Source organism: Ectobacillus funiculus (genome assembly GCF_004138295.1).
GTDB lineage: Bacteria > Bacillota > Bacilli > Bacillales > Bacillaceae_G > Ectobacillus > Ectobacillus funiculus.
Genome location: NZ_SCFM01000024.1, coordinates 1 through 57,671 on the forward strand (window position 1 = coordinate 1; position 57,671 = coordinate 57,671).

Genomic DNA, 57,671 nt, shown 5'->3' on the forward strand with positions numbered 1-57,671 from the left:
ATGGGCAATTTTGCATTGTTTTTATTTGGGTTACAACCATTGCTACTTCTGCTTGTCTTAAGATTGAAAAAGAGGAAGCATGAAGTAAAGGTATAACACTGTACGGTTTCTTTTGGTTTCACTGTTGGTTTTTTTGCTTCCATCCCTTACTGAGTGTTGGAGCAACAACGAAATTGAAAAGAGTTCATAGATTTCTAAATACATCGACTTCCACTTTCGTTAATTATGTAAACAAAACAGCCCTTCAGATCATTTTTTACTCAGAGAAACATTTTTTATATAGGTTCATCATTGTAGATGTATGCAAAAACGTTGCTGTAGACCCACTCCACTTCCATTTGATAGTATTTTTAAATGAAAGCAAAACGGAGGATAAACAATGGAACAACAAAAATATGCAGATTTAAAACTGGGAGAACGTGGAGCGGTCATAAGTATTATTGCTTATATCTGTTTATCTGTTTTAAAATTATTTATTGGCTATACATTTCATTCAGAGGCTTTAAAGGCAGATGGCTTAAATAATACGACAGATATAATTGCTTCATTAGCTGTTTTAATTGGCCTGAAGTTATCTCAAAAGCCAGCTGATGAGGATCATCCTTATGGTCATCGAAAAGCCGAAACTGTTGCTTCCATGGTTGCTTCATTTATCATGATCGCTGTTGGTATTCAAGTGTTATATGAAGCGATTACTTCAGTTTTTAGTGAAAGAAATGCGTCTCCAGATTTAATTTCAGCTTGGACAGGTCTTTTTTCTGCTACAATCATGTATTTCATTTATCGTTATAATCGTAATTTAGCCAGGAAAATAAATAGCCAGTCAGTCATGGCTGCTGCTAAAGATAATCTTTCGGATGCTTGGGTAAGTATTGGAACAGCCATTGGAATTATTGGCTCCCAATTTGATCTTCCTTGGCTTGATCCATTAACTGCTGTCATAGTAGGGGGATTAATATGTAAAACGGGATGGGACATTTTTAGAGAAGCTTCCCTTCATTTAACAGATGGATTTGATCAAAAGGAGATAGAACGGTACACAGAAACCGTAAAAAACGTCTTTGGTGTGAAGGGCGTCAAGAATATACGCGCTAGAAATTACGGTAATCATACCGTCGTAGATGTTGTTATCCTTGTAAATTCTAATTTGGATATACGGAATGCTCATGATATTTCTACACAGGTGGAAAATGTCTTATCTCAAAAACATGATGTGTATGATGCTCATGTTCATGTAGAACCACATTAAGGATTGATATAGTTTTATCCTCTTATACATACATGAATACTGGCAAGATAAATTATATGAACACCCAAGCCCTCCGAATCACTGGAGGGCTTTTGGTAGTCTCCTAAATACATTAACTCCCGAGATATGAAAAAAATCCGGAGATAAGCCTACACTTACGCCAATGCCAAGTGTTTGAGAGATAAAAATTCGGCATGATAGAGAAAGACACTTGCAGTTGTAGTGTCTTTCCTCATTAAGGACAAGAAGTTTGGTATCTTTCTTTGTAAGGGCATAAATTATTTGCTTGGCTAAAATATTAGCTGGATAAGCCCTTTAATAACTATAAAAGATATCACACTCATCAGTGCCAGTACGATTATACCAACTATGATAATAACTACTTTTTGCATTGTCTTATTTATCCATCCTTTAAATAACATTTTAAGTAAAAATTCATAGGACTTAAATGAATCACATATTCAAAATACTAATGTCCTTTCATACATAAGTCAACTGCATAGGGAGGTCTGTATAGCAGCTGTTAGGAGTAATGATAAACAAATAGTACTGATAATCAGAGGTGTGTGGTAGTGCTTCATAAGCTTCTCCCTTTTTGGTTGCGATTTCAGCAATATTGTAACAGAAATTTCAGACAAAATTTAGAACATAATGTGAAGATTCATTGACACATATGAATACACGTGCATATAATGAGAACAAATACATGAATACTTGAATGGTTGTTCATATGTTCAAGGATTGTGAGGGGAAAACTATGGCAGAGGAAAAGTTAGAGATTTGTAGCGAGACATGTAGTCAACCCGTTATCCATCATGATGTTGTTGAGAAGGTGCAACAAACGCTTCGCCAAGATGAATCGCTAACAGATGTTGCAGAGCTGTTTAAGGTACTGGGAGACCGTACAAGAACGCGTATCCTTCAAGTGCTATTTGAAGCTGAGATGTGTGTATGTGACCTGGCCTACGTACTAGGTATGACACAGTCATCTATCTCCCATCAGCTGCGGGTCTTAAAGCAAGCAAAGCTCGTCAAAAATCGTAAAGAAGGCAAAGTGGTCTATTATTCCTTGGCTGATCACCATGTCAAACATATATTTGATCAAGCATTTCAGCATGTGAATGAAGATCGGAATTAAATAAAGGGAGAGAGTGGTATGGGGGAACCGGCAGTAAAGCGGGAGTTTGTCTTAGATGGGCTAGATTGCGCGAACTGTGCCCTAAAGATTGAGACTGGTGTCAAGGGGTTGGAGGGCGTATCTTCTTGTTCCGTGAACTTTGTGACAAAGACCTTAACGGTAGAAACGCAACAAGGCAGGGACGAGGAAGTGGCACAAGAAGCCAAACAGCTTGTGAAAAAGTTAGAGCCACATGTTCAGGTGAAAGAAAAGACTACAGGAAAGGCACCTTCTCGCAAGCAAGTGTTGGTACTGCAAGGGTTAGATTGCGCAAATTGTGCAGCAAAAATAGAAAAACAAACAGGGGAATTATCTGGGGTTACAACCAGTACGTTAGATTTTGTATCGAAGAAGCTTATGATTGAAGTGGAAGATGACAAACAGCTACCAAGCATTGTTGAACAAGCAACACAAATTGTAAACCGGTTAGAGCCAGATGTAGAGGTAATAAAAGAAGATAGCCTTGCAAAAGGTACGCTACATGAGGATCACAGGAAAGCAGAAATGCGCAGCAAAATATTACGAATTTCTATCGGTGGTATATTAACAGGTATTGCGGCTTTTGCTCCATTAGCATTTCCGTTCGACTTTTCTTTATTTGTAGTAGCGTACATTCTCATTGGAGGCGAAATTGTTACTCGAGCCATTAAGAATATTGCACGAGGTCAAGTATTTGATGAGAATTTCCTCATGGCTATTGCGACACTCGGAGCATTCGCTATCGGTGAATACTCAGAAGGTGTGGCTGTTATGCTATTCTATCAAATTGGAGAACTGTTCCAAAGTTTAGCAGTCAACAGATCTCGAAAATCCATCACTGCACTGATGGATATACGTCCAGATTATGCAAATTTACGAGTTGGAAACGAAACAAAGCAGGTTTCCCCAGAGGATGTTCGGATAGGTGACATGATTCTCGTCAAACCAGGAGAAAAGGTACCTTTAGATGGAAAGGTGCTGGAAGGTGTCTCTATGATGGATACATCTGCTTTAACTGGTGAGTCTGTGCCGCGTGAAGTAGAAACAGGTAGTGAGGTACTAAGTGGTTTTATTAATAAGAACGGAGTTTTAACTGTAGAGGTCACAAAGGAGTTTGGAGAATCTACTGTCTCAAAAATTTTGGACCTCGTACAAAATGCAAGCAGTCGCAAAGCGCCGACAGAGAACTTCATCACAAAGTTCGCACGGTACTATACACCATTTGTCGTCATTACTGCTGCAGCATTAGCATTTCTTCCGCCATTATTCCTAAGCGGAGCGACATTTTCGGATTGGATTTATCGTGCATTGGTATTCTTGGTTATTTCTTGTCCTTGTGCTTTAGTCGTATCCATTCCGCTCGGATTTTTCGGAGGAATTGGCGGTGCGTCTAAACGTGGTATTTTGGTAAAAGGTAGTAACTACCTAGAGGCATTGAACAATGTGAAGTATGTTGTATTTGATAAGACAGGAACACTGACAAAAGGAGTATTTGATGTCACTGCAGTACGTCCAGCGATAGGTATGACAGAAGAGGCATTGTTGCAGTATGCAGCATTTGCAGAAGTGCACTCTAACCATCCGATTGCTGTCTCTATCCGTAAGGCATACGGTCAAGACATTGACGAAACAGCTATTCAAAGTTACGAGGAAATCTCCGGGCACGGTACGATGGTAAGTGTAAACGGAGTAGAGGTTTTAGCAGGAAATGCTAAATTAATGAATAAATATGACATCCAGTTTACTGCACCAACGGAAGTTGGAACTATGGTTCATGTGGCTGTAAATGGGAACTATGCAGGTTATATCGTGATTTCAGATAAAGTGAAGGAAGATGCAGCACAAGCCATCTCAGCTTTGAAAGGGCTTGGTGTGAAAAAGACGGTAATGTTGACCGGAGATGCACAGCCTGTCGGAGAAGCAGTGGGAAAACAACTTGGTTTAGATGAAATATACGCAGAGCTATTACCACACCAAAAAGTAGAAGAGGTAGAGAAACTCGATGGTAAGAAACTCAAGAAAGAAAAGCTTGTATTCGTCGGAGATGGTATTAATGATACACCTGTATTAGCACGTGCTGATATTGGTATAGCAATGGGTGGTCTTGGATCAGATGCGGCTATTGAAGCGGCTGATATTGTCATCATGACAGATGAACCATCTAAAATTGCAACGGCAATCGGTATTGCGAAACGTACACGGCGTATTGTGTATCAAAACATCATATTTGCACTGGGAGTCAAAAGTATTTTCTTATTGCTCGGTGCATTCGGCATTGCAACCATGTGGGAGGCGGTATTTTCTGATGTGGGAGTGACGTTACTCGCTGTTCTGAATGCCATGCGTGTACTGAAGGTAGATTGAACGTAACAATACGAAGGCCAACCATCTTAGTGAAGTCATACAGTATGGTTGGCTTTTTCTTTACCAAGGAATGATGAGGAAATGGATATGCTGCCTTCCATTGTATAAAACATAAATAATCTTCAGTGGGAAAATACTAGGAAGATATTATGTAAAGGAGAGAGGACATGGGACATTCTCATAACCACGGTCACGACCATGGCCATACACACACCCATAATGCCAATAAGAAAGCATTGCTTTTGGCATTTTTACTTACCACAGGTTTTATGTTGGCAGAAGCGGTAGGGGGATACCTGACAAACAGCTTGGCACTTCTTTCAGATGCTGGTCATATGTTAAGTGACGCTGTATCTCTTGGTTTGAGTTTACTTGCGTTTAAAATAGGAGAGAAACGCCCCACTTCAGAGAAAACATATGGATATAAAAGAATTGAGATACTAGCAGCTTTGTTTAATGGCATTGCTTTAGTCATTATCTCTATTTACATATTAATTGAAGCCATTCGACGATTCCAAGAACCTGTGGAGGTAGCTGGAGTTGGTATGCTGAGCATCGCAATTGTAGGACTATTGATAAACATTGGAGCGGCTTTTATCTTAATGCGGGGAGATACGAGTGAAAACCTCAATCTACGCAGTGCCTTTCTGCACGTATTAGGAGATTTGTTAGGTTCAGTCGGAGCGATTGTTGCGGCATTGCTTATTTTATTCTTTGGATGGGAGGTTGCGGACCCTATCGCTAGTATTCTCGTATCTATTCTCGTAATCGTAAGTGGTTGGAGAGTGATAAAGGACACATTACATATCTTGATGGAGGGAAAACCGCGCAATGTCAATCTAGAAGCGATTCGAAATTCTCTAGCAACCATTCCATCGGTACGGAATGTTCACGATTTACATGTATGGGCGGTCACATCTGATTTTCCGACTCTTACATGTCATATTACAGTAGAACCAGGAACAAATACGCAACGTGTCCTTGGAGAAGCAACAAAGCGGATTCGAGAACAGTTTCATATTGAACATGTGACGATTCAAATAGAAGATACAGAACATTGCCATAATGAAGATCATTGCCATACGTAAGGGAGTCAGTTTTACAAAGGGGAAATACGCGACCACAAACCGTTTACGATAGAGGTAAAATAGTCAAACTCATCTTGCTTGTTCAATTATGAAGAGAAAAACGATTCCTTAGCATGTGTAGGGAATCGTTTTTTATAACACTTATAGTAATTTGCTTCAATTTTATCAACCGAAGAATGTTTGAAACAGAAGAAACACATTTAAGGCTATAATTAACGTTGCCACACACCAGGCAAGAATAGTTGTAATGCGACGATTAACCAAACTGCCCATCAAACGACGATTACTAGTAAACATAATTAAAGGAATTAAGGCGAATGCAATCCCAAATGACAGTACTACTTGACTCATGACTAGTGCATGTGTCGGATTTACACCAAGAGCGATTATGGTCAGTGGAGGTAGCATCGTAATGCATCGTCTGAGATACAAAGGAATTCGTCTTTTAATAAATCCTTGCATAATAATATCACCAGACATTGTCCCTACCGATGAACTAGATAAACCAGAAGCAAGGAGACTAACCCCAAAGAGAATGGATGAAACCGGACCAACTAAGTGACCTAGCTGCTGAAAAGCAACATCCAAATCTTGAACCTGTAAGCCGTTTTTAAAGAAAAGTGCTGCCGCTACAATCAGCATACTAGCATTAATGGCTCCCGCAATAAACATCGCAATTAAAATATCAATAAATTCAAAACGAAAAATCTTTCTCCGGTCTTCCTCCGTTGTTCCAACTACTCTTCGTTGCGTTAGGGCAGAATGAAGGTAAATAGCATGTGGCATCACCGTTGCACCGAGAATCCCAGCTGCCAATAAAACACTGTCTACACCCTTAAATTGAGGTACAAGAAACCCGTTTAATATCGGAGCGAGCTCTGGTTTGGCAAAAAAGAGTTGAGTGATAAATGCTAGTACAACAATAAAAAGGAGACCCGTAATCCCTGCTTCAAGAGAACGGAATCCTCGACGCTGAAGTTCAAGGATAGCAAAAGACCCTACTGCAGCAATCAATGCTGCCGGAAGTAAAGGAATACCGAAGATTAAGTATAAGCCTAAGGATGCACCAATAAATTCTGCAAGATCTGTAGCCATGACGACCAACTCGGCTTGGATCCATAGACCAATCGAAACAGGTTTAGGAAACTGCTGACGGGCGACTTCAGGAAGATTTTTACCGGTTGCAATTCCTAACTTTGCTGACATGGATTGAATTAAAATAGCCATTAAATTGGAAACAAGCACTACCCATAAAAGTAGGTATCCATATTTTGATCCTCCAGCGATATTGGTTGCAAAGTTTCCTGGATCAATATAAGCAATGGCTGCCACAAACGCCGGTCCTAGAAAAGGGAGTAGTCTTTTTATTCCTTGAGTTTTTCCTCCTAGAACCGCTTGTGCAGATTGAATTGTTGTGTTATTAATAGAAGATTGTTCTTTTGTAGCTGTATTCTCATTCATGAATAAATCCTCCTAGATATCAGACACCCTATGTTTTCCTACACGCATATGTTTTGTTCTAGACCAACTTTTAGAGAAAAAATTCCCCCTAAAAGTTTCTTGTATACAAATAATATTCCCTAAACCATCTTTTATGCAATACCTAATTTATTCTAATAGTTGAAATAGTGTGATATTGAAGAGGAATCGCTACTACATGTAAAATTCAGTTTCAAATTTTGAGGATTATAAGTGTAATCCAGTTACAACATCATATTGTAAGCAAACTAGGTGCTCTTGTGAAAACAAGGGGGAACAGGGAATCGGGTGCAAGTCACGAACGGTTCCACCACTGTAATTGAGGAGTTTTCTATCATTTATGTCACTCAACCACACCGTTGAGGAAGACGATAAAGCGCGATGATTCCAACCTATGGTTGTTGTAAACACCAAAACAGCCTTCGCGGAAAGGAGAGGTGTGTAAGGGCAGTAAAAAGAATATTCTTAGTTGTCAGTGAGAGACTATCTGTTGTAAGAAAAATAAAAAGGAGGAATTGATTATGCCTCACTTCACTGACCATCACCATACAGGAGAAACTGTGTCGGAACCTGGTACTTATATTTGTGCAACAGGAGAAAAAAAGGAGCTTAAACAAGGAGAGACTTTTCCAGATTGTCCATCCACTGGACACGCTACAACTTGGACCCATGCAAGCCATTCTCATAGAACTGGGGAAACTGTTATGGAATCAGGTCATTATGTAGATGCAGATGGTGAACATGTGGTTCTTCAGAAGGGAGAGAAATTCCCAAGCTGTCCTTCCACAGGAGAATCAGTCATTTGGACACATGAACATTGAACTACCCCCACCTACTCGCTAACGCTCCTTGAGGTGGGAGATTCTGTATCCTCTTCCTAGGAAGCGAAATACAGAGCCGTTCAACAGGCTTCCCATAGGACAAATAGGGAGAACTCACACGTTCTTGTACGTGACAAAGTCACCGAGGTGACCTTGTCTCATACAAGTAGTGATAGTTGCTTCTCTTTTTTCACCCTATACGTGTTGCGATGTTCTTGCACCAATGCACCCACCATTCTGGAGCTCAATCCTTCTGGCTTTTGCGGCAAAATGATGGTGATGCAAGAACAGATGATGCCATTCCAAACGAAGTCAGGCTTCCCTTTCTTCTAACCAAACTTTTGGCACATACTTCTGCAAACTATCACGTTCTGCTTGTGTCAGCCCATAGTTACAAATCTCCTTGTTGAATAATGGATAAGATTGGCCCGATACATGATAGAATAGGTGCGAACGAAGTACGCTGAATGCCTTCGTCAAAACACCCCATTGCTTCCAGTGGTGCTCCCCATCCTTGCGTTCTGTATAGGCTTGCAGTCCTTTTGGCACCTGTTCCTTCAGGTTCATGCCGCGCCTGCCAATGACGTAGGACGCTGCTTGATGGATCGAAATATGCATCTGTTTCATATACTTCATCTTCCCGATCTGGCTTGTGAAGGCAGGATTCACCTCAAATACAGCGATTCCCATTTTGGCCGCTCGGCTGTGAATACCATCCTGCATCTTTTTATAGGCAAACAGGCTCATTCTTCGATTTTGCTTCCGATTACGGTAACGGCCGGCAGACTTGGAGAGGGTTGTGTCCAATGCTTCTAACACAATCGGCTTATTCCTTTGAACGGCGATGTCCACCAAACGAATCGCTTCTGCTTCTAGAATTTTGGTGATTTGTCCGCTTCGTTTTCCTGCTAAGGAGAAATAGAGACAAGAGGAGGAAAGTAATTGTCCTTGTCCATTCACACTTCTTTTCAGAAAATCTGTTAAAAGAACTGTCTTCTTTAGAAATACTATCACCAAGTTCATCTTGTTACCTGTATTCTCAGTTAAAATTCCAAGATTCTACTTATCCAACCAACAGAGAAATCTCTGTTATGCGAGTGACATGACTATTCTCAAAAAATTAGGCATACACATGGAAAAAGTGGAATAGGAAGGAGGGCACCTAGATGGAGAGCATAATGTTACCAATTATGACAGCTGCACTTGCCTTTGGCGGGTTGTTAGTAGGAGGAACGGTGGGTATAACAGCTCGAAGTATGGTGACCAATCAAATGTATAGTTTGTATGCCTTTTGCGGAGGAATGTTGGCAGGGCTACTTACTTTTGAACTCATCCCAGAGACACTTTCTGAGTATGAGATGACAGGACTCTTCCTTGGGGGAAGTATAGGTATTTTGTTGATGGTATTACTCCATATGCATTTTCATCATTCGCACCATCAAGAAGGAAGAGAAGGTGAAGCGTGGCGGTCCTTTCTATTCTTATCGCTTGCAATCTATATCCACAATGTTCCAACAGGTGTAGCATTCGGTATATCCATGAAGAACTTTGACACAGCAATACCCTTTTTGTTTGCTGCTGTTATTCATCATATTCCAGAGGGGCTTGCGCTAGCGATACCTTTCTTATTTACCAGGTTTCATATTGTATATTTTCTTTTGACGATTACATTACTATCACTTGTATTAGGAGTTGGAACTGTACTTGGCAGTGTCTTAAGAAGTGACCATATTCATTTAAATGGTGTGCTCATGGGCCTTGCGATTGGAACATTGGGGTATGTAACTGTGAACGAGATGTTATTAAAAGCACAGAAAAAGATGAGTGTATTTAGTTTCTCTTTATTGGCTGGTGGAGGACTTGTATTAATACTGTTATATATAGAGAATTTTATCCAGCACTAATATGAATCATCATGGAAAGGGATAAAGGATGCAAGAGATTCATAGATCATGCTATGACACAAACGGTTTGTGTAGATATTGCATTTCAAGCTGTTATGATGTATCAAAACGGCGTATCTGTTCAGGAAGTCCGAGCATCCATTGATAAACAATATGAGAAAGGTTCGGTAAAACCAACAGCCACCCCTATGCCAACCATGTAATGCTCAACAATCTATTTCTTTGAAAAAGTACATGTTTGTTTATACGAGTCTTGCGGAATTACTTGGCTAGTCATTTGTACATATAACTATGTTAGACTGATTGAATCTATACAAAAACAGTCTATACGAAATGGAAAGACTCTTATAGCTCCATTTAGCATAGACTGTTTATGATGTGTAGCAGCACCTAAATTAATGATCGCTCACTATGTTATCCTTCGATGCAAGCCAGAAAGCTGCAACAATTGATAAGATGACTATTAGGATCGGTGCATAGAAAATTAGAAAGTGACTCATCATATGTTCCCTCCCTATGCATGATTGTTCCGTTTTCCTTGGACATATTCCTTGTTAAACAAGAACAGTTTAACTAGAAGATACAAGGATGGGATTAGCAAACCAAGTCCTGCAATAAATGCAACAATTAATGCTGTTGCCATTGATTTATTCGTAAAGCTATCAAAAATTGTGAGGTATGGATATAGTAAGTATGGGTAGTGAGATATACCATAACCAAAAAACGCAAGAAAGAACTGACCTACCAATAGCCCAAAGGCCACTCCATAGGATTGTTTTCTCCATATCAGATAGACCGTTCCCATAAACAAAATCACCGATAAGCCAAACAGCCACCATAAATCCAATAATCGCTCATAATGTTCAGGATTATGTGCCTTCAGTTCGATAATAATACCCGAAGCCGTGATAAGGGTAGGTCCTGCCCAAATCAGTGCATACTTTCGTAAGAGTGCGGTTGCACGATCATCTTTCGCTTGATGTGCATACCAAGTCAGGAATACTGATGAAATATATAATACTGCTGTGAGACTGAGTACAACAATACTCCAAGTTAAAGGGCTTTTAAACAAGATCCAGTAATTGAGTGTGGGCCCCGTAGAGCCAACTTTTACAAAGCTACCTTCTGAAATGGTTAATACGATAGATAAGGACGCTGGAATAAGTAATCCAGAGATCCCATAAATAAATGTATACCTTTTTCTATTTGTAAGCCCACCATAAGTTGCAAATGCATAATAGGAACCACGGATTGCGAGCAGGATAATCGCAAGGCTTGCAGGTACAAGTAACACCGTTCCGTAGTAGTATGCTGTTTTTGGGAAAAACCCAACAATCCCTACGAAAAAGAAAACTAAGAATACGTTAGTAACCTCCCAGACAGGCGATAGATAGCGTTGAATGACCTTGGTTAAAATATGTTGTTGTCCTGTTAGCGTACTATATGCATTAAAGAAACCAGCCCCAAAGTCAACAGAAGCTATAATCACGTAACCGAAGAGAAAAACCCACAATACTGAAATACCTATTACCTCAAGTGTCATACTGTAGCACCTTCCTTCTCAGATGCTCTATCGACCAATTCGCGTTCCACAGGGTTTTTACGAAACATCCGAGTAAGGACGACTACACTGCCAATTGCTAAAATAATATATAATCCAGAGAACAAGAGTAACATGACATCTACTTGACCGCTTGTGGTTGCCGCTTCCTTTGTCCGCATAAGTCCTCGCAATATCCACGGTTGACGGCCTACTTCAGCCATCCACCACCCGGCTTCAATGCCAATGATAGAAAGAGGACCTCCAAGTACAATGAGCCAACGGAATAATTTAGACGATATCAACTTCCATTTTCGCCAGGATCCGATTAGGAAGACAAATGACAACAGAGTCATCCATACACCAATTGTAATCATGACATCAAATAAATAATGAATATAAAGAGGAGGAGTTTCATCCTTAGCAAACTGATCAAGCCCTATAACCTTCGCGTTTGGGGTGCTATGAGCTAGGATACTAAGTGCAAATGGGATTTTAATGGCATACTTTACTTCCCCATCATCAAGGACACCATACAGAATGAGGGGAGCTCCCTTTTCTGTTTCGAAATGCCACTCAGCGGCAGCTAGTTTCTCCGGCTGGTATTCTGCTAGGTATTTTCCTGAAAAATCTCCAATTACTGCGGCAGCAATCGAAAAGATTAAGCCCATCTTCATCGTAAGCAGTAATGCTTTTTTGTGGTAAACATGATTGGAACCCTTCAATAAACGAAACGCCCCTATAGACGCTAGTACAAATGCTGATGTCATATAAGCAGTAGCCAAAACGTGTGCAACCTTAGTAGGCATGGCAGGATTGAACATTGCCAATATCGGATTTACATTTACTAATTGCCCATTTACTATATCAAACCCTTGTGGCGCATTCATGAATGCATTAACAACGGTAATAAAGATTGCGGAGAAAGATGCTCCTATAGCTACTGGAATTAACAGTAACAGATGTTTTTTAGGATTCTTAAAACGATCCCATGTGTAGATATAGATGCCTAAAAAGATAGCTTCAAAGAAGAATGCGAATGTTTCCATGAATAGCGGGAGGGCAATAACATTTCCTGCCAGTTCCATAAAATTAGGCCAGAGTAGAGACAATTGCAATCCAATTGCAGTACCTGTTACAACACCAACAGCCACTGTAATAACAAAACCACGTGTCCATCGTCTTGCTAATAGAATATAATGTTCATCTTGCTTCTTAATGCCAACCCACTGAGCAATCATAATCATGAGAGGGATACCGACACCAATAGTTGCGTAAATGATATGAAAAGATAATGTAAGTTCCGTTAGTACGCGACTAAAAAAGACAGCTTCTTCATTTCCCATTTGAAATTCACCTTTCCTTATCCTGAAATGATTCGTCCAATAAATGATAATCCCATAATTGCAGCTACAATAAAGGCTAACCAAACCAAGGTACGTTCTTGTTTTTTATACACCCATGCACACCTCCCTTTTTGCTCAATTAATCACAAATTTTAGCATATAGACTTTGTTCAAAACTTCACAATAATTGGTGGAAGTTCACCTTTTTATCAATGTATCACATCCTTCTTTATGTTGAAGATTGGGGTTGTGACAACTTTACAACATTTCGATGGTAAAAATAGAAAATATGTTTTTGTTTTTCTTCTCCAATTATTCTCTTTGCAACAGCCATCATAATCATTAAGGAAGACTCATACCTTCCACTTTCATAATCACTTAAATTAGGGATTTGATCTAAAGATGGCAAGGTTAAGTATTATACATTAATGGTAAAGGAGAAGGGAGTATAGGCACATAAAATAATTCTGACAGGATCACCTGTAAGCGAAATTCGAGACTGTGACCGTTAATTTTTTTACAAGTAATCAAAGAGCTATTTACAACCTAATGCTAAATTAGCAATTAGGTTGGGTGGTACGCGTGGCTGCCAGCAGTACAAAGCATAGGTGGGGCTTGTGCTAAGGATGAGGCTGATAGAAGTCCTTTCTATCAAATGAATAAGGTTATCTTAAAAAGCTTTCCAGATTATGGATAGGGTTTTTAGGTATTTATTTCATAGTTACATTCTGGAGTCTACCAAAATTTAGGTTATGGTGCGAAAAAATATTATTCTATTTATTCGTAGATGTTCATAAATATAAAGAATTGAAGGGGGATAAAATGAAGGCAATTGTGTACACAAAGTATGGTCCCCCTGAGGTTCTTCAACTGAAAGGGGACATTATCGAGATATTACTAAGCTAACAGGTAGTGGACAATATCCGCGTTTTGCCGTTAGTATTTCATACAGACCCTTTTAAAATTTAGCAGAAATCTTGACGGCAATTAATAAGGTACCGTACAATAAGGTTACTTATGATATTGGAAGGTGAAATATATGAAGGAAAACATGCAGCCAGGCATTGAATCCAATATGAAACAGATGATTATGTCGGCTCCAGATAAACCGTCTGATGTATTGATTCAGTTACTGCGGGTCACACATGAGGTACAACATGAACTGACTTCCAAGCTATCGTACTTTGGTCTCTCAGACCGAAAGTTTAAAATCCTGGCAATTTTGTTGAAGCAGGAGCGCCCTCTGAATCCTTCAGAGTTAGCTGATTATGCAGGAGTCACTCGTTCCACCATAACAGGTTTGCTGGATGGGCTTGAAAAGGATGAATTTATTAGAAGGAGCATTTCTGAGGATCGAAGAAAAACAGCAATTCATCTAACAGAAAAAGGTCAGCAAATCGTGGGTACATTGGCTCCTCTTTATAGTACCCATATTACAAATATTTTCTCGAAGATGACCAAAGAGGAACAGTTGCTTTTGATGGATCTACTGGAGAAAATCCAGGGTGGCTTACAGTATGCAAAGGATCATAACGTGTTTCCTACATGATATGGTTGGGTTAAATACGGAACGCTATGAATGAGGTTTCATGCCTCCGTATTGCCATATAATTCGGTTCCGTACTATACACCTCCGTATAACTGTGTAATTCGGCACCGTACTATCCAATTCATTTTTTGCTGGATGGTTTTAGCATTGTTTTTACTATGAATCTCAAAGCAAAAGGATCCGTTAGACCGACTTTTATACATATCGGTCAATTGGAGTTGCGATGTATAACCTTATAAAAGGACTCTTGATCAGAAAGATAACGGTGTCTCAACAGTCTTTAGCTTTTAAATCTTATAGGAACAATTGTAATGTTTCTGCGAGAGATAGACTGTTTTTACAATAGAAATCAAAGAGGGCAGAAAGGAAGAGGATGAATGAATCAGTTTCGAAGACTTATCGTAGTAAACATTGTCACTTTGCTTGTATTAGTTGGAGGGGGATTCCTTGGCTACTATTACTACAATCAAGCACAAAGCTATTTAACAACAGATAATGCCAAAATTGATGGAAAGGCAATTGCAATCGCAGCCCCAGTATCAGGAAAGCTTGTGGAATGGACCGCTTCAACGGGGAAGGCATACAGTGCGGGCGATAAGGTAGGTTCCGTTTTAACAAGCAGTGGTACAACTGCTCAGCAGGTTGATGTGACAGTGCCAGTAGGATCGACACTCGTTCAAGCAAGTGCAAGCGAAAATGCGTTTGTTAGTGCAGGTTCTCCATTGGCTTATGCCTATGACATGAACAGCCTATATGTAACAGCAAATATTAAAGAAACAGACATTGATGACGTGAAAAACGGTCAGGATGTAGATGTGTACGTAGATGCATTTCCAAACACAACACTGACGGGAACAGTTGATCAAGTTGGTTTGACAACAGCAAATACCTTCTCCCTAATTCCATCTGGAAGTACAACAGCAAACTATACGAAGGTAACACAGGTCGTTCCAGTAAGAATTGCTTTAGATCATACAAAATCTGTGAATATCGTGCCTGGGATGAACGTGTCAGTCCGTATTCATAAGTAAGGGGGAGGTTGTATGTCCTCGACAGTAATTGCTGCATATGCTGTTGTTTGTGCCATTATATTTGCTGTTGTTAATATGGTGTTTCGTCGTAAACGGGACATAAAGCCAGTCGGTGATGAGAGTGAACAGATAGCAGGGAATCAACCTGTTGAAGAAACAGTAGATCAACGGGCAGAAGATAGTGATTCCTCTTCCATGCAGGTACTGCAAAGCGCAGCTACAGTAGCGGGGGAAGTAGAAGAAAAAGTAGAAGTGGAAGTGGAGAAAGTCCCTCTGCCGAAGCGGGAAGGGGAGGCACGAGAAGGAGTACAGATGGAAGCCGGTAAATCTCCCGCAAATACAGGTGTGATGCTGGTCATTTTGGTCGTTGGTATGTTCATTTCTATTTTAAACCAGACCGTTATTAACATTGTGCTGCCAGAGCTCATCAATGAGTTCAGCATATCCGCTACTACTGCTCAATGGTTGTCCACTGGATTTATGCTTGTGAACGGAATTTTAGTTCCCATTAGCGTCTATTTAGTGAAGACATTTACGTATCGAAGGCTCTTTTTAGCTGCGATACTATTTTTCACAGTTGGTTCCGTTGTTAGTGCTGTGGCAACCAATTTCCCGATCATGATGACAGGCCGTACCATTCAAGCAGTCGGTGCTGGTATTCTCATGCCAGTTGGATCGAATATTTTCTTGATGCTCTTTCCTCCTGAAAAACGCGGTGTGGCTATGGGCTTACTCGGTGTCGCGCTCATTCTGGCACCGGCTATCGGGCCTACGATTGCCGGCTGGCTTGTGCAAAACTATACGTGGAATATCATGTTTTACGGGATGTTTGTTCTTGGTTTGATTATCTTTTTTGTAGCACTGCGCTTCTTTAACCTCGTACAGCCGCTGTCAAAACCGAAGTTTGACACGGTTGGCGCGGGGGCTTCCACTCTTGGTTTGGGTACTCTCTTGTACGGCTTTAGTGAGGCCGGTGCCAAAGGCTGGGGCAGTGCCGAGGTTGTAAGTATGCTGCTGCTCGGTGTAATCGGGATTATCTTCTTTATCCTGTGGGAATTGAGGGCAGAAACGAAGCTGATCGATCTGACAGTTTTCAAAGTTCCGGTATTTTCCTTTACCCTGTTGATTAATATCATCATTACGGTAAGCATGTACGGCGGCATGTTGCTGCTTCCGGTGTATTTACAAAACATCCGTGGATTTACAGCGCTGGAATCAGGCTTATTGCTGCTTCCCGGCTCCTTGCTGATGGGATTCATGGGACCAGTTGCAGGAAAGCTGTTTGACCGATATGGAATTCGTCCGTTAGCGATTTTTGGACTGCTAATTATGACATACAGTACCTATGAATATACACAGCTTTCCATGGACACATCCTACACGTATATTATGTGGATGTATACGTTACGTTCCTTTGGAATGGCTTTCCTGATGATGCCCATCATGACTGCCGGGATGAACGCTCTGAAGATGAGTCAAATTTCGGACGGAACAGCGGCGCAAAATACATTGCGTTCGGTAGCAGGATCCGTTGGAACAGCCCTTCTGGTTACTGTGATGACACAGCAAACCACATTTCATGCAGCAGATTACGCCAATGAAGTAACCGCAGCGAACCCGGTGCTGTATACAAGCTTTACACAGACAGGGCAAGGTTTGGCCGCACTGGCGCATGTTCCAGCGCAGACAGCAGGGGCTCTGGAAACATCTATGCTGTATGGGCAGGTAATGAAGCTTTCTACTGTGGCTGGGGTGAATGATGCCTTCTGGGTGGCAACGATCGCCTCTGCACTTGCCCTTGTTTTGTCACTTTTCTTGCAATCCTCTAAAAGGCAGGTTGTGAAAAAATAGAAAAATGGGAAGCATACAAGAATTCTAGGAAAAGCTACTCTACCTGGATTAAGTACTGCATCTCTCTACTGATTGCCATGTTCTTTCTACAGGAACATGGCTTTTGGTTACATGTGAAGGAAGTAGTGGGTGGTTCAAAGGGTTTTCTTGATATTGTTTAGCGGAGAAGAAAACTTTGATCTGCTTGTTGCAATCATTGCTAAACGAATAGAAACCGTGATTGAAATAATAGTAAGAATGGCAATCATGGAGACAACTCCACTCCATCCAAAGTTACTATAGAGTGTGCCACTTACAGTTCCGCCAACACTTGAACCGGCATAGTAGAAAAATAGGTATAGTGAGGCAGCTTGTGCTTTATCGTGAGTAGCCACTTTTCCAACCCAGCTGCTTGCAATGGAATGGCCTGCAAAAAAGCCATAGGTAAAAATCGCAATCCCCAAAATTTTCAACCATATATTTGTGTCTAATGTAATGCATCCCCCGATCAATAAGATAAACAGCGAAAACTGCAAGATTTTTCTTTTCCCATGCTTATCAGCTAGCATTTCCATCCACGTAGAACTAAATGTACCAACCATATATACGATAAAAATAAATCCCACTAATGTTTGACTTAAGTTATAGGGTGGTTCAATAAGTTGAAATCCAATATAGTTGTATAAAGATACAAAGCTACTACTTAGCAAAAAACCAATGATAAGTAGATAAATAAGCCCAGGCTCCTTGAATTGGCTAAACAACGAGCTTACTAGTTGTTTCATCTCAAATTTTTGTGATTCAAAATGGGAGGATGGAGGAAGTAATAACCAAAAAATAAAGCTTGAAAGCAAACTAATCAGTCCAATCCCTATTAGTGCTGCATGCCAATTCATATAATCAGTTAAAACTCCGCTAATGATACGTCCGGACATACCGCCAATCGAATTCCCGCTAATGTATAATCCCATTGCCATTCCTAAGCTCTGGGGCTCAATCTCCTCACCTAAATAAGCCATTGCAACAGCTGGAAGTCCAGCCAGTGCGATTCCCTCTAATATTCTGCCTGCTAGTAGTAAATGAAAATTTGGCGTAAATGACGTTAAAATGGAAAGAATCGACGATAAAGCCAAAGATAGAGTCATGACCGGTTTACGTCCAAATACCTCTGATAAAGAACCGGAAATTAACATACTAATCGCTAGAGCAATGGTGGTGGATGACACGGTTAAGCTTGAAACAGCCGGCGAAACTTGAAATTCCCTCGAAATCTCAGGAAGCAAAGGCTGCGTTCCCCATAGGATGGCAAAAGTACTAAACCCGCCTGCAAATAAAGCTAAATTGACTTTCTTAAATGTACTTGTTCTACGCTGAATATAATTCATTGCTCATACTCCTTATTTACTAATGAAATTCCGCCAAAAAAGATTTTGGTTAATTGCGCAAAAAATTTTCGTTAACTTAGTAACGCATTTGATATGTCCCACCCCAATTTGTGTTACTCAATGAAAATGAAAATGGTAAAAAATAGGTATTTGAGTCCAGTATCATTCTTCCAAAGCATCGCCCTGATAAAAGATTTGATAATAAATAAAACTCAACATGTTCTAATATCAGTTTAGCAAGGTATCATATATACTAAAAATATATATTTCGTATAACATTTATATTATAAAAGTATAAATCGATCAGGGGTGTTTGATTTTGGATATAAAACAACTCGCATATTTTTTGGCAATTGCTGAAGAGGGCAATATTACAAAAGCAGCAGAAAGACTCCATATAGCTCAGCCGCCGTTGAGTCAGCAGCTTAAACTGTTGGAGGAAGAGCTCGGAGTAGTGCTAATGGAAAGGAGTACACGTAAAATACAGATTACTGATGCAGGACGGCTTCTCCAGAATCGGGCGAAACAGATTATAGAGCTTATGGAAAAAACAACAAAGGAATTCAAAGATTTGAAAGAGGGACTTCAAGGGACACTTTCCATAGGCACAATCTCTTCAGCGGGAGCAGCATTACTGCCAGCTGAAATACAGATCTTTCATGAAAAATATCCTGGCGTTGATTTCCGGATAAGGGAGAATACTACATTTGAAATTGTTGAGCTACTTAAGGGTGGGGTCGTAGAAATTGGGATTATCCGTACACCATTCAATCAAGATACATTCTCATCCATTAATTTATCAGATGAACCGATGGTAGCTGGCGCATTGGACTTATTCTGGAATGATGATACGGGATACTTAGACTTGACAGCGCTTGAAGGCAAGCCATTGCTTATGCATAATAGATATGCGAATAACATTGAAGAAGCTTGCAGAAAGGCTGGTTTTGAACCGAGGGTTATATGCAGGGCAGATAATACGAGATCCATGCTAAAATGGGCAAGTATCGGAATGGGAATAGTAATCATACCGAGAGACATGATCTCATTAGAACAAGATGTGAAGCTTCATTTCAGAGAGATAAAGGAAGAGTCGCTTATAACAAGAACAGTAATCATTTGGATGAAGAACGGACATCTATCAACCCCAGCTAGGCATTTTTTGGAGCTTTTTCATACTTAATAAGCTTTGGTCCTCATTGTCAGTTGTGCAGCAATAAATAGCCTTTTTCTGCTTTCGAGAATTATGTGAACAAGCAGTATCCTCCAGCTAATTTGGAGGGCATTTTTATAGGCTTATGTAAAAAATTGCAAGAGAAAGACCTGTCTTTCCTATAAAAGACGGGTCTTTCTCTTATAAAATTGCAATGGCAGAATAAACAAGTAACAAACACATTATCGTATTTACTAACTTATCGTATTTTAAAAATATCTTCTTAAAAGTCGCACCGAATATAGACCACAATAATAATGCTGCACAACCTATTAGGATTGTTGCAGACATCAAAGAGAGCGCAGCTACATTTGAATTATGATAAGGAAGTATGAAAGTTGACATTGCCGTTAAGAAATACAAGATACTTTTTATATTGAGAACTTGGAAAAGCAGTCCTGATAAAAAGGAAGACTGGCCGTGAGCAGCATCATTATTACTTTTCGTAGAGAAAGCTATTTGCCATGCCAGATACAGTAAATATGCTGCGCCAACTATTTTAAAGTAAGGTTCTATCATGGGAATCCAGTGATAAAGGCTTGTTGTTAACAATGAGGTTACTACACCAAGGATATTCGGGTATTGAATTAGGACCATGGGGATATTTTCCTAAGGAATATACTAGATTAAAAGACGAACTACAACAAAGAAATTTGGAGCTTGTTGCTACCACCTTAATGGATGATCTTACTTCTGATAGTACCACTAATGCAATGATTTCATTGCTTGATCAACTGGCATCCGTACAAGTTCAATTCGAAAGTGCGAAGTATATTGTATTAATTGATGCTTGCTACACAGATTTAGTAACCGGCAAATTAATAAGACCACAAGATTTAAATGATGCTGAATGGGAAAGTTTCGTTAAAAATATTATCAGGATAAGGGACTATGCAAAAGTAAACTATGATTTAGAAGTTGTTTTTCATCCTCATGCTCAAACTCATGTTGAAACAGAGACTCAAATGGAGCGCCTTCTAGAAGATACCGATATTAATCTTTGTTTTGATATAGGCCATCATGCTTATGTGGGTGGTAACCCAGTTGCATTTATGCGAAAACATTACAAGCGTATCTCGTATCTGCATCTTAAAAACTGTGATATGAAGGTTCGGGAAAAGATGCTTCAGGAAAACTGGTCATTTGCAAAAGCCGTTAGTGAAGATATTATGGTGGAGCCTGAATTAGGAGTTATTGACATGATCCAATTTTCAGAAGTACTAAAGGAAGTGGATTTTAAAGGTTGGGTCATTGTGGAACAAGATATGTATCCAGCACCGATTGATAAACCTTTTCCGATATTAAAAAGAACGCGAAGATACTTAGAGAAAATTGGTTTAGGTTAGAATAGGGGGAGTTTCAAGGGTCGTAAGTTCATATGGTGACTTACGACCCTTTTTCTAAGAAGAGGCCGTCTCAGAAATGACTCCTGAAGAATGGATGTAACATACATAACAGTAAATATAAAAATATTACAATGAATATTTTTTAAACTAAGCATCAGCTTTTTTGAGTAAGTATATAATTTGTAATTTTTTCTAAATACCGTTATCCTATGTAACGTAGCTATTACTTAAAGTTAGCTGATGAAAATTAATAAGAAACAATCAGGAGGAGATCATAATGGCACATACGACGATCCATAAGCTTTTTGAACCTGTAACCATAGGTGCGTGGAAGTTGCGTACAAGAACAGCCATGGCACCAATGACACGCTGCTTTGCTGATGTTCAAACAGGAGTTGTTGGTGAAGATGTCGTGGAATATTACCGTCGACGTGCAGCGGATGGAATTGGTCTAATTATTACTGAAGGTATTGTCATTAGTCCTCGCGCAAAAGGTAACCCTGGTGTTCCGGGGCTGTATACTCAAAATCAAATTAATGCCTGGAAGAAGGTAACTGAAGCGGTGCACCGAGAAGGTGGAACGATCATCGCACAAATTTGGCATGTTGGAAGAGCAAGTCATCATGAGATTGCTGACAATCTACCACCACAGGCACCATCAGCTATACGAGCGGAAGGAAAAGTATCACGATTTGGAAAACCTTTTGATATACCTGAAGAAATGAGTATCGACGATATTAAAGAAGTCATCGGCCAATATGCACAAGCTGCAAGAAATGCAATTGAAGCAGGTTTTGACGGAGTTGAAGTGCATGGTGCCCACGGATATTTAATTGATCAATTCAATTCAGATGTTTCCAATCACCGTACAGATAGATACGGAGGAGATCTTGCAGGCAGACTAACATTTATGAAAGAAGTCTTAAAGGAAGTTATTGATGCAGTGGGAGCTAATCGTACACTCATTCGATTTTCAGCATTAAAAATCGACCGACCGGATTACATGTGGGAAGATCCGGAGGAAGCGATTCAAACTTTTATTGAAGCCTTCAAAGAGGTTGGTATAACAATGATTCATCCGTCAACCATGGAATTTACCAAAACAATTGCCGATGGAAAAACAATGCATCAGCTCGTCCGTAAATATTGGGATGGAGTTATTGTCGGAGTCGGAGATTTAGATGCTGAAACAGCCGAACAAGCAATAACAGAAGGAACGATTGATATTGCCGCTTTTGGACGTCCATTAATTTCCAATCCAAACTTTCTTCATCGAGTGGAAAAAGAAGAAGAAATTATTCTGTATGATGCGAAAACTCATCTGCAGGAATTAATTTAGTCCTGTTGGTTTCTTAAAAGCGGTTGTTTCATAAATCGTATAACAGGTGCCATTCCTAAATAAGAAGTGCGTCTTATGATAAGACAACGCTTGTTTTTTATTTAAGAATAGAGCGCTTTTCTGAAGTAATGAAAAAAGCCTAATTTCTCAGCATTAAATTGAGAAATTGGGCCTTTTAATATATTTTTTCCACAAACGTGCTCGATTATAGAAGAACCCTTGAGCTTTTATTAGTTGGTTCAGCTATTTTACAACCCCCAGAGCAAACCCATCATATCCTTTTACACCTACAGTTTGAATGGCTGTTGAATCAATGCGTGACTCCTCTGATAACAAGTTAATAAATTGACGAATCCCTTGCACATTTGATTCTTCAGGGTCATCTTCAATTACTTTTCCATTACGTACTACGTTATCTGTAATGATAACTGTTCCAGGTTTTGATAGTTCTAGCGCCCATTTCAAATATTCTGGGTTGTTTGGTTTATCTGCATCAATAAAAATGAGATCGAAGCTTAAGAGTCTCTTTTTTAGGATTGGAAGAGTTCCAAGCGCTGGACCTACCATGATTTCAATTTGATTCTCTAATCCTGCGTTTTTTATATTCTCATTTGCCACTTTTGCATGTTTTTCACTAAATTCAAGTGTTACGAGATGTCCATCCTCTGGTAATGCACGTGCGAGCCAAACACTGCTATAGCCGCCAAGAGTACCAATTTCAAGGATATTCTTTGCTCCTTTAAGCTTGGCAAGCAAGTAAAGTAACTTTCCCTGATTAGGTGACACATCAATAGCTGGTAACCCTGCTTCTGCATTTGCTTTCAGAATTGAATTCATAATTGGATCTGACTTTTGAAGTTTACTGCTAAAATAAATATCTACATCATTCCATAAAGAAATATTCATAGCGTTCCCCCCCTTTTTGGTAATAGCATCTATCTCCAATTGTAATTATTCTATTATTCCAGTTATTAGTTCAGTACTCTTTATCTTTTCAAAAAAGGACGTGTTCTTAAAGAGCAGCGTCCTTTAATGGAAGATCGTTCAACATTATTAAGAGCCTCCTAGCTACCTACGTAAGATATTGCAGAAAAGTACTCAGATACTTTAAACGAAATTATCCTCTCACACCGTCTTTTGGATTCCATGAACCATGTAAACTTCCTTATATTCCTGATAATATATCAATTCAGAATTTCAAATTATTAAACGATTGATCTAGCAATTCTAAAGCTGATATCATCGATATAAAAATCAGGCATACTCTTTCGACGACAAGTAGCTCCACATCCACGTTCTTCTTCTGCCCAACTTCCTCCGCGAATTATTCTGTAGTTACCAAATGTCGCTTCATCGTATAAGTCCCAGCACCATTCCCAAACATTTCCGATCATGCCATAAAAGCCCCAATCATTAGGCTTTTTCTCACCAACTTCGTGTACTCGTTCGTTAGAATTATCTTTATACCAAGCGATTTCATCAATTTCACCATACCGATATCCTGTTGATTTTGCCTTACATGCGTATTGCCATTCAGCATCTGTCGGTAAACGAAAACCATTAGTAGTATAATTGCAAATAACTAATTTACTTTCATTATCAAAATCATAAAACTTGTCATAACCGAGCGCATCAGATAGTAAATTACAAAAATTCACTGCATCTATCCATGAAACATTAACAACTGGTTTTCGAGCCTCAGTTGTTGTTAAAAATTTCTTCTCTATAATAATGGCATAAAGTTCTTCTGTCACCGTATATTTGGCAAGATAAAATGGCTTAATCTCAACATTCCAACTAACTGCCTTTAAATTTTTTCTCATACCCGGCATTCCAAATTTATAGTTTGAACTCATCCATTTTTGCTCGTTTCGAAAATCCCGTAGGCGGATTTCTCCTTCAGGAATATACACCATTAAATCTTTTAAGTAGTCATTTAAGTTAGCTAACATTGTCCTCTCCTAGTCTTGAATTAATGATATTAGACACGACCTTTATATTAAGGTAGCTTTTAAGGAGTATTGTTTAAGTATTTCTTCACAATCTCATACCAATATTAATATAAATATCCAGTTGTGTTTGGAGGTCTATTCAGGAATATGGCTCGTTTGTTGGATAACGAATAAGACATGATCTTCTCTCCTTAAACTCTCCGTTCAAGGATTATTACCGACATATGTGTTCAGAAAGTCATTATTTTCTGAACACATGAATTTCATTCTTAGTTTCGTATGTGACTTTAAGAGATAAATTGCATTCAAATGGATGTTAAGTGACAATAAAGTTGGCTAAAAAATAATACATTCCTTTAAAAATGCCAATCATATCATTCCATTAAAGGAGGCAGGTTGTGGAAGATTAACTTGAAGATGATGAAAATATTTTATTTGAATGTAAAGTATTACACTTAAACTAATGGATCAGATTAGTGAAAGGGAGATAAAAAGAGAAGGGTGCAGTTTGTACACCCTCTAGTTCTCCCACGATATTAATAGAACAAGGAACTCAGTTTGTTAGTCCTACGACCATTTACCAGTTAATACTTCTCCTCGGTCAGTTGCTGGAGTTGGTGTTCTTGACAAACGTGAAATTTCACTATACATTTCAGGTGTCAATTTAAAATCGGCAGCTGCTAACGAATCTTCCAACTGGTTTAAATTACGTGCACCAATGATAGGGGCAGTAACAGCGGGATTAGCCATTACCCAAGCAACTGCTAAAGTTGCAGGTTTTACATCATGTTTTTGTGCATATTTGGTGAACTGTTCAGCCGTAACAAAATCTTCATCGGCACCGTAACGGTCACCATAGCGGGCCTCATCTACAATCCTGCCATGTTCAGGACGTTTGTTGACTCCATATTTACCTGTAAGAAGTCCAGCTCCTAGAGGACTGTAAGTAATTACCCCAATTTGTTCGGAAGCAGCCATCGGCAAAATTTTCACCTCGGCTTGACGTTTAACTAGATTATACATCGGTTGGATTAATTCAAAGCGGGCAAGTTGTTCTTTTGCAGAAATGCCTAATGCTTTAGTTATTTGCCATGCCGCCCAGTTACTCACAGCAGGGTAGAGAATCTTTCCTTGCCGTTGCAAGTCGTCAAGTGCACGAAGGGTTTCTTCCATTGGCGTATTATGATCAAAGTCATGAACAAAATAAAAATCAATATAATCCGTTTTTAAACGACATTCTTATACTTTGCCACTTTTTTATTAATGCTAAATGAAATCGCAGCAATAATGGCAGCAATTGCGACTGATGTAGCCCCGATCCAGCTGATTGCAAGAATTGATGTACTTTTTACTGCAATACCTCCAATTCCAGCAGCTGCAGCTATGCCCAACTGTATGAAGGAGCCATATAGGCTAAGCATGATTCCTGAAGCTTCTGGAGCAAGCCAGATCAGGTTATATTGGAGACCTGGGCCAGACGACCATGCCGAGAAAGACCATAGCATAAGCAGCGGAATGACGACAAAGGTTGAATTAGCGATAGTAGATAGCAACACTAAAGCTATAACGTGGACAACCAAACCGCCGACAAGGGTTCTGGGGTTACCAATCCGATCCGTCATGAATCCACCAAACTTGGAACCTATTAAGGTAGCGATACCGAAGGCAAACAAAGCGCCGCTCACTTCTCGTCCGCTCATTGCTGTTACGCTTAACAGGAAGGGGGCAATATAGGAATACATTACTCCATATCCTAACTGCCAAAAGAACGTTACACCAAGCCCCATTAAAATTTTTGGGTTCTTTAAAAAAGAGAGTTGCTTGCTTAGAGGAACTACCTCCTTGTTATTTGTGGCAGGAATCGTCCGCATGATAACAAAGATTGCTAGTAGACTAAGAACACCGATGCCCACGAAGATTATCTTCCAATCGTAAGCGGTAGCTATAACACGGCCAAGTGGTACACCGATGATGATGGCAGCACTAAACCCAAGTATAACTGTGCCGATAGCCCCTGCCTGTTTTTCTGGGGGAGCTAATTTGGCTGCTGCAGTTTTGGCAGCAATGGCAAAAACGCCACTTCCTAAAGCAAGTACAATGCGTGAGACGATTAGAAAACCGAAGCCAGGAAGAGTGATTGTCATAAGGCTACCGAGCACCATTAAAACAAGCGAAAGCATTAATAACTTTCGCTGATTCATTTTTGTCGTCGCCATCACGACAAGTGGCGATCCGAACGCATTGGCAAGAGCAAATACGGTGATTAATTGCCCTGCCACCGATACCGAAACATTATTGGAGGCAGCAACTTTATCCAAAATACCTGCAATAACGTACTCCGATGTACTCACCATGAAGGTAATCAAGGCCAGCATGTATATTTTCCAGGTGTTTTTCATATTTATTTCTTTTCACCCCTCTATAAATTTCCAGAAACAACTCCTTTATTATGAGGAAAAGCCCTCATGTAGCATTACATCAGGGCTACTGTTGGGCGAAAAATCACTTCATTTAAAGCTATTTCTATTAGATAACTTGTTTATCTTGAATATTTGGCATAGTTAATACCACCTTTCCTAATTTTCAGGAATAGCTTCGTTTACGCAATTTAATGCGTTTAGTGTTCTTGGAAAGCCCATATAGGGAAGACAATGAGTGATCACGGTAATCAATGTTTCCTTGTCATTGCCCACATTTAAGTTTCCTTGTACATGTGCCTTTACTTGGCCTTCAGCACCGCCCAACGCACTTATGATGCAGAGTGTCAACAACTCCCGTGTTTTTAAATCAAGTCCACCACGGGTATAGAAGTCTCCAAAACAAAAAGAGGAAAGGTAATCCTGTATGTGTTTTAGGTTTGCTGGAGCACTTTCGCGCATTTTTGCAATGACATCACCAAATATCTCTACCTGCACTGCAAGTCCCTTATCAAAACGATTTTCTTCTTCAACCTGTTTTTGGCTTTCAACCGGTAAAGCAATATTCTTGGATTTGAAAACCTCATTTATCTCTGCGATGGCATTCAGCGTTTTGGGGAATCCAATGTACGGAGCACACTGGTAAACTGCCTCTTTAATTTCTACAGGTGTCAGTCCAACATTCAGGGCAGCACTAACATGTGCCTTGAGCTGGGGCAACGTCTGGTTTGTGGCAAGCACTACCAAAGTGATAAGCTCACGTTGTTTGTCATCCAGATTACCTTGATAAAAAACTTCCCCAAAAATGAAGCGGCTCAGTATGTCCTGAAAATCAGGGTCGGTAGCGTATGCGGCTGATACTCCATCGCCAAATAGCTGTTTGTATTTTTCCTTGCTCTTTTCAACGCGATCCATAAATAAGCCCCCTGTTTGAATTCAATTTACTCTTCTATTATGGTGAAGGCAGTTAAATTGATGTCCGTAGAAAATTTACATATTGATGCGATATCGCGCATCTGTGTATAATTTAAAACAGAAATAGAATGTCTACAATGACCAAATAACCACGATTTGTGCCTTAAGGCACAAATTAATGAAATTTGTGTCATTATTTTTTAGAAAGCTTGGTGATGTTCACAATGGCTACAGTGGATAGAAGAGTACTCAAATCGCAAGAAGCGATAAAAAATGCTCTTATTGAGCTAATGCTTGAAAAAAACTTTGATCAAATTACACTACAGGATATTTCCGACAGAGCAAATGTTGGCCGAAGAACTATTTATCATCACTACATGGATAAATATGACCTGCTGGATAAGCTGATGGAAGAACATATAAACAAGCTTAGGGAAACAAGTGAATGGGCATGTGAAAAGGAATGGGTAGATGCAACCCAGATTTTTTTCGAATACTTTGAGAGTAATTATTTATTCTTTTCAACCATGTTAGCGAGTAAAGGAGCTCCTTCTTTTCGTAGTAAGTTCCTTGAGTTTCTTATCGAAGCGTTCAAGGATGAGACGGACATAACAAAAGGAAAAAATTACGGTCTAAATGAAGATGTTATTGTTAAATTCGCCGCAAATGCTTACGTAGGGGTATTGGAATCGTGGTTAAAGGATGGAATGCCTTCTCCGACTCATGTTATGGCAAAAGAATTGGGCATTTTGTTAGAGAGGATTGTATAGATTTCTCCTATGAAAAATCTCTTTTATTTTATTGAGGAAGGAGGTTCATTCAATAAGATGTAATAAAAGACAAGGATATTATCAGGTTAATGATTAAGAAACCTTTGTATTGGACAATTCGTTTCAATTTGTGTAAGTTAACTTTGTAAGCCACGAACATGAGTGGTAAAACGATCTTTTATCACATTTTTCATGCTAATGTAACGAACCCTTTCTACGTAAGAAATTTCCTAAAAATGTTCGTAGTAGGGGTGAAGTAACCGATCATTACTAGGGGGAATTATTATGACAAATTCACAAAATATTCATACGCTCGAGCAACAATTGTTCTTGGATGTTATTAAGGAACGTCGTTCTGTTCGTACATATGATCCAGCCGTGCATATTTCACGTGAAGAAATGACCGAAATATTAAAGCTAGCAACATTGGCTCCTTCATCTTCAAACCTGCAACCATGGCGTTTTCTAGTCATCGATAAGCCGGAGTTAAAGCAAAAGCTTCTACCAATTGCATATAATCAACAACAGGTAGTTGAGGCTTCTGCTGTTATTGCTGTGCTTGGCGACGTGGAAAGCTACAAGAAGGCTGAAAAAATTTATGGGCAGGCAGTTGAAGCAGGCTTTATGCCCGCGGATACCGCTAAATCATTCATCGATCGTACGGTCGGAATGTACTCTAGCTTGCCAGCTGAAAAGGCTCGCCAAATCGTATATACGGATGGAGGTCTGATCTCGATGCAGCTCATGCTTGTTGCCCGATCCAAAGGTTACGACACCGTTCCAATGGGAGGGTACGATCAAGCAAAGTTCATTGAAGCTTTCGGAATCTCTGAACAGTATGTGCCGGTTATGCTTATTGCTATCGGAAAAGCAACGAAACCAGGACATCCGACTACACGTCTTCCTATTGAGGATGTAGTGTTCTTTAACGAAATGTCTTAAGACATCATGCAAAAGAAACGACATTTATACCTGAATTACTCCAACGCTTGAAAGTCTTTAGCAGGCTTTGATATTGAAGTAAATGGTGCTATTAGTTCAACAAGAAAAAGTAGTTAAGATCTTCAACAATTGGGTGCAGGAATTGAACAAAGATGGACTGTTTGAGCAGTCCATTTTTCTTGCACTGTAAGAAAGTATAAATTCCCAGCTGCAAGTTCATTCGACGTAGTGGAGAATTTTAGGAATACAGTATAAGTGCAACTACGCCTCTGTCTTCAACCAAGGGCAGGGATCGCCAGTCGGCTAGTGTTCTTTAGCTCTTAATCGGTTAAATAGCAGTTTAGTTCAATGGAGGGGTATATATGGAAAACTTAAAATCAGAATTACATATCGTGGGAATATGCGGCAGTTTACGTAAAGAGTCGTTTAACCGAGGTCTATTACGAGCATTTGAACAGCAGCTGCCAGATAAAATTAAATTTACAGAAGCTGATATTTCAGAACTCCCGTTTTTTAGTGAAGAGAGAGAACAGAACTTGCCAGAAACAGTATTAAAGCTTAAAGAATTAGTGGAGTCTGCTGATGCTTTAATAGTTAGTACACCCGAATACAATTTGTCCTATACAGCTGTACTGAAAAATGCTCTAGAATGGTTATCACGTAGTTCTTTACAAAGACCATTAACAGGCAAACCAGTTGCTGTTATAGGTGCTGCTTCCGTTCAGGTTGGAGTGTCTCTAAGTCATTTACGGGATGTTATGTATGCTTTAAATATGAAGCTGATCAATAGACCTATTATCCAGGTGGGAAATGCCCGTGAAAAGTTTGATGAGAAGGGAAATCTCATTGATAGTGGTGTAAAAGAGCTTTTAGGAAATTTAAAAGATGAATTAATAAACGCTTTAAAATAATACGCTGCAATCATTTTAGAATAAATCAATAGCTACACGAGCAATTGCCTCATTTAATTGAAAGTGGGCTGCAAATATACAGTCCACACAAAACCATATTAATCTAAACCAAGCACTGGATGCGGTACATACGGCTCTTCCATATATGCAATTTCTTCAGGCGATAACCGAATTGAAAGGGAAGCTGCTGCATCTTCAAGGTGAGATGCTTTCGTAGACCCAATGATAGGAGAAGTAATAGGGTCTTTTTGAAACACCCAAGCAAGTGCAATTTGAGCTCTTGGTACACCTCGTTTTTCCGCCACTTCTGCCACTCTTTCAACCACTTGTCGGTCCGACTCGGATGCCTGAGGGAATCCACTTCCGATAATAGTTTATGATGTAAACCTGACATGTATAGAATATACATAATGTTTTTGTATATCTTCTCTGATACTATGGAATGACAAGAAAGAAATTGAAATGAGGGACAAGTGATTTGAACCAAGATAAACCGATGAAAACAGAGAAAAATCTGTCCACCATACAAAAATTGAAAACATGGGCTAAAAACTTAAAAAAACAACTTCTTGTGCTCTATTTGGCATATCGAGATGAAAGGGTTCCTTGGTATGCCAAATTATTTACCATGCTTGTTGTTGCGTATGCTTTTAGTCCTATTGATTTAATTCCAGATTTCATTCCAATTTTGGGATACCTGGACGATGTAATTCTTGTCCCGTTGGGTGTTTCCTTGGCATTAAAACTCATTCCTAAAGAAGTCTTGGAGGATTGTAAAAAGAAAGTAGAGGAAAGACAGACAACAAGCAAACCTAAAAATTGGGTGACGGGTGTGATTATCATTGCCATCTGGATTCTTGTTTTTATATGGGTTGGAAAACTTGTCCTATCATATATGAACCATTGACAACTTTCTCTAACGAATCTTATGTCAACAGACAGCCTTTAAAGCTAGTGATCATAAGAGAGCTTCGGTTAAAAGTGTGTTAAAACCTTGATATGGCTGGGTTTATTGGGGTTTTTGAGGTGTCAGGATTTCCTGACACCTCAAATTTTCCAAAAAACATAGTTTGTCCTCTTTTTAGGGCAAGGAGGTTTTTAAACCTGCAAACTCATTTCTAATAACTCTAATATGAATTGGTAATAAAAGACCGAAAACGATAAGAAAAACAATAATTGATATTAACGAATTCCATCCTTTATAGTTCATATAACCAACATAAACCATTCCAAGTTCTATTAGAAGTGATACTACAGTGAAGATGATTGTCAATGTCCATTTGTTATTTTTTGATAAGTAATTTAAATATAATATTGCAAGTGAGGATGGTACGAAGGTATAACAAAGAGTATCTCCAAGTCCAGCTTTATTAGGGTCTCCTAAGTCCACAAGGTCAAATTCCCTAGCAACTAGACCATCACAAAACCAGGTAACAAACCCCACAACACTAAATGTAATATAGATTTCCCGCCAAGAAATATTTTTTTTGGGGATTATAATGACTGTTATAGCAAATATAATACTCACAGTAACTGGAAACCACAATCCCTTGGCTCCTAAGTCTAAATTCGAAATAAAATCCTGCATGCATTTTTACCCCTTTAGTTTTGTATTGTATTCTTTATTATTTATATTTGTATTGTATTTTTTGTTATTTATAAGGGATATATACTATATATGGAAATTAAATATTTAACAGATTTTCTGAAAAGAAGTCCCCTTCCTCAAGGAATGGGAAGGGCGTAGCCCAAATGAGTAGGTGGGGGATGAATTTTCAGTAGGCGTAAGCCTATTTTTTTCTTTTCTTTCTATTTGATGATTGAAAACTGAACGTATGTTCGTTTCAATAGAGTTAGCAAGATATGGAAGGAGGTGTTAAAAGTGGCAACTAGAGAAGATGGAACTCATATAAAAGGAACAAAAAAATCTTTACCAGATGGTTGGACCACTTCTGGTTTTCGTTTTTCTATTGTTCCTACTGAAGAACAAGCAACACGTCTGGAACAAGCATTTGGTTGTGAAAGAAAGGTTTACAATGAATATATAGCTGGTTTGTATGAGTATTTGGAAGGGATTGGATTTGCAGGTGGTTTTATTCGTTATCAGGTTCCTTCCTACACAACGATTACTGCTCAGTACGATTATTTAGATAAAAGCAATGATTCTTTTGTCTACAATGATGCGAAAATGAGGTTTCAAGCAGCGACTCAGAAATACAATGAGGAATATGCAAAAAAGCCTATGCAATATAAAAAGTCTGTACGTAAAAAAATGAAAACCATTGGATATATTCCCACTTTCCGAGATATCAAAGGTGTTCCTAAATTCCATAGTAAGAAGCAAGGGAAGTTTAGTTATACGACAAACCAAACAAACGGAAATATAAAAATAAGACAAGAAAACGGAGAATGTTTCTTATGTATTCCAAAATTTAAAGAAGGAATTTCTATGATTCTACATCGAGATGTTCCAGCTGATGGTGTCATTAAAAAGGCGACGGTAAAACGTGAGGGAACTCGATATATGGTCTCCTTGTCCATCGATTATCCGTTCCAGGTACCTCAACCTCAAGAGGATCTATCTCCTGATGATGTAATAGGTTTAGATTATAGTCAGGAACAACTGTATGTAGATAGCAATGGTCACATTGCCGGTTATACAAGATACCATAAGATCATGGAAAACCGTCAACGGCGTATGAATAAATCTCTTGCCCGTAAGAAGAACCATGCGAAAACAGATGAAAACGGTAATATCCTATATAGTAAGAATTATCAAAAACAAGTACGTAAATACCAAAAGGTCATGGCAAAGGTAAAAAATAAAAGAAGAGATACTCTCCACAAGATGACGAATCAGATAACCAATGATTATCAGGCTGTTGTGGTAGAAGATATCGATTTACGAAACCTGGCACAATGTTTACGTTTAGGGAAAAAGTTACATGACAACGGATTTGGGCTGTTCCGTACGATGCTAAAATACAAATGTGAAAGAAAAGGAAAATATTATATTGTTGCTGATACATATTTCGCATCTAGTAAAATCTGTAATTGTTGTGGGCATAAGAAAGATCAACTTTCATTATCCGAAAGGATATACAGATGTACCGAATGCGGTACAAAAACGGATAGAGATTATAATGCAGCACTGAACCTCAAACAGTACGGTACTCGCGTTTTGAAGGAAATGAGAGTGTTGTCTGCATAATTTGTATCAGTTTTCCAAATAGCGGTAGGGACGCCGCGAATTCAAGACTATGGACATGAACCGTTAGGTTTGTGAGTGAAGTAGTAATAAAAGAGAAAGATGTTATTTATCTTTCGAAGCCCCCACTTCAAGACGCGCAGCGGATAAGTGGTGGGTAGTTCACTGAGCTACTGTATGGTTGTAATTACATAATGGTTGTAGGTCTTTTTACAAAGATTAAGAAATAGTTTAAATAACAAAAAGAGCTTTTCTACATAAGAATAAGCTCTTGAAGTTAAAAAGGTTTAATGGTTTTGATGTTCAGATGATGATTCTTCGTTTGACTGTTGAGCTGGTGATAGCTCGTTTTCTGTTACCCATTTATGATTGGTTACTTTTACTCCACCAGTAGTTGGAGTAAAATCAATCATGTATACAGTTGTCTTTTCAGCAAAATCAATTGTTGCCTTTGCATCCTTCATTCCTGTCATATGATCTGCATTAACTGTTACTTCTGTTCCAGGCTTCAATTCATTTTGACCAGCCTCTGGGATTTCTTCTTGAATAACCCACTTATGATTGGTTACTTTTTTCCCCCCATTTGTAGGAGTATAAGATATAGCATAAGCTATGGTATCATAAGCGCCCACGATTGTTGCTTCTGCACCTTTCATGCCTTCCATATGACCTTCTTTGATAATTGCTTTACTTCCAACTTTATAAGTTGGGTTTTCTGCAACTTTCAAACCTTCAGGTATTTCACCTGAACTAGAATGCTCCATATCCATATTTGAGTGGTCCATTGTTTTCTCTTCAGTTTGAGTTGTTCCTCCTTTGGGAGACGTGCTTTCATTACCACTTGCACATCCAGCTAATGTAAGTGCTGAGATCACTGAGATCATTCCCAAGGCTATTTTTTTATTTTTCATATTTTTCACCTCTTAAGAGTTTTTTATCAACCAACTTTAATGCACTTTCAACAAAGTCTTTCAAAACAATGTTCTATTTCAATAGGGTATTTTATATCAACGAACTAGTACCATTAAACAATTCAACAATATTCTTTAAATAGGTCCTTCTTATAAAATATAATTCTGGTATTTTTATTTAGACGAGCCTTTTTACACATACAACCCAAAATATGGATAGGGGTAACTTTTACCCTTCACATGTTATCACATAAATGTCGAGAAATTATGGAGATAAAAATGTTTAGAAAAAAATAGAACTGCATAATTTCTGCACGTTCTTACAGTACACTACTCTTTAGAACATATTAACGGGGAGGATTTGTATGATTGAAATATTACTTGTCGATGATGAGCCGCGCATGCTGGACTTATTGTCGTTATATCTGATACCAAGAGGTTATCAATGTATAAAAGCAACGTCTGGACAGCAAGCGATTTCCTTGCTTGAGCAAAAATCGTTTCGGTTAGTGCTGTTAGATGTGATGATGCCGAAAATGGATGGTTGGGAAACATGCAGGAGAATCCGTGAATTTAGCAGCGTTCCCATTATCATGGTTACAGCACGTAATCAAATGCCAGATATCGTTCAGGGATTGAAACAAGGTGCGGATGATTACATCACGAAGCCATTTCATGAAGAGGAGTTATTAGCAAGAATTGAAGCCATTCTGCGCCGAATGCATAATCACTTAAAATTGGAGTTTAAGGGTCTCTTCTGGGATGAGCTCAGGCACCTTGCATCTTTTCATGGAAAGGAATTAATCCTTACTCCCATTGAATTCTCACTGCTAGGACTATTTTTAAACAACAATTCATATGTATTCAGCCGTGAGCAACTGATAGAGCGCATTTGGGGAACCGAATCAGATACAGAAGATCGTACTGTCGATTCTCATATACGAAACTTACGTGATAAATTAAGAAAAGTTGGCTTCCCAATTGAACAACATTTAAAAACCGTATATGGGATTGGTTATCGTTGGATGAATGAAGAATAATAGTATTTAACCACAAGGATTGTGAAAATATGAAGCATATCTCCATTAAATTAGGATTTTATTTTTTAGTTTGTGTGACATTCATCGAAATCGTATTATTTACTTTATTGTACTTCAGCCTAGTTAATACCAGAGTGGATGAAGAAGTCTCTTCCCTTCTTGCCCGAGGTAACAGTCACCGTGATGTGTTAGAAAAGTATTTCGATCCTCAAACGATTATGCACGTAGCATTAATGGAGTCGGAAGCTGAAACGAAAGTGGTCATTACAGCAAAGGATGGGAAAATACTTGCGAAATCAAATAATGTAGACAGAGCAATGGAAGAACATCTATCTAAGAAAATGGGGCTTATGCCTAAAAAAGGAACTGTCATAGAAAATCATTGGAAAACATCAAATTATATTTGTACGGTCAGCCCTATCCAAATTCAAGGAGAGATCAAGGGTTATGTCTACATGTTTTTAGGAACAGATTCCATTAAAGAAATGATTCAACGGTTAACAAATCAGTTTTTAGTTATTGCCGCTATTACGTTTTTATTAACGGTTGTGACCATGTTCCTCCTATCTCGTAGTCTTACGCAGCCATTAATACGCATGAAGAAAGCGACAGAAAAGATGAGTAAAGGGGATTTGTCCGTCTCCTTAAATATCAAAAGCAATGATGAAGTGGGAGAACTGGCACATTCCATTCAGACGCTAGCAAACGATTTAGATTACATAAAAAAAGAGAGAAGTGAATTCCTAGCAAGCGTGGCTCATGAACTCCGTACACCGTTAACCTATGTCAGAGGATACGCGGATATCGCAATGCGGGATACACTCTCCTTAGAAGAACGAAATACGTATTTGACTATCATCAAGGATGAGGCTGACCATGTCACAGGCTTAGTTCAAGATTTATTGGAACTGGCACAAATGGAGAAGCATAATTTCATTATTGAAAAACAAGAAACTAACTTCTATGACTTTTGGGAGAAAATCGTAACAAAGGTACAACTTGCCTACGAAGATAAACAGATTCGCATTCTTTTATCTTGTCCGAAGGATATTATGGTCTCTATCGATCAAAAGCGATTTGAACAAGTTATAATAAACTTACTGAATAATGCATATTTCCATTCTCAGTCAAATTCCATCATATCTGTTACAGTGAAAAGCGATCAATCAAGCGTACAAATTGTCATTCAAGATCAGGGAGAAGGCATTCCTCCCGAAGATCTCTCTCATATCTTTGAACGGTTTTACCGGGTTGATAAATCACGTACACGAGCAACCGGCGGTAGCGGTTTAGGACTTGCAATTGTAAAAGAAATTGTTGAATTTCATGGCGGAACAATAGATGCAACAAGCCAAGTTGGAAAAGGCTCTGTATTCACTGTTACGTTAAGAGAACAATAAGGTCCGTTTTATGAACCGATACAAACAGTTCCAAAGCCTCTAAAGGATAAGCTTATCCTTTAGAGGCTTTTTCTAGTAATGTTAACTAGTTTAATTGACTACCGCCTTCGAATAATTATAAAAACAAAAGGACAAGAGAGCTTCTCTCTCCCTTGTCCCTTTTTGCATTATTGGATTGTATTTGCAATCCCTAATAGAATGTCTGACGAGGCTTGATTTAATCCCCCATCATCAAGCATGAGGCGGTATTGCCAACCATCCTTCTCAAGGATAAGGATATAAAGGGGCACGTCGTCCCGAATACGATACAGGATGGCCTTTGCCTGATTTTGTAAAGTATAGACATGTTTAATTCGCTTTTGAATGAGCTTCATTCCAAACTTGGCAGGACGGACTGTGATGCTATAACGCACGCCACTCCTCTTCTCGTGCACATATTCTGCACTAAATTCGTTATTAGCACCATTTTCATCAGTGTCATGATAGCAACGACCGAATTGGTGAGTAAATACCATAGGAGGAACCCTTGTTGGCAAGACAATATCTCGCTGAAAGAGTCTCTCACACGCTGTTAGAGCCTTCTCAATGGAGGTATACCCTAAATCGTACCAAGATTTTTCAAAAGGCTTTTGAGCTTGAGCCAAACCAGTTGTTATACCCATTATCAGGGTAAATGAAAGCAGAAAAGACTGTAGAGATCTAAGCGATTCACTCATAGACATGCTATCCTCCTAATGTATATAAACGGGAATAGTATGCCTTTGTGTCACAATAGTATTCACACTGCCGATAAGCTTGATTATGTGAACACGAATACCCTCCAGATTGCTTAGCTGGAGGGCATTTTTATAGACACATTCTGTCATAGAAGCATTATGAGTTGAAGGTGGAGTCCATTAAATGTCAGCCTTCACGGGATTTTTGAGGTACTCTTTATTCACATTGTCTTTGTTAAAAAGCCGAATATGTTTTTCTTGCATATTTTCTTCTTCAAGATACTTTCGTTTAGCTTTTAACAAATCACCATATGTTACAATTCCAACTGGTTTGAAAGTCTTATCTAGTACAACAACGCGATCAACACCATGATAAATCATTTGTTCAACGGTGTCTTTTCCAGTATTATTTTGTGAAATTGTGATCACATTTTTCGAGAACTGATCACCAACTTCAATTTCACTTACTCTTGGATTAGTAATCCAAGGTAATAACTCAGAACGGGTAAGCATTCCCACAAGATGTTTATCCATTGTCACAATTGGATAGGTTTCATACTTGTATACGTGGTTTTGCTGAAGTATGTTTTCAATTACCTCCGCGATTGTGCTATCTTTCGGAACCGTAAGTAGGGATTTTGACATAATTTCGGAAACCTGGCAGAGTTCTAATGGATCTACCATATAGTCACGACTAATATGAATGTTTCGTCGGGCAATCTTTTCAGTGAGTATGGAGCGAGGTAAAATCAGTGCTGAGATCCCAGCACTAATTGCGCAAGTAATTAAAGTTGGAAGCAACATATCAATATCATGGGTCAGTTCTAGTAGAAAGATCACTGTAGTGAAGGGTGAACGAGTAACTCCGCAAAATGTGGCAGCCATACCTAAGAATGCCCAGAAAGCTACATTTTGGGCATGAAATAAGACCGCTAGTACGTTGCCAAGTGAACCGCCTATAATCAAAAGGGGAGCTAAGATTCCACCTGATGTACCGGAGCCAAGGGCAATTATCCAAATGATTGTTTTTACAATTAACATTTTGATAGCTAGCGAGTAATCGAATTGTCCCTGAACAAGGCTGTGAATTGAATCGTATCCTACACCTAAGACTTGTGGTACAAAAACCCCACCTATACCAATAGCTATTGCTCCTAATGCAGGCCACCACATCCAATGTAAAGGCAACTTACGAAATAAATCCTCTGTACCATAGATACATTTTGTTAGGATATATGCAAGTACAGCACTAATTATCCCAAACATTACGGGAATCAATAGCGCCTCAATAGTGGTGGAGGGAATCGCCTTACTTGGAAACATGGTTTTGTTACCTAGTAAATAGAAGTGTACAAATGCTGCAGCACCACTTGCAAGGGCAATCGGTACTACACTACGAGGACGCATTTCAAAGGCAAGTAGTTCGACAACGAACAAAACTGACGCAATGGGTGCATTAAAAGTAGCACACATACCCGCAGCGGCGCCTGAAAGGAGAAGTACCTTTCTTTCTGCTGCTGTTATATGTAATAGTTGCCCAATGACAGAACCAATCGAGCCCCCAGTCATGATAATGGGTCCTTCTGCACCAAATGGACCACCACTACCAATCGATATAGCTGCTGAGATGGGTTTCAGAATCGCAACTTTTGGAGCGATGATACTCTTTCCCAGTAAAATAGCTTCCATAGCTTCAGGGATACCGTGCCCCCGAATTTTTTCTGACCCAAATCGGGCCATTAAACCAATGATGATTCCTCCGATTATTGGAACAACAATGACCCAAGCCCCTAATGAATTAGGATAATCTAAAACAAATGCCAGAGAAAATCGTTGATAAAAAAATAGGTTTGTAAAAAAATTGATCATTTTCATTAGAATGACAGCGATTAAAGCCCCAATTACTCCTACAATTAGCGCTAAGGTTGAAAGATAAAAAATTCTTTTGGTGAGTATAAAATCAGATAAAGTTCTAGCATGTTTCATTTTCATCCCCCTTTTGGATAATATGGAAAAATAAAAGTGAATCTTAATGAGATATATTTTCGCTTTCAAAATATATCTCATTAAGATATACTTATTAGTATTATTAAGGGGGATTAAACATGACAAAATCCAGGATATCAAAATCCACATATGAACGTTTAGCTAATTTTAGATATGAGTTGAGAAAATTCATCCACTTTAGTGAAGCTGCAGCTAGACAAATAGGAATTACACCTCAACAACACCAATTGTTATTAGCTATCAAAGGGTTTCCCGAACGCGACGTTGCTACCCCGCGGGAATTAGCTGAACGGTTGCGACTTAGTCATAATGCCTGTGTAGGTTTGATTGATCGATGCGAACAGTTAGGGCTAGTTTGTCGTATGCCAAATCCTAAAGATAAACGAAGCGTTTATGTAGGAATAACTGAGCATGGAACGGGGATTTTGGAACAATTATCGGAGATACATCTTGAAGAAATCAAACGCATAGGTTTATTTAAATATCTTGAGTAGGGCATTTTTAAATGGATTGGGAATCAATTAAATCAAAAATGGCATATGTAATAGCTTCCTTCCTTTGTAACAATCATCTAATGAATTATCGATATATACCCGGTCTCTATACTCTGAAAAGCTATTTGGAATGAGCAATGATCAGAAAAATCTCCTTAGATGAACGTAATGAAGAAGATGTGATGGATTCAACAAAGTCATGGGCATTGCCTTATAATGTGATGTATTAAGGGGGAGTCTAAATGGAGAAGGAATTATTAATAAAAATAGGAAAAACGATTAAAACAACAAGGGTGAGTAATGGGCTTTCTCAGGCTGATCTTGCCGAAAAATCTCACCTGCATAAAAATTTTATTGGAATGGTTGAGCGAGGCGAGCGTGGTGCAACAATATTATCCCTGCAGAAGATTTGTCTAGCATTAGGATTTTCCCTAACAGAATTCTTTCAATCTTTAAACCTATAGGTTATTTTCAGTCTCTTTATAGAAATACTCTTGACCAGAAGTCCTCATACTTACAGTAAAAGGGGATCTTCGCTACAACCTCAGTGTTCGACCTTATGGAAATGATGGGGGAGTGGGGATGATCTATCGCTTTTTCACCGCACTTCGGGTTTATCTAGATGGTTCTGAGTTTGATAGGACAAGCTTCTGAGGATAGAGGCAATGAAAAGGGGGGAAGTACGAAGTACAGTCATCATTGAGAATGCAATTTGGAGTCGACCTAATGATAAACAAAGCCTGATATAATCATTGGTAAGGGAGTGATGTTAAATGGAACAACTAGTTGAGCAATACAAACAAGGATACTCTAAGATTCTTAAAGAGCTTGAAGGGCTTACAGAAGAGCAATTATTGTTTAAACCATCTGAAAAAAGCTGGAGCATCAGGGAAATTATCATCCACGTTTCAGATGCGGAACTCGTACATATTCACCGGATGAAAGCTGTTTTATCGGAAGATAATCCTATCCTAACTGCCTTTGATCAGGATTTATGGACAACCCGTTTAAATTCTCAGTATGTCGATCATCAATTATATCTTCAACTGTTTAAATCTATGCGTGAAAGTTTTCTACCTATCCTTCATCATTTAACTGAACAGGATTATCTACGAATTGGGACACATAATCAAGCTGGTCAACTCACCTTTAAAGAGATCCTTGAACACTCCATTGAACATGTTGATACTCATATTAGACAAATAAGACGAATAAAAAATCTTTTTTGATAACGTTAACTGAATGTAAAGTGAAAATGTGCTAGCTAGTGAACATGAATTGAAATAGTAGCCGGAGGTAGGGAAAGTTCGTTTCGACCTTCCTGGGTTTAGACAGGCTGGGTTTTATCCTATTACTTCATCAAAAGGCGCGCTTTTTTTCCACTTTAAGAAAGTATAAATTTCTAGCTGGAAGACAATTCGACGTAGTGAGAAATTTTAGGAACAAAGTATAAGTGGGCTATGGAGGGGAATATGCAATGATAGATGCAAAGCTAATTAATTATATCTATAAAGGGCTTAGAGCTGATTATAATGCCCTCTATAAGCGTATAGAAGAAGATACAATATTCACGAAAAAGGAATTCAAAAAGCGTTTTGATGAGTTACAAGAAGGTTTATCTGCTTATCGTAGTCTTATAAGTGAGATAGAATATGAACATCCTTCTATTTTCCGTGAGATTATGTTCCGTCATTCCGTAGTTAGATATCTTCAAAATGAGATTAGCTCTTTAGAAGAGCGAGGAGAAAGGAGATTTGACGGAGGAATTGATATGTTGTGATGTTACATGAAGTACTAAAGATGGCTCACAGCGTCATCTTTTTTGATATACATACATGAGAAGCATAAGTGTCCTTTGTCTAGCAATGAAGTTGCTTTTCTTTTTTGATCATATTTGTATTTTGTTCATAGAACCCCAAAGATGAAATGAATGTTATTCTATCATTTACTTTCTCTCACCTTTTAGTTTTTTAGCATCCCAGTTTTTCACCTTCCGCTTTTTACATTTCGTTCCGTTGTTACAACAATCATCTTTAGCCGTTTTCCCAATCCATATAAACATCAAAAGAGGAAATAAAAACAAAGCCAGTATACCGATCAACCAATCCATTGCTTTACCTCCTCTCCGATTCGTATTAATTTATTAAAAAGTTTTGCCTCACGAATTAGTCATTGCTAATATGAATATAACATAAATATATTAGTAGTAACTAATATATGATGGAGGCGTATAAAGATGTTACCATCTACTCTTGATGTGAAAACAAAATTTATTCAAGGATTTGCTGATAAAACCCGATTGCGAATTCTTTCTTGCCTGATGGATGGAGAAAAAAACGTATCCGAGATTGTGGAACGTATCCAAGGTAACCAATCGAATGTATCTCAACATCTAAGCTGCTTAAAAGGGTGCGGCATTATTAAGGGGAGACAGGAGGGGAAGTACGTGCACTATTCTTTGCGCAACGATCAAATTAAAGAACTTCTTACAATGTTTGATACGGTGTTCGAAGAAGTACAAAATGAGGTAGCTGCCTGTGACAAAAACGATGGCTGCCTGTCTCCAAAAGGGGAGGAGACCATTGTCGAATAAGAAGGAGAAGCAAGGAAGTTGCTGTCAAACTTCTTCTTGTGGGGATGCTGTTAAAACAATAGCCAAAGAAGAACGAGAAATACCTTCTTCATTGGAACCAAAGAAAACATCTTGTTGCTCATCTAAGGAACCTGTTTTGATTCCTATTGTGGAAGTGAATCAGGAAGCTTCATGTTGCAGCAGCAAGACACACCATACAGAACAGAAATTAGATTCCTCTGATTCCTGTTGTGATCCGATTCCTTCGAAGACCAGCTCTTGTTGCTCTTCTTCAACGACTGTAACCGTGCAGAAAGAAAGGGATGCAATGGATAGTTCATGTTGTGGTAGCAAAACAAATGAAAAAAAACAGGAATTGGTCTTTTCTGACTCCTGTTGTAGCCCTGATTCCCCACAGGTAAGTTCTTGCTGTTCTTCATCGACTACACTTGCACAAGGAGAGGCTGCTGCAAAGGTAAGCTCGTGTTGCAGTAGTGAGAAACCAGCAGAGCAGCCACCAGTTACAGGTGACGGAGTGCAGACATATCTGATTGAAGGAATGGATTGCGGGGCTTGTGCAGTAACGATTGAAAAGCATTTGCAACACGTTCCCGGTGTGGAAGAGGTTCGTGTAAACTTTTCCACTGGAAAAATGCAAATTCGTCATACTCGTGATGTAGAGGATATTGCGAAAGAAGTGTCCAAAGCTGGATTTCATGCTACTTTGGCAGGGAAGAGATCTAAAGACGTTCCTTCTAGGAAATCAATGGACACCCCGCTGTTTTTGTCAGGAATATTGTTAGCGTTTGGATTCTTTGGTTCATTTACAGACACGTCACCACTTCTGATTACGTTATGTTACGGGGCTAGTATTGTTATTGGAGGATATAAACCAGCGAAAAGTGCCTTTTACGCCATTCGAAGTAAATCATTGGATATGAATGTCCTCATGACAACTGCTGCTGTTGGCGCAGCCCTCATTGGAGAGTGGCTAGAGGGAGCAACGGTTGTATGGTTATTCGCACTTGGAGCAGCCTTGCAAAATAGATCGATTGAGCGTACACGTGAATCCATTCGTGGGTTGATGGATTTGGCACCTTCTGAAGCATGGGTCAAAGCTGGAACAGAACTCGTAAAAACATCCGTAGACGATATTACCGTAGGAACGGTGATTGTGGTAAAACCAGGTGAAAAAATTCCGCTGGATGGTACCATTGTGGCAGGATACTCTACCGTCAATCAAGCCCCGATTACAGGTGAATCCATTCCAGCCGACAAGCAAACCGGAGACGCGGTATATGCCGGTACTATCAACGAAGAGGGTTCACTGGAGATTCACGTAACAAAACTGGTAAAGGACACAACCATTGCACGAATCATTTATTTAGTTGAAGAAGCACAGGAAAAAAAGGCTCCTACGCAAGCCTTCGTAGATCGGTTCGCACGCATCTATACACCGATTGTTTTTGCATTAGCATGGGCTGTCATCGTGATTCCGCCTCTTGCAGGAATGGGAGAATGGATAGAGTGGGTCTATAAGGGATTGGAACTGCTTGTTGTCGCATGTCCATGCGCCTTAGTTATTTCTACACCGGTTGCGATTGTGTCCGCTATCGGAAACGCGGCAAAAAATGGTGTGTTAATCAAAGGGGGTACTGCTTTAGAAGTGGCGGGAGCCTTACGTGTGATTGCGTTTGACAAAACCGGTACATTGACAGAGGGAAAGCCAAAGGTTGTACAGGTGACTGCTCTGGAGGGCTCTGAAGGAGAACTATTGTCTTTTGCCCGAACCATTGAAGAATATTCCAATCATCCGATTGCAAAGGCCATCGCAGCATATTCACAAGAACGTAACATTCCTTTACAAGAAGGAGCAGATTTCCGAGCTATTGTAGGAAAAGGTGCACAGGTGACTATTCAAGGAGAAGTCTACTACGCTGGGAATGCTGCCTTGTTTGAAGAACAGGGTGTATCTACGGAAACTTGGCAAGAGATGATGCAAAGCATGCAACGACTGGGGCAGACGGTTGTCATTGTTGGTACCAAGCAGACCATTTTGGGTATTATTGCAGTAGCTGATTCTATCCGTTTCACGACTTTAGAGACAGTGCAAGAATTGAAACGGGCAGGAATTCAAGAAACGGTGATGCTCACAGGAGATAATGAAGGAACAGCGCAACATATTGCTCAGCAAGCAAAGATTGATCGATCCTTTGCTCATTTGCTTCCAGAAGATAAAGTGCGTGCCGTAGAGCAGCTGCAAGCAGGAGGAAAAACAGTGGCCATGATTGGAGATGGTATCAATGATGCACCTGCACTTGCCACGGCGAACTTAGGGATTGCTATGAGTGGGGCCGGAACAGCTACTGCAATGGAGACGGCGGATATTGTTCTGATGGCAGATAACCTAGAGAAATTGCCATACACGATGCGCCTCAGTCGAAAGGCATTAAGCATCATCAAACAGAATATTTGGTTCTCTCTTATTATAAAACTTATTGCGCTTGTCTTAATTTTCCCAGGGTGGTTGACGCTTTGGATTGCTGTACTCAGTGATACAGGCGCTGCGCTTCTCGTCATTCTCAACAGTATGCGTTTGTTGCGGAACAAATAAGTTTGTATGGGGCTACTTCGTAGCTCCATACTTTACATAAAAAACAGAAAAAACAACGGGGAGAAAGGGGATATATATGGAACGCTATCGCATAATCAGGATGCTAATGGCAGTCAGTGTCATCCTGCTGTTAGCAGCATGTGGAGAGAGTAAACTGAAGGACCCGCTCAATTGGGAAGTGGAACAGTTCTCCTATACGGATCAGAACGGGAAAACGTTTGGTTCTTCTGACTTGCAAAAAAAGGTATGGATAGCTGATTTTATTTTTACAAGCTGCGAAACGGTTTGTCCGCCTATGACGGCCAATATGACAAAGCTTCAAAAGATGTTGAAAGAAAAAGGGATTAAGGATGTTGAGTTTGTTTCGTTCAGTGTGGATCCAACTGTGGATACACCGGAGAAATTGCAAGAGTTCATGAAGAAATATGAGATGGATGCCTCCAAATGGCACTTTCTGACTGGCTATTCGCAAGAAGAGATTAGTCAATTTGCAGAGAAGAATTTTAAGGCACTGGTTGATAAACCAGCGAGCACAACACAAGTTATTCATGGGACAAGTTTGTATCTGGTAGATACGACCGGAACAGTGGTTAAGAAGTACTCCGCTCTTCAGAATACACCGTACGAAGATATTATCAAAGATATACAAACAATTCGTTAACTCAATCATACCAAAGGAGCAGATCAACTCCCGTCCTTTCTGGCATCTAAGTTCGAACAAATTCAAAAAATTTACGCAATGGCTGGATAAAACTATGAATTGTTGAGTTGGATTCCGTGTTACTGCGGGTGTGGCGAGAGTGTCGAATAAAAAATTCCCCTTCCTTTGGAGGGCACTGAAAAACTAAAATGAAGAAGCTTTTTGATTAATATGAGAAGTTTTAAGACGGCCTCTGGATTATTAGACGTTCCTGCATTATAATGATTGTATAACGAATAGGCGATGGAGTTCGCCTTAATTGCCTTAGAGCTGATGACTCCTACCAGTATTTATTTTACTGGTAGGAGTCTATTTTTTTTGAGAAAATTACAAAAGAGGTGAAAAAATGGTTTATATCTTTGTCGGCATAGCTGGGATTTTAGGTGCCTTATCACGTTATTATTTAGGATTATCTATTAGTACAGGGTGGCAGCATGATTTTCCGTTTGCAACATTAGCAATTAATCTTATCGGTTGCTTTGTTCTTAGTTGGCTCACGATGTACATATCCCGATTAAATATTCTTCATCCATACCTTGTCACTGGGATAGGTACAGGATTTATTGGATCCTTTACAACCTTTTCTACATTTAGCGTGGAAACCGTTAAATTAATTCACGCCTCACATTGGGGAGTGGCTCTGTTATATGTATTAAGTAGCTTATGGGGTGGTCTTTTCATGTCTTGGTTAGGTTTTAAAGTTGGTGACTCTTTCTTCAAGAAACAAACACAGCGTACATTGCGATCAAAGGGAGGACAAAACTCATGATAGGAAATCCAGCTTTGTTAGTAGCAATTGGTGGTTTCTTTGGGGCAATATCCCGTTTTGGCATCAGCAATTGGTTTAAAACAAGATATCCTTCATCTTTTCCTATTGGGACCCTTCTTATAAATTTACTCGGTTCATTTTTACTGGGGTATATCATCGGAAAAGGAATCGATGAAAGCTGGCAGCTTTTATTCGGTACAGGTTTCATGGGGGCTTTCACAACTTTCTCTACGTTTAAATTGGAAAACATCCAGCTATACGCCAATAAGAAGTGGAAAGCACTTGCCTTGTATTTAGGCATAAGTTATACATTCGGTGTTCTGTTAGCTTTTTTAGGTATGAAATTGGGAAATATCTTATAAGGTCAGTCTTATCAAAAATCTTCAGCAAACTGAAGTGAACCCATAAAATGGGCCACACATAAAACACCTAGGCTACCTGTTCCCCGTATTCTACGGGGGACAGGTAGTTTAATTTCTCTTGAATTCGCACACAATTATAATAATGAATGTATTCTAGCACAATCTCTCGCACAGTTGTGTTGGATACTTTTGTTATCTGTTGTGAATAGAAAGCTTCGCACTTTAATACGGCGAAGAAGCTTTCCATGACGGCATTATCATGGCAGTTTCCTTTACGGGACATGCTTGTGGTAATGCCGTTTTCTTTGGCATACATCTGAAATTCCTTAGAAGTGTAGATGCTTCCTTGATCAGAGTGAAGAATAACACTCTTCGCATTACGCTTACGTATCGCCTGTTTGAGTGTATCTAGAGCGAGTCGTACATTAGGAGATTCACTGATAACAGAGCTGATAATCTCACGGTTGTAGGCATCCATGATGGTAGAAAGATATAAGGTACGCTCTCCAAACATGAGATACGTTACATCTGTAAACCACTTTTGATTTGGTGCGGTCGCTTCAAATTCTCTTTGGAGAAGGTTAGGAGATACAACTGGCTCCGCTCCTCCTATATATACTTTTCTCTTCCGCCGAACCCTAGATAATAAGCTATACATTCTCATAATTCGTAATACTTTCTTATGATTTACATGGAATCCCAATCGTCTGAGAATAGCTGTTACTTTTCGGTATCCGTATCGCTGCTTATATTGCCGGCACACACACTGAACTTGTTTTTCTGTGTCATCTGATATGCGTTATGGTTTGTGAATCCAACGATAAAAGGTAGAGCGGGGAATATTGAGAATCTTACAGAACTCTTTTATCGTAATGGATCCTTTCAGCTCTTTCCATGTCGTAATTACAAGGTCTGGTTTCCACTCCTTTCGATCTCTCGGTACTTTCCCAATACAAGAAGCTGTGCCTTCAACTGTTTGTTTTCTAACCGTAACTGTTCCACTTCATCCAGTTCTTTTGGATCTTTCCCTTGGTCATACCGTTTTCCCACAGGTTGTTCAAATCGATGGGTCTGTCCCATGCGATACCATCTCATCCATGTCTTCAACTGTGATTTATTCTTAATCCCTAACGTCTCCATAATCGTGTGGTTTGTGTAGCCTGCTTCTTTCATTTCAATTGCTTTCCATTTGATCTCCGCTGGGTAATGTACTCTTGTGACCAAAACAAAAACACCTCCGCTTGATTCGTCTTTTTTAGTATGCGAATCAAGGGGGTGTTTTTTTTCATGTCCCACTATTAGGGTTCACTCCAAAACAATATGAAGGTTTTTGATAAACTTCTAGATAGATTGGCTTCTGTATTCTTGGATTGCGTAAAGAGGATAGATTCTAGTAAAGCTGTCCTTTTCTCTGATTGATCGGAGTAAACAAACAAGCAATGCTCTCCAGTCAAGGGACTGGAGGGCGTTTTTTTGTTTTTAGGTACATTGACTCCGAATAATATGAGATTATATTAATATCTGTATGTAAAAACAATTCAAAACGACCTGATTATATACCCTATTAGGTATATAATCAGGTCATCACATACATTATCGGGTACCTAAAGGAAGAGATAATAGGAGTCACAACAAGTTTCTTATTAGAAAATTTTATGCAAAAGGAGGAACTTTACCTGGAATATAATCAGCAAGTAAAAAACCGCTTAAAGAGAATTGAGGGGTAAGTCAAGGGTGTCCTGAACATGATGGAACAAAGGAAAGATTGCAGAGAGATTGTGACACAATGATAAGCTGTACGTAATGCAAGTGATCGCGCAGTAGGTGTAATTGTCAGTACCAATCTTGAACATTGTGTAAGGGGGATTATTGAAGGAGGTGAAAAAACGGAGCATCTTGTAAAAGAAGCGGTTGAATTATTAACTAAAGGTAGGTAAGAAACATTTATCAGTCTCAATCCAGTTAAAGGTTGACGAGTTTAGCTTTGTATATTAACATACCCTCATAGGTATAAAAATAAGGGGAGTAACTGAGTTATTTATTAAAAGTAAGTTAAAATGCTCATCAATCTCAATATAATTAGGGATTGACGAAGCTAGTTTTATACAACGACATACCCGTGTAGGTATATGTGAAAAGTTAGAGGTAAACAATGAAGGTTACTCAAGCATTAGATGCAAAAGGTTTAGCATGTCCAATGCCGATCGTGAAAACTAAAAAAGCAATAAGCGGTTTAGAAACAGGGCAAGTGCTAGAGGTACACACAACAGATAAAGGTGTAAAAGTGATTTAACTGCTTGGGCAAAGTCTACAGGTCATATAATAGTGAATTTTAAATTAAAGAACAAAAGGATGTGTTTATTTTTCAAATTCAAAAAGGATAAATGCTTTTATACTTCAATATACCCCTTTGGGTAAGTTGGATAACGAGGAGGATACAACATGAGTGAACAAAAGAAAAAAACAACTATTGTTTTATTGAGTGGTGATTATGATAAAGTAATGGCCGCTTATATCATTGCAAATGGAGCTGCAGCCTATGACCATGAGGTAACGATTTTTCATACATTTTGGGGATTAAATGCCTTACGTAAAGAGGGACAGGTACCTATGAAAAAAGGGGTTCTTGAGAAAATGTTTGCAAAAATGATGCCACGCGGTGCTGACAAGATGGGGCTTTCCAAGATGAACTTTGCAGGGATTGGTCCGAAAATGATTAAATATGTGATGAAAAAGCATAATGCGATGCCGCTACCACAATTGATTGAAATGGCACAGGAACAAGATGTGAAGTTGATTGCTTGTACAATGACAATGGATTTACTGGGACTGCAAAAGGAAGAATTACTAGATAACATCGAGTATGCAGGGGTAGCTGCTTATTTGGCAGAGGCTGAAGATGGAAATGTTAACCTATTCATCTAATTCTGCAGGATAAGGGATAAGATCTCATACTCACATGGAGGAGCAATATGGAAATTTTAAATGTGGTAATCATTTCATTAGTTATTCTCTTTTTGATGCAACGTTTACTTCCAACAAAAGGTGTAAGACAGATTAGTGTTGCTGAATTAAAGAAAGAATTACAGGATAAAAACAAGCAGTTTGTTGATGTTCGAGCACCTGGAGAATATAAGGGAAATCATATTCGTACCTTTAAAAACATTCCGCTTCACGAGCTTACTCAAAAAGCAAATGGATTATCAAAAGAGGAAGAAGTGGTTGTAATTTGCCAAAGCGGGATGAGAAGTAAAAAGGCAAGTAAAGTATTGAAAAAATTAGGTTTTCAAAAGGTAACAAACGTAAAGGGCGGTATGAGTGCTTGGAATTAGTAAAAAGGAGGTAGTCATGATGAAACATATTACGCCAAAAGAAGTGGAGAGCTTTTTGAAGCAAAACCAATCCTTAAATATCATCGATGTACGTGAAGTGGAAGAAGTAGCGACTGGGAAGATTCCAGGAGCCTGGAACATTCCATTAGGCTTATTAGAGTTTCGTATGCATGAGTTAGATAAAACAAAAGAGTATATATTAATTTGCCGTTCAGGTACCAGAAGTGCCCGCGCAACAGAGCTTTTAGAAGGTCATGGTTTTTCTGTCACGAACATGATGGGTGGGATGCTTGTCTGGGAAGGTATCATTAAGTAATTTTTTCAGGGGACATACCCTTGGGGGTAACAAGTGGGATGAGGAGGATATGCGAGATGGAGAACATAAAAACAGATCTTTTAGTTGACGCAAAAGGATTTGCTTGTCCAATGCCGATTGTACGTACAAAGAAGGCGATGAACGAACTACAGCCTGGGAAGGTAATGGAAGTACAAGCGACTGATAAGGGATCAACAGCTGATATTCAGGCTTGGGCAAAAAGTACAGGACATCAGTACTTAGGAACTGTAGAAGAAGGAAATGTATTAAAACATTACCTTCGTAAAGCGAGTGAAAAGGCTGGAGAAGAAAAGAAACATCCGCATGTAGTAAGCAATGAAGAGTTGCAAGCAAAATTAAAAGAAAGCAAAAATATAGTGGTTCTGGATGTTCGTGAAGTGGCTGAGTTTGCATTCAATCACATCCCAGGTGCAAAGTCCATTCCATTAGGAGAACTTGAAGAACGTCTATACGAATTAAATCCAGAAACTGAGGTGTATGTAGTATGCCGAACAGGAACCCGCAGTGATTTAGCAGCACAAAAGTTGGTTGAAAGGGGCTTTAAGCAAGTGTTGAATGTAGTTCCTGGTATGAGTGAATGGCCTGAAAAAACAGCTAAAGCAAATAACTAAGGGAGATTTTGGCTGTTAAATGACAATGGATATGATGGGGTTAGAAAAAGAGGATTTTGTTGAAAGAATGGAAGTAGGCGGAGCTGTGATGTTTTTAGAATTTGCGAAGGATGCGAATGTAATGTTAACATTTTAATCTCTATAAAAAATTTTAAATAAAAATATACTATAGGGGGTAATTGGAATGCCAGTAAATCAAATGACATCGAAAGAGGTAACGAGAAAAGTCATTAACAAAGAACCATTGTTTATTCTAGATGTTCGTAATGAAAATGATTTTCAAAATTGGAAAATTGAAGGAGAAAGCTTTAAATACCTAAACGTACCTTATTTTGAATTATTGGATGGGGTAGAGGGGATCGTGGATCAAATTCCTGCAGATATAGACGTATTGGTTGTATGTGCAAAAGAAGGCTCATCTATCATGGTTGCCGATATGTTATCAGAAGAAGGACTGACGGTTTCTTACCTAAAAGGTGGAATGAAGGCTTGGAGTGAGCATTTAGAGCCAATCAAAGTTAGTGATTTAAAAGATGGTGGAGAACTTTACCAATTTGTTCGAATCGGTAAAGGCTGCCTATCTTACATGGTTGTTTCAAATGGAGAAGCAGCATTGGTTGATGCAGCACGTATGACCGATGTGTACCTGGACCTTGCTCAAGAAATCGGTGCAAACATTACACAAGTATTGGATACACATCTTCACGCTGACCATATCTCAGGTGGAAGAAAGATTGCAGAAGCAACAGCTGCTACGTACTGGTTGCCTCCAAAAGATGCAACAGAAGTAACATTCCAGTACCAACCACTAGAGGATGGTAACGAAGTAACGATTGGTAATACAACAATCAATATTCACGCCTTATATTCTCCAGGTCACACAATTGGATCTACTTCCTTTGTAGTTGACGAAACATTCTTACTGTCAGGGGACATTTTGTTCATTGACTCCATTGGACGTCCTGATTTAGCAGGTATGGCGGAGGACTGGGTTGGAGACTTACGAGAAACGCTTTATAAAAGATACAAAGATTTATCTGAAGAACTCATTGTATTACCAGCACACTTTATGATTATCGACGAATTAAATGATGACGGCAGTGTATCTGAAAAATTAGGCATATTGTTCGCACAAAATCATGGTCTAAACATTGAAGATGAGAATGAGTTTAGAAAATTAGTGACAGAAAACTTACCGCTGCAGCCAAATGCATACCAAGAAATTCGCGAAACGAATATGGGGAAAATCAACCCGGATGAAGAAAAGCAACGTGAGATGGAAATTGGTCCAAACCGCTGTGCAGTTCGCTAATGATTAAGAAAAATCAATAGATAGAATAGGGGAAATGAATGATGAAAGTAGATAAAGTGTTAGATGCAAAAGGTTTAGCATGTCCGATGCCAATCGTAAAAACCAAAAAAGCTATAAATGAATTGGAATCTGGACAAGTATTAGAAATTCATGCGACAGACAAAGGTGCGAAAAATGACCTTACAGCCTGGGCAAAATCAGGAGGACATGAGTTTTTGGAGTACATGGAAGACGGTGACGTACTCAAATTCCGAATTAAAAAGGGGTAATAGAAATAGGCGAGAAGAGAAAGGGGATCCATTTAAAAGATACCCCTCCTCCCTTACAAGGGGGAACATCATAGAACTATATAAGTTGAGTTTAATTCTTGCACCCTTGTATTCAATGACTAAATCATCATTCAAATGGCCTTTATAGGGCATTGTATTCTACATGTCATTGTGCCGCGATGAGGTTGTGAGAAAATATTTAGTTCAACTTATATAGGTTTTATTGTAACGATTTTTTAATGGGATTTAAGAATTAGGGGCTGGTTTTTCGTTTCTTAACGTAGGAACAACAAGGTTTACTTTTCAGAAACTATATTAGCGTATAATATCTACGTTTTGCTATCAGGGCCCTAATGAAAACTTTGTAAATTAATAATATAAAAGTTCACGGACGAGTATTAATATTTATGAAGTAATTAAGATTAGAGGAGAGCAAATTCAGCAACTAATTAACCATTTAATTCAAATTGAACACGTGTCAGCAATATTGTATTTAGCCATGTCAAACTACATGAACCAATTGAATCTAAGAGGAGTGAGGACATGGTTCAGGTTACAGCACCTTATTATAGTGAGGAAGGAGCAGCAGATTTATGAATAACCTTAGCTTCCTTTGTGAACAATTTGCTAAAATTCTTAATGGGAAAAGCAGCATAAATCAGGGTGTTTGTTCTGTATCTCTGCGTCGTAATATCAAAGTGTTTGTTCAAGGACGACCAAGCACCTCCGTGATACCGGTTGGGATATCTTTTGAATCGTTAGATCAAAATGGCAACGCGTTGAACTTTGGAGAAATCGCTATTTTACAAGAAGAAATTCCTTTATTTATGCAATCAATTGTTCAACAAGGGATTATTGTTAGCGCCTTACATAATCATTGGTTATATATGAAACCATTGATTATGTATATTCATATCCAATCTGTTGAGCCACCATTAAGTTTTGCAAAAAAATTGGCAAATTCTTTTTCAGCTTTAAGTAGTTATCCAGTTACTGATAACGGGAGCTAATGTTAAATAAATCATATTTATTCACTTCCTATATCATGAATTATGGTGCGACAAGAAGTTGCATTCTCACAGTGTAGCTTACGCTACCCATCTAGACGCAAGGATGGTCTCCAGCCGAAACTGCATATTTGGTAACGAATACGTAGGTTGCATGAGGAAATGCGGAAACAGAGGACCAATGCATGGTCCAGAATACTGCTAGGAGAAGACAGGTATGGTAAACGAAAGTGAAGGTTTGCAAGCTTCGTAAACGATAGCTCAAGATAATGCATAGCTCTGCTTGGGTATTGGTAAGAGGAAAAGTAGAATCATAATGCTACTGTGCAGCGTCCCATATCTTACCCGGAGTAAAGAACCTACCTAACCCTGCTGTATCTGTAGAATGTGGAACTTGGTAAGCCCTATGTTATCTGCCTAAGCAGTAGGGAGACCGTAAGGTCAAACGATGTGACAGAGGGTACAGGATATGAGAGAAAGCAAATGCCGTCACCCGAAAGGGAACAGGAAAAACAGATAACTGTATAACTGGACGGATACTGTCGTCCTTATGGGCAAATCCATGACAGACTCGAAAGAGGGCCCACTTCTCATAGGTCTTCAACACGAAAATAAATTTGTGGCTAACTTCTGACGAAAAGGAGCGTGCAGTTATGAATACCTCAGACCGAGCGTCGGCGCACGCCTCGTATACAAACTGGAATTCAGTAAACTGGAATGAAATTCAAAAGTATGTGACGAAGCTACGACAAAGAATTTATCGTGCCGAACAACTCAAACAACAAAGGAAAGTACGAAAACTTCAACGACTACTCCTACGGAGTGAAGCGAACCTACTGTTGTCCACTCGAAAAGTGACACAACAGAATAAAGGAAAACGCACCTCTGGTGTAGATGGTTACACAGCACTGCACGCCGGCAGACGTAATGAACTATATCGACAACTAAAGCGACAGAATATATTTCAACATCGTCCGAGACCGGCAAAACGAACCTATATTGCGAAGAAAAATGGAAAACTGAGACCACTTGGTATTCCGACTATTAAAGATAGAGTCTATCAGAACATGGCGAAAAACGCGTTGGAACCTCAATGGGAAGCAAGATTGGAACCATCTTCATATGGGTTCCGTCCAAAGCGAAGCACCCATGATGCGATTAGCAACATCTTTATCAAGATTAACACCAATAGTAAGAAAAAATGGATATTCGAAGGAGACTTTAAGAACTGCTTTGATCGTTTGAGTCATGATTGGATACGGAAACAAACCTCTCGGTTTCCAGGAAAAGCACTCATTAAAAGATGGCTGAAGATGGGATATGTAGATCAATACGTGTTCACTGAAACACAGGAAGGCACTCCCCAAGGAAGTATTGCATCTCCTCTGTTAGCAAATATCGCACTCCACGGAATGGAAGAAGAACTTGGTATTATATATCGTAAGACATATAAATCCAATGGAAGTTACGCTATCCATCCCAAGTGCAAGATAACTCTTGTTAAATATGCAGATGACTTCGTTGTGCTAACAGAAACTAAGGAACAAGCACAGTCTATCTACGAAAGACTACAACCGTACCTTAGGAAAAGAGGACTCGAACTAAGCAAGGAGAAAACCAAGATCACTCATATCGAAGATGGTTTTAATTTTCTCGGGTTTTCAGTTCGACAGTACAAAACATGGCAAGGAAACAAGCTGCTAATTAAACCGAGTAAAGAGAGCATTAAGAAAGCTAAAGAGAAGATACGGGATACATTCCGTTTAATGAGGGGGAAACCTGTCCGTGAACTTATCAAAGCACTAAATCCTATTATAAGAGGCTACGGACAATACTGGAAACATGTAGTATCAAAGAAGACATTTGATAAGATGGCAAACTACGTATTCCATAAAACGTGTAAACATCTAAGGCAACTCCATCCTAAGAAAGCGTGGAAATGGATAAGGAAAAGATATTTCAGGAAACCGCATCATGGCGGAGATAACTCTTGGATCTTAACTTGTCCTATAACAAATATTCAACTCTTACACATGCCCTGGATTAAAATAAAACGACATGTGATGGTGTTATATAAAAACAGTCCAGATGATCCTGCCCTCAAAGAGTACTGGGAAAAACGAGACCGCAAGGTTTTCGATATAGAAAATACTCTGGACAGAATAAAACTCGCAAGAAAGCAAGGATATCGTTGTGCATTATGCAGGCAACCTCTACAAAACGGTGAAAAGGTTACTGTCCGGAATTTAGAAATTCCTACAGGTGAAGTTACTAAGCTAGTACATATACCTTGCGTTAGATAAAAGAGTTATTTGGATAAAAAGAAGGCTTGAGCCGTATGACGAAAAATTGTCACGTACGGTTCTCAGGGGGGAGGGCGCCCGTGAGGGCGCCCTTCTACCCGACTGAACAAGCCATATATTACTTTGAAATGTCATATATTGATTAAAAGTGTACTTTGCGACAAGGATTGAGCATATCCTACATGAAGAAATATTAGACATTGGCTTAGCAATATTATTAAATCCGTTATTTTTATGAGGCTTGAGCACTTGAAAAGTCTTAGATGATAAGGATGTGGTGGGAATGAGTAGAGACAAGAAATCCATCCGATGGAAAAAAGAACCTGAACTGACTGGACGTATCGTGGTACCAAGTGACCTTGAATATAATGAGGCTCGAAAGGAATTCAACTCCTTTTTCAATAAGTTTCCCCTGGTCATCGTATTTGCCCAAAATACTCAAGACGTGGCCAATGCCGTGCTCTGGGCACGTTATCGGGACGTACCGATCCGTATACGCTCCGGTCGTCATAGCTATGAGGGTTTGTCGGTCGTTAACGCCGGTATTGTGATTGATGTTAGCGAGATGAATCAGGTAGAGATTGACCACAAGCTAGGTACTGTCACTGTACAGACTGGATTACGTGACCTTGCTTTATATGAGACACTCGGATCTGAGGGGGTAATGGTACCAGGGGGGCTATGTCCCACCACAGGCATCGCTGGGCTAACTTTAGGTGGTGGTCAGAGCATTGTAGCAAGGTCTCTGGGTCTGACTTGTGACAACCTACTTGGGCTGGAGATGGTCAACGCCAATGGGCGAGTGCTTAGAGCTGATGCCGACCACAATGCTGATCTATTCTGGGCCTCACGCGGGGGTGGAGGCGGGAATTTTGGCATTTGTACTACCTTTCGCTTCCGTACACACCGCATTGACACGGTTGCCTACGCCAATATCTCCTGGGACTTGAGCGACTTGGAGCCAGTTCTGCGTACCTGGCAGGATTATACAGCCCCCGACGCTGATAAAAGACTCACCCCCCTTCTCACGATAGTTTCAGGACAGGAGTCGTTGCTGGTAATGCAAGGGGTGTTTCTGGGCTCGGCTGCGAAGCTACGCCAGTTGCTACAGCCACTACTTCGAGCTGGCTCACCACAGCAAGTGTTCATAGAAGAGATTC

Annotated in this window: 56 protein-coding genes, 6 pseudogenes and 2 riboswitches (1 of these 64 running past the window's edge); of the genes and pseudogenes, 43 read left to right on the top strand and 19 right to left on the bottom strand. The window is 39.3% G+C overall.

The window, feature by feature from the left end; all coding sequences use genetic code 11:
• The first annotated feature begins 379 nt into the window (after positions 1–379).
• The 4 genes from EP737_RS15655 to EP737_RS15670 all read left to right on the top strand — a co-directional run bounded on the left by EP737_RS15655 (position 380) and on the right by EP737_RS15670 (position 5,857).
• Positions 380–1,249 (top strand): cation diffusion facilitator family transporter, encoded by an 870-nt coding sequence (locus tag EP737_RS15655; protein WP_129728909.1) that lies wholly within the window; start codon positions 380–382, stop codon positions 1,247–1,249.
• A 757-nt stretch (positions 1,250–2,006) separates the two neighbouring features.
• Positions 2,007–2,387, top strand: a complete 381-nt coding sequence (locus EP737_RS15660; protein ID WP_129728910.1) for an ArsR/SmtB family transcription factor — start codon at positions 2,007–2,009, stop codon at positions 2,385–2,387.
• 18 nt (positions 2,388–2,405) lie between these two features.
• Entirely contained in the window at positions 2,406–4,769 is a 2,364-nt protein-coding gene (locus EP737_RS15665; protein ID WP_129728911.1) for a heavy metal translocating P-type ATPase, read from the top strand.
• A gap of 167 nt (positions 4,770–4,936) precedes the next feature.
• Complete coding sequence (locus EP737_RS15670) at positions 4,937–5,857, top strand: cation diffusion facilitator family transporter (protein WP_129728912.1); 921 nt, start codon at positions 4,937–4,939, stop codon at positions 5,855–5,857.
• Positions 5,858–6,022: 165 nt separating this feature from the next.
• Here the strand turns inward: EP737_RS15670 and EP737_RS15675 are convergent, their stop codons facing one another.
• Positions 6,023–7,318, bottom strand: coding sequence for an Nramp family divalent metal transporter (locus tag EP737_RS15675; protein ID WP_129728913.1), 1,296 nt, complete (start codon positions 7,316–7,318; stop codon positions 6,023–6,025).
• 252 nt (positions 7,319–7,570) lie between these two features.
• A riboswitch (cobalamin riboswitch) is annotated at positions 7,571–7,746 on the top strand.
• A gap of 111 nt (positions 7,747–7,857) precedes the next feature.
• Between EP737_RS15675 and EP737_RS15680 the strand changes: the two genes are divergently transcribed.
• The gene (locus tag EP737_RS15680; RefSeq protein ID WP_129728914.1) at positions 7,858–8,157 is read left to right on the top strand and encodes a hypothetical protein; all 300 of its coding nucleotides are present in this window, start codon (positions 7,858–7,860) and stop codon (positions 8,155–8,157) included.
• 312 nt (positions 8,158–8,469) lie between these two features.
• Here EP737_RS15680 and EP737_RS15685 read toward each other — a convergent pair whose 3' ends face one another.
• Positions 8,470–9,180, bottom strand: coding sequence for an IS200/IS605 family accessory protein TnpB-related protein (locus EP737_RS15685; RefSeq protein WP_129728915.1), 711 nt, complete (start codon positions 9,178–9,180; stop codon positions 8,470–8,472).
• A gap of 143 nt (positions 9,181–9,323) precedes the next feature.
• On the opposite strand from EP737_RS15685, the gene EP737_RS15690 reads away from it, so the two are divergent.
• Positions 9,324–10,061, top strand: coding sequence for a ZIP family metal transporter (locus EP737_RS15690; protein ID WP_129728916.1), 738 nt, complete (start codon positions 9,324–9,326; stop codon positions 10,059–10,061).
• 11 nt (positions 10,062–10,072) lie between these two features.
• A complete protein-coding gene (locus tag EP737_RS15695) occupies positions 10,073–10,264 on the top strand; it encodes a PCYCGC motif-containing (lipo)protein (RefSeq protein WP_129728917.1) in 192 nt (63 codons plus the stop codon).
• A gap of 192 nt (positions 10,265–10,456) precedes the next feature.
• Here EP737_RS15695 and cydS read toward each other — a convergent pair whose 3' ends face one another.
• Genes cydS through EP737_RS15705 form a run of 3 tightly spaced genes read right to left on the bottom strand, consistent with a single transcriptional unit; the run spans position 10,457 to position 12,947 of the window.
• Positions 10,457–10,561: a cytochrome bd oxidase small subunit CydS family protein gene (cydS, locus tag EP737_RS26930; protein WP_379949714.1), complete on the bottom strand. Its 105-nt coding sequence runs from the start codon at positions 10,559–10,561 to the stop codon at positions 10,457–10,459.
• A gap of 14 nt (positions 10,562–10,575) precedes the next feature.
• Positions 10,576–11,604, bottom strand: coding sequence for a cytochrome d ubiquinol oxidase subunit II (locus EP737_RS15700; RefSeq protein ID WP_129728918.1), 1,029 nt, complete (start codon positions 11,602–11,604; stop codon positions 10,576–10,578).
• On the bottom strand, positions 11,601–12,947 hold the full coding sequence (locus EP737_RS15705; protein ID WP_129728919.1) for a cytochrome ubiquinol oxidase subunit I: 1,347 nt from the start codon (positions 12,945–12,947) through the stop codon (positions 11,601–11,603). Before EP737_RS15705 ends, EP737_RS15700 begins: the two co-directional genes overlap by 4 nt.
• A 1,039-nt stretch (positions 12,948–13,986) precedes the next feature.
• Between EP737_RS15705 and EP737_RS15710 the strand changes: the two genes are divergently transcribed.
• The 3 genes from EP737_RS15710 (at position 13,987) to EP737_RS15720 (ending at position 17,378) form a co-directional block, all read left to right on the top strand.
• Positions 13,987–14,496, top strand: a complete 510-nt coding sequence (locus tag EP737_RS15710; protein WP_129728920.1) for a MarR family winged helix-turn-helix transcriptional regulator — start codon at positions 13,987–13,989, stop codon at positions 14,494–14,496.
• 377 nt (positions 14,497–14,873) lie between these two features.
• On the top strand, positions 14,874–15,527 hold the full coding sequence (locus EP737_RS15715) for an HlyD family secretion protein (protein ID WP_129728921.1): 654 nt from the start codon (positions 14,874–14,876) through the stop codon (positions 15,525–15,527).
• Between the two features lie 12 nt (positions 15,528–15,539).
• On the top strand, positions 15,540–17,378 hold the full coding sequence (locus tag EP737_RS15720) for a DHA2 family efflux MFS transporter permease subunit (protein WP_129728922.1): 1,839 nt from the start codon (positions 15,540–15,542) through the stop codon (positions 17,376–17,378).
• Positions 17,379–17,512: 134 nt separating this feature from the next.
• On the opposite strand, the gene EP737_RS15725 is transcribed toward EP737_RS15720, so the two are convergent.
• Positions 17,513–18,742: an MFS transporter gene (locus tag EP737_RS15725; RefSeq protein WP_129728923.1), complete on the bottom strand. Its 1,230-nt coding sequence runs from the start codon at positions 18,740–18,742 to the stop codon at positions 17,513–17,515.
• Positions 18,743–19,061: 319 nt separating this feature from the next.
• On the opposite strand from EP737_RS15725, the gene EP737_RS15730 reads away from it, so the two are divergent.
• Positions 19,062–19,925, top strand: a complete 864-nt coding sequence (locus EP737_RS15730; protein WP_129728924.1) for a LysR family transcriptional regulator — start codon at positions 19,062–19,064, stop codon at positions 19,923–19,925.
• A gap of 171 nt (positions 19,926–20,096) precedes the next feature.
• Here EP737_RS15730 and EP737_RS15735 read toward each other — a convergent pair whose 3' ends face one another.
• On the bottom strand, positions 20,097–20,474 hold the full coding sequence (locus EP737_RS15735) for a LysE family transporter (RefSeq protein ID WP_246040278.1): 378 nt from the start codon (positions 20,472–20,474) through the stop codon (positions 20,097–20,099).
• 32 nt (positions 20,475–20,506) lie between these two features.
• On the opposite strand from EP737_RS15735, the gene EP737_RS15740 reads away from it, so the two are divergent.
• Together EP737_RS15740 and EP737_RS15745 are read left to right on the top strand one after the other, a co-directional pair.
• On the top strand, positions 20,507–21,301 hold the full coding sequence (locus EP737_RS15740) for a sugar phosphate isomerase/epimerase family protein (protein WP_129728926.1): 795 nt from the start codon (positions 20,507–20,509) through the stop codon (positions 21,299–21,301).
• Between the two features lie 298 nt (positions 21,302–21,599).
• Positions 21,600–22,640, top strand: a pseudogene (locus EP737_RS15745) (alkene reductase); the annotation flags it as partial.
• A 243-nt stretch (positions 22,641–22,883) separates the two neighbouring features.
• Here the strand turns inward: EP737_RS15745 and EP737_RS15750 are convergent.
• From EP737_RS15750 to EP737_RS15770, 5 genes are all read right to left on the bottom strand, one after another.
• The gene (locus EP737_RS15750; protein ID WP_129728928.1) at positions 22,884–23,546 is read right to left on the bottom strand and encodes an O-methyltransferase; all 663 of its coding nucleotides are present in this window, start codon (positions 23,544–23,546) and stop codon (positions 22,884–22,886) included.
• 299 nt (positions 23,547–23,845) lie between these two features.
• Entirely contained in the window at positions 23,846–24,592 is a 747-nt protein-coding gene (locus EP737_RS15755; protein ID WP_129728929.1) for a formylglycine-generating enzyme family protein, read from the bottom strand.
• 567 nt (positions 24,593–25,159) lie between these two features.
• The gene (locus tag EP737_RS15760; protein ID WP_246040279.1) at positions 25,160–25,765 is read right to left on the bottom strand and encodes an aldo/keto reductase; all 606 of its coding nucleotides are present in this window, start codon (positions 25,763–25,765) and stop codon (positions 25,160–25,162) included.
• A gap of 53 nt (positions 25,766–25,818) precedes the next feature.
• The gene (locus EP737_RS15765) at positions 25,819–26,991 is read right to left on the bottom strand and encodes an MFS transporter (RefSeq protein ID WP_129728930.1); all 1,173 of its coding nucleotides are present in this window, start codon (positions 26,989–26,991) and stop codon (positions 25,819–25,821) included.
• A gap of 177 nt (positions 26,992–27,168) precedes the next feature.
• A complete protein-coding gene (locus EP737_RS15770; RefSeq protein WP_129728931.1) occupies positions 27,169–27,924 on the bottom strand; it encodes a carboxymuconolactone decarboxylase family protein in 756 nt (251 codons plus the stop codon).
• 224 nt (positions 27,925–28,148) lie between these two features.
• On the opposite strand from EP737_RS15770, the gene EP737_RS15775 reads away from it, so the two are divergent.
• From EP737_RS15775 to EP737_RS15785, 3 genes are all read left to right on the top strand, one after another.
• Positions 28,149–28,694: a TetR/AcrR family transcriptional regulator gene (locus EP737_RS15775; protein ID WP_129728932.1), complete on the top strand. Its 546-nt coding sequence runs from the start codon at positions 28,149–28,151 to the stop codon at positions 28,692–28,694.
• 285 nt (positions 28,695–28,979) lie between these two features.
• Complete coding sequence (locus EP737_RS15780) at positions 28,980–29,636, top strand: nitroreductase family protein (protein WP_129728933.1); 657 nt, start codon at positions 28,980–28,982, stop codon at positions 29,634–29,636.
• A gap of 362 nt (positions 29,637–29,998) precedes the next feature.
• Complete coding sequence (locus tag EP737_RS15785; protein ID WP_129728934.1) at positions 29,999–30,547, top strand: NADPH-dependent FMN reductase; 549 nt, start codon at positions 29,999–30,001, stop codon at positions 30,545–30,547.
• Between the two features lie 98 nt (positions 30,548–30,645).
• Here EP737_RS15785 and EP737_RS15790 read toward each other — a convergent pair.
• Positions 30,646–30,888, bottom strand: a pseudogene (locus EP737_RS15790) (aldo/keto reductase); the annotation flags it as partial.
• Between the two features lie 155 nt (positions 30,889–31,043).
• Between EP737_RS15790 and EP737_RS15795 the strand changes: the two are divergent.
• On the top strand, positions 31,044–31,454 hold the full coding sequence (locus tag EP737_RS15795; RefSeq protein WP_129728936.1) for a YkvA family protein: 411 nt from the start codon (positions 31,044–31,046) through the stop codon (positions 31,452–31,454).
• A 174-nt stretch (positions 31,455–31,628) separates the two neighbouring features.
• Here EP737_RS15795 and EP737_RS15800 read toward each other — a convergent pair whose 3' ends face one another.
• The gene (locus EP737_RS15800) at positions 31,629–32,135 is read right to left on the bottom strand and encodes a hypothetical protein (RefSeq protein ID WP_129728937.1); all 507 of its coding nucleotides are present in this window, start codon (positions 32,133–32,135) and stop codon (positions 31,629–31,631) included.
• A gap of 294 nt (positions 32,136–32,429) precedes the next feature.
• Between EP737_RS15800 and EP737_RS15805 the strand changes: the two genes are divergently transcribed.
• Positions 32,430–33,758, top strand: coding sequence for an RNA-guided endonuclease InsQ/TnpB family protein (locus tag EP737_RS15805; RefSeq protein ID WP_129728938.1), 1,329 nt, complete (start codon positions 32,430–32,432; stop codon positions 33,756–33,758).
• A gap of 284 nt (positions 33,759–34,042) precedes the next feature.
• Here EP737_RS15805 and EP737_RS15810 read toward each other — a convergent pair whose 3' ends face one another.
• A complete protein-coding gene (locus EP737_RS15810; RefSeq protein WP_129728939.1) occupies positions 34,043–34,666 on the bottom strand; it encodes a YdhK family protein in 624 nt (207 codons plus the stop codon).
• A 365-nt stretch (positions 34,667–35,031) separates the two neighbouring features.
• On the opposite strand from EP737_RS15810, the gene EP737_RS15815 reads away from it, so the two are divergent.
• On the top strand, positions 35,032–35,706 hold the full coding sequence (locus EP737_RS15815) for a response regulator transcription factor (RefSeq protein WP_129728940.1): 675 nt from the start codon (positions 35,032–35,034) through the stop codon (positions 35,704–35,706).
• A gap of 29 nt (positions 35,707–35,735) precedes the next feature.
• Positions 35,736–37,106, top strand: coding sequence for a sensor histidine kinase (locus EP737_RS15820; protein ID WP_129728941.1), 1,371 nt, complete (start codon positions 35,736–35,738; stop codon positions 37,104–37,106).
• 167 nt (positions 37,107–37,273) lie between these two features.
• Here the strand turns inward: EP737_RS15820 and EP737_RS15825 are convergent, their stop codons facing one another.
• A complete protein-coding gene (locus EP737_RS15825; RefSeq protein WP_205650949.1) occupies positions 37,274–37,768 on the bottom strand; it encodes a hypothetical protein in 495 nt (164 codons plus the stop codon).
• A gap of 234 nt (positions 37,769–38,002) precedes the next feature.
• Positions 38,003–39,808, bottom strand: a complete 1,806-nt coding sequence (locus EP737_RS15830; RefSeq protein WP_165350822.1) for a chloride channel protein — start codon at positions 39,806–39,808, stop codon at positions 38,003–38,005.
• A gap of 119 nt (positions 39,809–39,927) precedes the next feature.
• Here EP737_RS15830 and EP737_RS15835 point away from each other — a divergent pair, with 119 nt between their 5' ends.
• From EP737_RS15835 to EP737_RS15850, 4 genes are all read left to right on the top strand, one after another.
• On the top strand, positions 39,928–40,323 hold the full coding sequence (locus tag EP737_RS15835; protein ID WP_129728944.1) for a MarR family winged helix-turn-helix transcriptional regulator: 396 nt from the start codon (positions 39,928–39,930) through the stop codon (positions 40,321–40,323).
• A 242-nt stretch (positions 40,324–40,565) separates the two neighbouring features.
• A complete protein-coding gene (locus EP737_RS15840; RefSeq protein ID WP_129728945.1) occupies positions 40,566–40,787 on the top strand; it encodes a helix-turn-helix domain-containing protein in 222 nt (73 codons plus the stop codon).
• A 309-nt stretch (positions 40,788–41,096) separates the two neighbouring features.
• Positions 41,097–41,552, top strand: coding sequence for a DinB family protein (locus tag EP737_RS15845; protein ID WP_129728946.1), 456 nt, complete (start codon positions 41,097–41,099; stop codon positions 41,550–41,552).
• Positions 41,553–41,800: 248 nt separating this feature from the next.
• Positions 41,801–42,103 carry a hypothetical protein gene (locus EP737_RS15850; RefSeq protein ID WP_129728947.1) on the top strand — a complete coding sequence of 101 codons (303 nt, stop codon included), beginning with the start codon at positions 41,801–41,803 and terminating at the stop codon, positions 42,101–42,103.
• Between the two features lie 165 nt (positions 42,104–42,268).
• Here the strand turns inward: EP737_RS15850 and EP737_RS25675 are convergent, their stop codons facing one another.
• Positions 42,269–42,433 (bottom strand): hypothetical protein, encoded by a 165-nt coding sequence (locus EP737_RS25675; RefSeq protein ID WP_165350823.1) that lies wholly within the window; start codon positions 42,431–42,433, stop codon positions 42,269–42,271.
• Positions 42,434–42,559: 126 nt separating this feature from the next.
• On the opposite strand from EP737_RS25675, the gene EP737_RS15855 reads away from it, so the two are divergent.
• The 6 genes and pseudogenes from EP737_RS15855 to crcB (EP737_RS15880) all read left to right on the top strand — a co-directional run bounded on the left by EP737_RS15855 (position 42,560) and on the right by crcB (EP737_RS15880) (position 47,340).
• Positions 42,560–42,916: an ArsR/SmtB family transcription factor gene (locus EP737_RS15855; RefSeq protein ID WP_129728948.1), complete on the top strand. Its 357-nt coding sequence runs from the start codon at positions 42,560–42,562 to the stop codon at positions 42,914–42,916.
• Complete coding sequence (locus EP737_RS15860) at positions 42,873–45,509, top strand: heavy metal translocating P-type ATPase (RefSeq protein ID WP_129729001.1); 2,637 nt, start codon at positions 42,873–42,875, stop codon at positions 45,507–45,509. Before EP737_RS15855 ends, EP737_RS15860 begins: the two co-directional genes overlap by 44 nt.
• 76 nt (positions 45,510–45,585) lie before the next feature.
• On the top strand, positions 45,586–46,170 hold the full coding sequence (locus EP737_RS15865; protein WP_129728949.1) for an SCO family protein: 585 nt from the start codon (positions 45,586–45,588) through the stop codon (positions 46,168–46,170).
• A gap of 93 nt (positions 46,171–46,263) precedes the next feature.
• Positions 46,264–46,320, top strand: a pseudogene (locus EP737_RS26935) (PCYCGC motif-containing (lipo)protein); the annotation flags it as partial.
• A gap of 119 nt (positions 46,321–46,439) precedes the next feature.
• Positions 46,440–46,499: riboswitch (Fluoride riboswitch) on the top strand.
• A 56-nt stretch (positions 46,500–46,555) separates the two neighbouring features.
• On the top strand, positions 46,556–46,978 hold the full coding sequence (gene crcB / locus EP737_RS15875) for a fluoride efflux transporter CrcB (RefSeq protein ID WP_129728950.1): 423 nt from the start codon (positions 46,556–46,558) through the stop codon (positions 46,976–46,978).
• Positions 46,975–47,340: a fluoride efflux transporter CrcB gene (crcB, locus tag EP737_RS15880; protein ID WP_129728951.1), complete on the top strand. Its 366-nt coding sequence runs from the start codon at positions 46,975–46,977 to the stop codon at positions 47,338–47,340. The genes crcB (EP737_RS15875) and crcB (EP737_RS15880) overlap by 4 nt, the downstream gene beginning before the upstream one ends.
• Before the next feature lie 67 nt (positions 47,341–47,407).
• Here the strand turns inward: crcB (EP737_RS15880) and EP737_RS15885 are convergent.
• Positions 47,408–48,564 (bottom strand): annotated as a pseudogene (locus EP737_RS15885) (IS3 family transposase).
• 452 nt (positions 48,565–49,016) lie between these two features.
• On the opposite strand from EP737_RS15885, the pseudogene EP737_RS15890 reads away from it, so the two are divergent.
• The 13 genes and pseudogenes from EP737_RS15890 to EP737_RS15950 all read left to right on the top strand — a co-directional run.
• Positions 49,017–49,277 (top strand): annotated as a pseudogene (locus EP737_RS15890) (metal-sensitive transcriptional regulator).
• 215 nt (positions 49,278–49,492) lie between these two features.
• Entirely contained in the window at positions 49,493–49,633 is a 141-nt protein-coding gene (locus EP737_RS26940; RefSeq protein ID WP_425455917.1) for a sulfurtransferase TusA family protein, read from the top strand.
• 149 nt (positions 49,634–49,782) lie between these two features.
• Positions 49,783–50,265 (top strand): DsrE/DsrF/DrsH-like family protein, encoded by a 483-nt coding sequence (locus EP737_RS15900; protein WP_129728952.1) that lies wholly within the window; start codon positions 49,783–49,785, stop codon positions 50,263–50,265.
• A 47-nt stretch (positions 50,266–50,312) separates the two neighbouring features.
• Positions 50,313–50,672 (top strand): rhodanese-like domain-containing protein, encoded by a 360-nt coding sequence (locus EP737_RS15905; protein ID WP_129728953.1) that lies wholly within the window; start codon positions 50,313–50,315, stop codon positions 50,670–50,672.
• A gap of 19 nt (positions 50,673–50,691) precedes the next feature.
• Complete coding sequence (locus EP737_RS15910) at positions 50,692–50,988, top strand: rhodanese-like domain-containing protein (protein ID WP_129729003.1); 297 nt, start codon at positions 50,692–50,694, stop codon at positions 50,986–50,988.
• Between the two features lie 56 nt (positions 50,989–51,044).
• Complete coding sequence (locus EP737_RS15915) at positions 51,045–51,620, top strand: sulfurtransferase TusA family protein (protein WP_129728954.1); 576 nt, start codon at positions 51,045–51,047, stop codon at positions 51,618–51,620.
• Positions 51,621–51,639: 19 nt separating this feature from the next.
• Positions 51,640–51,756 (top strand): annotated as a pseudogene (locus EP737_RS15920) (DsrE/DsrF/DrsH-like family protein); the annotation flags it as partial.
• Between the two features lie 48 nt (positions 51,757–51,804).
• Positions 51,805–52,932: an MBL fold metallo-hydrolase gene (locus EP737_RS15925; protein WP_129728956.1), complete on the top strand. Its 1,128-nt coding sequence runs from the start codon at positions 51,805–51,807 to the stop codon at positions 52,930–52,932.
• A gap of 41 nt (positions 52,933–52,973) precedes the next feature.
• Entirely contained in the window at positions 52,974–53,201 is a 228-nt protein-coding gene (locus tag EP737_RS15930) for a sulfurtransferase TusA family protein (protein WP_129729004.1), read from the top strand.
• 448 nt (positions 53,202–53,649) lie between these two features.
• Entirely contained in the window at positions 53,650–53,802 is a 153-nt protein-coding gene (locus EP737_RS15935; RefSeq protein ID WP_281278902.1) for a ferritin-like domain-containing protein, read from the top strand.
• Entirely contained in the window at positions 53,795–54,211 is a 417-nt protein-coding gene (locus EP737_RS15940) for a DUF1259 domain-containing protein (RefSeq protein ID WP_129728957.1), read from the top strand. The genes EP737_RS15935 and EP737_RS15940 overlap by 8 nt, the downstream gene beginning before the upstream one ends.
• 650 nt (positions 54,212–54,861) lie before the next feature.
• A complete protein-coding gene (gene ltrA / locus EP737_RS15945) occupies positions 54,862–56,511 on the top strand; it encodes a group II intron reverse transcriptase/maturase (RefSeq protein ID WP_129728958.1) in 1,650 nt (549 codons plus the stop codon).
• A gap of 283 nt (positions 56,512–56,794) precedes the next feature.
• Positions 56,795–57,671, top strand: partial view of an FAD-binding oxidoreductase gene (locus EP737_RS15950; protein WP_205650950.1) — the 5' portion only. Its footprint extends 494 nt past the window's final position; the window shows 877 of its 1,371 coding nt (coding positions 1–877); its start codon is at positions 56,795–56,797; its stop codon lies off the right edge, out of view.

Excerpts from the sequence above, each read along its gene's own strand:
- EP737_RS15685 (WP_129728915.1), bottom strand. The coding sequence starts at position 9,180 with ATGAACTTGGTGATAGTATTTCTAAAGAAGACAGTTCTTTTAACAGAT.
- EP737_RS15725 (WP_129728923.1), bottom strand. The coding sequence starts at position 18,742 with ATGAATTATATTCAGCGTAGAACAAGTACATTTAAGAAAGTCAATTTA.
- EP737_RS15700 (WP_129728918.1), bottom strand. The coding sequence starts at position 11,604 with ATGACACTTGAGGTAATAGGTATTTCAGTATTGTGGGTTTTTCTCTTC.
- EP737_RS15830 (WP_165350822.1), bottom strand. The coding sequence starts at position 39,808 with ATGAAACATGCTAGAACTTTATCTGATTTTATACTCACCAAAAGAATT.
- EP737_RS15705 (WP_129728919.1), bottom strand. The coding sequence starts at position 12,947 with ATGGGAAATGAAGAAGCTGTCTTTTTTAGTCGCGTACTAACGGAACTT.
- EP737_RS15850 (WP_129728947.1), top strand. The coding sequence starts at position 41,801 with ATGATAGATGCAAAGCTAATTAATTATATCTATAAAGGGCTTAGAGCT.
- EP737_RS15825 (WP_205650949.1), bottom strand. The coding sequence starts at position 37,768 with ATGGGTATAACAACTGGTTTGGCTCAAGCTCAAAAGCCTTTTGAAAAA.
- EP737_RS15740 (WP_129728926.1), top strand. The coding sequence starts at position 20,507 with ATGAGGTTACTACACCAAGGATATTCGGGTATTGAATTAGGACCATGG.
- EP737_RS15660 (WP_129728910.1), top strand. The coding sequence starts at position 2,007 with ATGGCAGAGGAAAAGTTAGAGATTTGTAGCGAGACATGTAGTCAACCC.
- EP737_RS15750 (WP_129728928.1), bottom strand. The coding sequence starts at position 23,546 with ATGAATATTTCTTTATGGAATGATGTAGATATTTATTTTAGCAGTAAA.
- EP737_RS26940 (WP_425455917.1), top strand. The coding sequence starts at position 49,493 with ATGAAGGTTACTCAAGCATTAGATGCAAAAGGTTTAGCATGTCCAATG.
- EP737_RS15775 (WP_129728932.1), top strand. The coding sequence starts at position 28,149 with ATGGCTACAGTGGATAGAAGAGTACTCAAATCGCAAGAAGCGATAAAA.
- EP737_RS15710 (WP_129728920.1), top strand. The coding sequence starts at position 13,987 with ATGAAGGAAAACATGCAGCCAGGCATTGAATCCAATATGAAACAGATG.
- EP737_RS15820 (WP_129728941.1), top strand. The coding sequence starts at position 35,736 with ATGAAGCATATCTCCATTAAATTAGGATTTTATTTTTTAGTTTGTGTG.
- EP737_RS15765 (WP_129728930.1), bottom strand. The coding sequence starts at position 26,991 with ATGAAAAACACCTGGAAAATATACATGCTGGCCTTGATTACCTTCATG.
- EP737_RS15720 (WP_129728922.1), top strand. The coding sequence starts at position 15,540 with ATGTCCTCGACAGTAATTGCTGCATATGCTGTTGTTTGTGCCATTATA.
- EP737_RS15675 (WP_129728913.1), bottom strand. The coding sequence starts at position 7,318 with ATGAATGAGAATACAGCTACAAAAGAACAATCTTCTATTAATAACACA.
- EP737_RS15910 (WP_129729003.1), top strand. The coding sequence starts at position 50,692 with ATGAAACATATTACGCCAAAAGAAGTGGAGAGCTTTTTGAAGCAAAAC.
- EP737_RS15860 (WP_129729001.1), top strand. The coding sequence starts at position 42,873 with ATGGCTGCCTGTCTCCAAAAGGGGAGGAGACCATTGTCGAATAAGAAG.
- EP737_RS15905 (WP_129728953.1), top strand. The coding sequence starts at position 50,313 with ATGGAAATTTTAAATGTGGTAATCATTTCATTAGTTATTCTCTTTTTG.
- EP737_RS25675 (WP_165350823.1), bottom strand. The coding sequence starts at position 42,433 with ATGGATTGGTTGATCGGTATACTGGCTTTGTTTTTATTTCCTCTTTTG.
- EP737_RS15655 (WP_129728909.1), top strand. The coding sequence starts at position 380 with ATGGAACAACAAAAATATGCAGATTTAAAACTGGGAGAACGTGGAGCG.
- EP737_RS15715 (WP_129728921.1), top strand. The coding sequence starts at position 14,874 with ATGAATCAGTTTCGAAGACTTATCGTAGTAAACATTGTCACTTTGCTT.
- EP737_RS15900 (WP_129728952.1), top strand. The coding sequence starts at position 49,783 with ATGAGTGAACAAAAGAAAAAAACAACTATTGTTTTATTGAGTGGTGAT.
- EP737_RS15815 (WP_129728940.1), top strand. The coding sequence starts at position 35,032 with ATGATTGAAATATTACTTGTCGATGATGAGCCGCGCATGCTGGACTTA.
- EP737_RS15780 (WP_129728933.1), top strand. The coding sequence starts at position 28,980 with ATGACAAATTCACAAAATATTCATACGCTCGAGCAACAATTGTTCTTG.
- EP737_RS15855 (WP_129728948.1), top strand. The coding sequence starts at position 42,560 with ATGTTACCATCTACTCTTGATGTGAAAACAAAATTTATTCAAGGATTT.
- EP737_RS15665 (WP_129728911.1), top strand. The coding sequence starts at position 2,406 with ATGGGGGAACCGGCAGTAAAGCGGGAGTTTGTCTTAGATGGGCTAGAT.
- EP737_RS15735 (WP_246040278.1), bottom strand. The coding sequence starts at position 20,474 with ATGATAGAACCTTACTTTAAAATAGTTGGCGCAGCATATTTACTGTAT.
- EP737_RS15840 (WP_129728945.1), top strand. The coding sequence starts at position 40,566 with ATGGAGAAGGAATTATTAATAAAAATAGGAAAAACGATTAAAACAACA.
- EP737_RS15865 (WP_129728949.1), top strand. The coding sequence starts at position 45,586 with ATGGAACGCTATCGCATAATCAGGATGCTAATGGCAGTCAGTGTCATC.
- EP737_RS15785 (WP_129728934.1), top strand. The coding sequence starts at position 29,999 with ATGGAAAACTTAAAATCAGAATTACATATCGTGGGAATATGCGGCAGT.
- EP737_RS15760 (WP_246040279.1), bottom strand. The coding sequence starts at position 25,765 with ATGGAAGAAACCCTTCGTGCACTTGACGACTTGCAACGGCAAGGAAAG.
- EP737_RS15795 (WP_129728936.1), top strand. The coding sequence starts at position 31,044 with ATGAAAACAGAGAAAAATCTGTCCACCATACAAAAATTGAAAACATGG.
- EP737_RS15670 (WP_129728912.1), top strand. The coding sequence starts at position 4,937 with ATGGGACATTCTCATAACCACGGTCACGACCATGGCCATACACACACC.
- EP737_RS15915 (WP_129728954.1), top strand. The coding sequence starts at position 51,045 with ATGGAGAACATAAAAACAGATCTTTTAGTTGACGCAAAAGGATTTGCT.
- crcB (WP_129728950.1), top strand. The coding sequence starts at position 46,556 with ATGGTTTATATCTTTGTCGGCATAGCTGGGATTTTAGGTGCCTTATCA.
- EP737_RS15930 (WP_129729004.1), top strand. The coding sequence starts at position 52,974 with ATGAAAGTAGATAAAGTGTTAGATGCAAAAGGTTTAGCATGTCCGATG.
- EP737_RS15810 (WP_129728939.1), bottom strand. The coding sequence starts at position 34,666 with ATGAAAAATAAAAAAATAGCCTTGGGAATGATCTCAGTGATCTCAGCA.
- cydS (WP_379949714.1), bottom strand. The coding sequence starts at position 10,561 with ATGAGTCACTTTCTAATTTTCTATGCACCGATCCTAATAGTCATCTTA.
- ltrA (WP_129728958.1), top strand. The coding sequence starts at position 54,862 with ATGAATACCTCAGACCGAGCGTCGGCGCACGCCTCGTATACAAACTGG.
- EP737_RS15680 (WP_129728914.1), top strand. The coding sequence starts at position 7,858 with ATGCCTCACTTCACTGACCATCACCATACAGGAGAAACTGTGTCGGAA.
- EP737_RS15770 (WP_129728931.1), bottom strand. The coding sequence starts at position 27,924 with ATGGATCGCGTTGAAAAGAGCAAGGAAAAATACAAACAGCTATTTGGC.
- EP737_RS15835 (WP_129728944.1), top strand. The coding sequence starts at position 39,928 with ATGACAAAATCCAGGATATCAAAATCCACATATGAACGTTTAGCTAAT.
- EP737_RS15940 (WP_129728957.1), top strand. The coding sequence starts at position 53,795 with ATGAATAACCTTAGCTTCCTTTGTGAACAATTTGCTAAAATTCTTAAT.
- EP737_RS15695 (WP_129728917.1), top strand. The coding sequence starts at position 10,073 with ATGGAAAGGGATAAAGGATGCAAGAGATTCATAGATCATGCTATGACA.
- crcB (WP_129728951.1), top strand. The coding sequence starts at position 46,975 with ATGATAGGAAATCCAGCTTTGTTAGTAGCAATTGGTGGTTTCTTTGGG.
- EP737_RS15925 (WP_129728956.1), top strand. The coding sequence starts at position 51,805 with ATGCCAGTAAATCAAATGACATCGAAAGAGGTAACGAGAAAAGTCATT.
- EP737_RS15800 (WP_129728937.1), bottom strand. The coding sequence starts at position 32,135 with ATGCAGGATTTTATTTCGAATTTAGACTTAGGAGCCAAGGGATTGTGG.
- EP737_RS15755 (WP_129728929.1), bottom strand. The coding sequence starts at position 24,592 with ATGTTAGCTAACTTAAATGACTACTTAAAAGATTTAATGGTGTATATT.
- EP737_RS15845 (WP_129728946.1), top strand. The coding sequence starts at position 41,097 with ATGGAACAACTAGTTGAGCAATACAAACAAGGATACTCTAAGATTCTT.
- EP737_RS15690 (WP_129728916.1), top strand. The coding sequence starts at position 9,324 with ATGGAGAGCATAATGTTACCAATTATGACAGCTGCACTTGCCTTTGGC.